The sequence below is a fragment of the Variovorax sp. W1I1 genome (assembly GCF_030815625.1).
GTDB classification, from domain to species: Bacteria; Pseudomonadota; Gammaproteobacteria; order Burkholderiales; family Burkholderiaceae_C; genus Variovorax; species Variovorax paradoxus_C.
Map to the genome: position 1 here is coordinate 6,299,438 of NZ_JAUSWZ010000001.1, position 55,300 is coordinate 6,354,737.

The 55,300-nt window shown below is 65.3% G+C and carries 50 protein-coding genes, 2 tRNA genes, 3 rRNA genes and 1 pseudogene (2 of these 56 cut by a window edge); 25 read left to right on the plus strand and 31 right to left on the minus strand.

What is annotated here, in order from left to right; genetic code table 11:
- Window positions 1-144, plus strand: the end of a protein-coding gene (locus QFZ83_RS29330) for a YbaY family lipoprotein (protein WP_234974900.1). 303 nt of this gene lie to the left of the window's left edge; only the last 144 of its 447 coding nucleotides appear in the window; the start codon falls outside the window, past its left edge; it ends in the stop codon at window positions 142-144.
- 7 nt (window positions 145-151) lie between these two features.
- Here QFZ83_RS29330 and QFZ83_RS29335 read toward each other — a convergent pair whose 3' ends face one another.
- From QFZ83_RS29335 to QFZ83_RS29360, 6 genes are all read right to left on the minus strand, one after another.
- The gene (locus QFZ83_RS29335; RefSeq protein WP_307511890.1) at window positions 152-2,122 is read right to left on the minus strand and encodes an adenylate/guanylate cyclase domain-containing protein; all 1,971 of its coding nucleotides are present in this window, start codon (window positions 2,120-2,122) and stop codon (window positions 152-154) included.
- Between the two features lie 184 nt (window positions 2,123-2,306).
- The gene (locus tag QFZ83_RS29340) at window positions 2,307-3,026 is read right to left on the minus strand and encodes a 2OG-Fe(II) oxygenase (RefSeq protein WP_307511892.1); all 720 of its coding nucleotides are present in this window, start codon (window positions 3,024-3,026) and stop codon (window positions 2,307-2,309) included.
- Window positions 3,027-3,116: 90 nt separating this feature from the next.
- Window positions 3,117-3,245, minus strand: a complete 129-nt coding sequence (locus tag QFZ83_RS29345; RefSeq protein WP_307511894.1) for a hypothetical protein — start codon at window positions 3,243-3,245, stop codon at window positions 3,117-3,119.
- Window positions 3,238-3,732 carry a helix-turn-helix domain-containing protein gene (locus QFZ83_RS29350; RefSeq protein ID WP_307511896.1) on the minus strand — a complete coding sequence of 165 codons (495 nt, stop codon included), beginning with the start codon at window positions 3,730-3,732 and terminating at the stop codon, window positions 3,238-3,240. Before QFZ83_RS29350 ends, QFZ83_RS29345 begins: the two co-directional genes overlap by 8 nt.
- A gap of 129 nt (window positions 3,733-3,861) precedes the next feature.
- Window positions 3,862-4,794, minus strand: a complete 933-nt coding sequence (locus QFZ83_RS29355) for a GyrI-like domain-containing protein (protein ID WP_307511898.1) — start codon at window positions 4,792-4,794, stop codon at window positions 3,862-3,864.
- Window positions 4,795-4,805: 11 nt separating this feature from the next.
- The gene (locus QFZ83_RS29360; protein ID WP_307511900.1) at window positions 4,806-5,708 is read right to left on the minus strand and encodes a LysR substrate-binding domain-containing protein; all 903 of its coding nucleotides are present in this window, start codon (window positions 5,706-5,708) and stop codon (window positions 4,806-4,808) included.
- 184 nt (window positions 5,709-5,892) lie between these two features.
- Between QFZ83_RS29360 and QFZ83_RS29365 the strand changes: the two genes are divergently transcribed.
- The 5 genes from QFZ83_RS29365 (at window position 5,893) to QFZ83_RS29385 (ending at window position 10,097) form a co-directional block, all read left to right on the plus strand.
- Complete coding sequence (locus tag QFZ83_RS29365; RefSeq protein ID WP_042580725.1) at window positions 5,893-7,092, plus strand: acyl-CoA dehydrogenase; 1,200 nt, start codon at window positions 5,893-5,895, stop codon at window positions 7,090-7,092.
- A 10-nt stretch (window positions 7,093-7,102) separates the two neighbouring features.
- A complete protein-coding gene (locus tag QFZ83_RS29370; protein ID WP_307511902.1) occupies window positions 7,103-8,338 on the plus strand; it encodes a CaiB/BaiF CoA-transferase family protein in 1,236 nt (411 codons plus the stop codon).
- Window positions 8,339-8,354: 16 nt separating this feature from the next.
- Entirely contained in the window at window positions 8,355-8,786 is a 432-nt protein-coding gene (locus QFZ83_RS29375) for a VOC family protein (protein WP_306882899.1), read from the plus strand.
- 243 nt (window positions 8,787-9,029) lie between these two features.
- Window positions 9,030-9,419, plus strand: coding sequence for a helicase SNF2 (locus QFZ83_RS29380; RefSeq protein WP_306882900.1), 390 nt, complete (start codon window positions 9,030-9,032; stop codon window positions 9,417-9,419).
- An 81-nt stretch (window positions 9,420-9,500) separates the two neighbouring features.
- Window positions 9,501-10,097 (plus strand): hypothetical protein, encoded by a 597-nt coding sequence (locus QFZ83_RS29385; protein ID WP_306882901.1) that lies wholly within the window; start codon window positions 9,501-9,503, stop codon window positions 10,095-10,097.
- A gap of 6 nt (window positions 10,098-10,103) precedes the next feature.
- On the opposite strand, the gene QFZ83_RS29390 is transcribed toward QFZ83_RS29385, so the two are convergent.
- Entirely contained in the window at window positions 10,104-10,562 is a 459-nt protein-coding gene (locus tag QFZ83_RS29390; RefSeq protein WP_306882902.1) for a CopD family protein, read from the minus strand.
- Window positions 10,563-10,659: 97 nt separating this feature from the next.
- Here QFZ83_RS29390 and QFZ83_RS29395 point away from each other — a divergent pair, with 97 nt between their 5' ends.
- Both QFZ83_RS29395 and QFZ83_RS29400 read left to right on the plus strand, forming a co-directional pair.
- Window positions 10,660-11,490 carry an oxaloacetate decarboxylase gene (locus QFZ83_RS29395; RefSeq protein WP_306882903.1) on the plus strand — a complete coding sequence of 277 codons (831 nt, stop codon included), beginning with the start codon at window positions 10,660-10,662 and terminating at the stop codon, window positions 11,488-11,490.
- A gap of 16 nt (window positions 11,491-11,506) precedes the next feature.
- Complete coding sequence (locus QFZ83_RS29400) at window positions 11,507-12,085, plus strand: uracil-DNA glycosylase family protein (protein ID WP_306882904.1); 579 nt, start codon at window positions 11,507-11,509, stop codon at window positions 12,083-12,085.
- Here QFZ83_RS29400 and QFZ83_RS29405 read toward each other — a convergent pair whose 3' ends face one another.
- Complete coding sequence (locus tag QFZ83_RS29405; protein ID WP_307511903.1) at window positions 12,086-13,777, minus strand: hypothetical protein; 1,692 nt, start codon at window positions 13,775-13,777, stop codon at window positions 12,086-12,088.
- A 67-nt stretch (window positions 13,778-13,844) separates the two neighbouring features.
- The gene (locus tag QFZ83_RS29410; protein ID WP_306882906.1) at window positions 13,845-14,039 is read right to left on the minus strand and encodes a DUF1127 domain-containing protein; all 195 of its coding nucleotides are present in this window, start codon (window positions 14,037-14,039) and stop codon (window positions 13,845-13,847) included.
- A 90-nt stretch (window positions 14,040-14,129) separates the two neighbouring features.
- On the opposite strand from QFZ83_RS29410, the gene QFZ83_RS29415 reads away from it, so the two are divergent.
- Entirely contained in the window at window positions 14,130-15,020 is an 891-nt protein-coding gene (locus tag QFZ83_RS29415; RefSeq protein WP_306882907.1) for a LysR family transcriptional regulator, read from the plus strand.
- Here the strand turns inward: QFZ83_RS29415 and QFZ83_RS29420 are convergent.
- The 3 genes and pseudogenes from QFZ83_RS29420 to QFZ83_RS29430 form a co-directional block, all read right to left on the minus strand.
- On the minus strand, window positions 15,011-16,048 hold the full coding sequence (locus tag QFZ83_RS29420) for an aliphatic amidase (RefSeq protein ID WP_307511905.1): 1,038 nt from the start codon (window positions 16,046-16,048) through the stop codon (window positions 15,011-15,013). The two genes, QFZ83_RS29415 and QFZ83_RS29420, sit on opposite strands and share 10 nt — an antisense overlap.
- Before the next feature lie 195 nt (window positions 16,049-16,243).
- The gene (locus tag QFZ83_RS29425) at window positions 16,244-16,744 is read right to left on the minus strand and encodes a hypothetical protein (RefSeq protein ID WP_307511908.1); all 501 of its coding nucleotides are present in this window, start codon (window positions 16,742-16,744) and stop codon (window positions 16,244-16,246) included.
- Window positions 16,741-17,693: pseudogene (locus QFZ83_RS29430) on the minus strand (LysR family transcriptional regulator). Before QFZ83_RS29430 ends, QFZ83_RS29425 begins: the two are co-directional and overlap by 4 nt.
- Before the next feature lie 94 nt (window positions 17,694-17,787).
- On the opposite strand from QFZ83_RS29430, the gene QFZ83_RS29435 reads away from it, so the two are divergent.
- The gene (locus tag QFZ83_RS29435) at window positions 17,788-18,786 is read left to right on the plus strand and encodes an NAD-dependent epimerase/dehydratase family protein (RefSeq protein ID WP_307511910.1); all 999 of its coding nucleotides are present in this window, start codon (window positions 17,788-17,790) and stop codon (window positions 18,784-18,786) included.
- Here QFZ83_RS29435 and QFZ83_RS29440 read toward each other — a convergent pair whose 3' ends face one another.
- From QFZ83_RS29440 to QFZ83_RS29460, 5 genes are read right to left on the minus strand one after another with little or no spacing between them, the layout of a single operon-like run.
- Window positions 18,787-19,731, minus strand: a complete 945-nt coding sequence (locus tag QFZ83_RS29440; protein WP_306882912.1) for a glutaminase — start codon at window positions 19,729-19,731, stop codon at window positions 18,787-18,789.
- A complete protein-coding gene (locus QFZ83_RS29445) occupies window positions 19,728-20,636 on the minus strand; it encodes a DMT family transporter (protein ID WP_306882913.1) in 909 nt (302 codons plus the stop codon). Before QFZ83_RS29445 ends, QFZ83_RS29440 begins: the two co-directional genes overlap by 4 nt.
- Before the next feature lie 34 nt (window positions 20,637-20,670).
- The gene (locus QFZ83_RS29450) at window positions 20,671-21,183 is read right to left on the minus strand and encodes a BON domain-containing protein (protein ID WP_306882934.1); all 513 of its coding nucleotides are present in this window, start codon (window positions 21,181-21,183) and stop codon (window positions 20,671-20,673) included.
- Window positions 21,183-21,692: a flavin reductase family protein gene (locus QFZ83_RS29455; RefSeq protein ID WP_013538620.1), complete on the minus strand. Its 510-nt coding sequence runs from the start codon at window positions 21,690-21,692 to the stop codon at window positions 21,183-21,185. The genes QFZ83_RS29450 and QFZ83_RS29455 overlap by 1 nt, the downstream gene beginning before the upstream one ends.
- Before the next feature lie 41 nt (window positions 21,693-21,733).
- Window positions 21,734-22,675, minus strand: a complete 942-nt coding sequence (locus tag QFZ83_RS29460; protein WP_306882914.1) for a LysR family transcriptional regulator — start codon at window positions 22,673-22,675, stop codon at window positions 21,734-21,736.
- 110 nt (window positions 22,676-22,785) lie between these two features.
- Here QFZ83_RS29460 and QFZ83_RS29465 point away from each other — a divergent pair, with 110 nt between their 5' ends.
- Complete coding sequence (locus QFZ83_RS29465) at window positions 22,786-24,777, plus strand: alkyl/aryl-sulfatase (RefSeq protein WP_306882915.1); 1,992 nt, start codon at window positions 22,786-22,788, stop codon at window positions 24,775-24,777.
- Window positions 24,778-24,784: 7 nt separating this feature from the next.
- On the opposite strand, the gene QFZ83_RS29470 is transcribed toward QFZ83_RS29465, so the two are convergent.
- Window positions 24,785-26,014, minus strand: coding sequence for a nucleoside recognition domain-containing protein (locus QFZ83_RS29470; protein WP_306882916.1), 1,230 nt, complete (start codon window positions 26,012-26,014; stop codon window positions 24,785-24,787).
- A gap of 70 nt (window positions 26,015-26,084) precedes the next feature.
- Between QFZ83_RS29470 and QFZ83_RS29475 the strand changes: the two genes are divergently transcribed.
- From QFZ83_RS29475 to QFZ83_RS29485, 3 genes are all read left to right on the plus strand, one after another.
- The gene (locus tag QFZ83_RS29475; protein ID WP_306882917.1) at window positions 26,085-27,662 is read left to right on the plus strand and encodes a phospholipase D family protein; all 1,578 of its coding nucleotides are present in this window, start codon (window positions 26,085-26,087) and stop codon (window positions 27,660-27,662) included.
- Window positions 27,663-27,748: 86 nt separating this feature from the next.
- Window positions 27,749-28,906, plus strand: a complete 1,158-nt coding sequence (locus QFZ83_RS29480) for an ABC transporter substrate-binding protein (protein WP_307511911.1) — start codon at window positions 27,749-27,751, stop codon at window positions 28,904-28,906.
- Between the two features lie 99 nt (window positions 28,907-29,005).
- Window positions 29,006-29,371, plus strand: coding sequence for a hypothetical protein (locus tag QFZ83_RS29485; RefSeq protein ID WP_307511912.1), 366 nt, complete (start codon window positions 29,006-29,008; stop codon window positions 29,369-29,371).
- A gap of 14 nt (window positions 29,372-29,385) precedes the next feature.
- Here QFZ83_RS29485 and QFZ83_RS29490 read toward each other — a convergent pair whose 3' ends face one another.
- From QFZ83_RS29490 to QFZ83_RS29525, 8 genes are read right to left on the minus strand one after another with little or no spacing between them, the layout of a single operon-like run.
- Window positions 29,386-30,108, minus strand: coding sequence for an ABC transporter ATP-binding protein (locus tag QFZ83_RS29490; protein ID WP_307511914.1), 723 nt, complete (start codon window positions 30,106-30,108; stop codon window positions 29,386-29,388).
- A complete protein-coding gene (locus tag QFZ83_RS29495) occupies window positions 30,101-30,868 on the minus strand; it encodes an ABC transporter ATP-binding protein (RefSeq protein WP_307511916.1) in 768 nt (255 codons plus the stop codon). The genes QFZ83_RS29490 and QFZ83_RS29495 overlap by 8 nt, the downstream gene beginning before the upstream one ends.
- Window positions 30,865-31,827: a branched-chain amino acid ABC transporter permease gene (locus QFZ83_RS29500; protein ID WP_307511918.1), complete on the minus strand. Its 963-nt coding sequence runs from the start codon at window positions 31,825-31,827 to the stop codon at window positions 30,865-30,867. Before QFZ83_RS29500 ends, QFZ83_RS29495 begins: the two co-directional genes overlap by 4 nt.
- Entirely contained in the window at window positions 31,824-32,684 is an 861-nt protein-coding gene (locus QFZ83_RS29505; RefSeq protein WP_306882923.1) for a branched-chain amino acid ABC transporter permease, read from the minus strand. The genes QFZ83_RS29500 and QFZ83_RS29505 overlap by 4 nt, the downstream gene beginning before the upstream one ends.
- A gap of 35 nt (window positions 32,685-32,719) precedes the next feature.
- Complete coding sequence (locus QFZ83_RS29510) at window positions 32,720-33,919, minus strand: ABC transporter substrate-binding protein (protein ID WP_307511920.1); 1,200 nt, start codon at window positions 33,917-33,919, stop codon at window positions 32,720-32,722.
- A gap of 48 nt (window positions 33,920-33,967) precedes the next feature.
- A complete protein-coding gene (locus QFZ83_RS29515) occupies window positions 33,968-34,291 on the minus strand; it encodes a 2Fe-2S iron-sulfur cluster-binding protein (RefSeq protein ID WP_306882925.1) in 324 nt (107 codons plus the stop codon).
- Between the two features lie 15 nt (window positions 34,292-34,306).
- Window positions 34,307-35,752 (minus strand): glutamine synthetase family protein, encoded by a 1,446-nt coding sequence (locus tag QFZ83_RS29520; RefSeq protein WP_307511922.1) that lies wholly within the window; start codon window positions 35,750-35,752, stop codon window positions 34,307-34,309.
- Between the two features lie 11 nt (window positions 35,753-35,763).
- The gene (locus QFZ83_RS29525) at window positions 35,764-37,095 is read right to left on the minus strand and encodes an aromatic ring-hydroxylating dioxygenase subunit alpha (protein WP_307511924.1); all 1,332 of its coding nucleotides are present in this window, start codon (window positions 37,093-37,095) and stop codon (window positions 35,764-35,766) included.
- A 284-nt stretch (window positions 37,096-37,379) separates the two neighbouring features.
- On the opposite strand from QFZ83_RS29525, the gene QFZ83_RS29530 reads away from it, so the two are divergent.
- Both QFZ83_RS29530 and QFZ83_RS29535 read left to right on the plus strand, forming a co-directional pair.
- Window positions 37,380-38,114: a GntR family transcriptional regulator gene (locus tag QFZ83_RS29530; RefSeq protein WP_306882928.1), complete on the plus strand. Its 735-nt coding sequence runs from the start codon at window positions 37,380-37,382 to the stop codon at window positions 38,112-38,114.
- Between the two features lie 88 nt (window positions 38,115-38,202).
- Window positions 38,203-38,826 (plus strand): TetR/AcrR family transcriptional regulator, encoded by a 624-nt coding sequence (locus QFZ83_RS29535; protein ID WP_306882929.1) that lies wholly within the window; start codon window positions 38,203-38,205, stop codon window positions 38,824-38,826.
- A gap of 82 nt (window positions 38,827-38,908) precedes the next feature.
- On the opposite strand, the gene QFZ83_RS29540 is transcribed toward QFZ83_RS29535, so the two are convergent.
- The gene (locus QFZ83_RS29540) at window positions 38,909-39,715 is read right to left on the minus strand and encodes a metallophosphoesterase (RefSeq protein ID WP_306882930.1); all 807 of its coding nucleotides are present in this window, start codon (window positions 39,713-39,715) and stop codon (window positions 38,909-38,911) included.
- A gap of 126 nt (window positions 39,716-39,841) precedes the next feature.
- Here QFZ83_RS29540 and QFZ83_RS29545 point away from each other — a divergent pair, with 126 nt between their 5' ends.
- Window positions 39,842-40,015: a hypothetical protein gene (locus tag QFZ83_RS29545; RefSeq protein ID WP_306882931.1), complete on the plus strand. Its 174-nt coding sequence runs from the start codon at window positions 39,842-39,844 to the stop codon at window positions 40,013-40,015.
- 14 nt (window positions 40,016-40,029) lie between these two features.
- Here the strand turns inward: QFZ83_RS29545 and QFZ83_RS29550 are convergent, their stop codons facing one another.
- On the minus strand, window positions 40,030-41,010 hold the full coding sequence (locus QFZ83_RS29550; protein WP_257862842.1) for a LysR family transcriptional regulator: 981 nt from the start codon (window positions 41,008-41,010) through the stop codon (window positions 40,030-40,032).
- A 110-nt stretch (window positions 41,011-41,120) separates the two neighbouring features.
- On the opposite strand from QFZ83_RS29550, the gene QFZ83_RS29555 reads away from it, so the two are divergent.
- The 6 genes from QFZ83_RS29555 to rrf all read left to right on the plus strand — a co-directional run bounded on the left by QFZ83_RS29555 (window position 41,121) and on the right by rrf (window position 47,626).
- Window positions 41,121-41,663 (plus strand): hypothetical protein, encoded by a 543-nt coding sequence (locus QFZ83_RS29555; protein WP_306882932.1) that lies wholly within the window; start codon window positions 41,121-41,123, stop codon window positions 41,661-41,663.
- 711 nt (window positions 41,664-42,374) lie between these two features.
- A 16S ribosomal RNA gene (locus QFZ83_RS29560) occupies window positions 42,375-43,909 on the plus strand.
- Window positions 43,910-43,988: 79 nt separating this feature from the next.
- Window positions 43,989-44,065 (plus strand) — tRNA-Ile (locus QFZ83_RS29565).
- Window positions 44,066-44,094: 29 nt separating this feature from the next.
- A tRNA-Ala gene (locus QFZ83_RS29570) sits at window positions 44,095-44,170 on the plus strand.
- A gap of 324 nt (window positions 44,171-44,494) precedes the next feature.
- Window positions 44,495-47,368, plus strand: a 23S ribosomal RNA gene (locus tag QFZ83_RS29575).
- Window positions 47,369-47,513: 145 nt separating this feature from the next.
- A 5S ribosomal RNA gene (gene rrf / locus QFZ83_RS29580) occupies window positions 47,514-47,626 on the plus strand.
- The 16S, 23S and 5S rRNA genes sit together here with 2 tRNA genes alongside, the layout of an rRNA operon.
- 173 nt (window positions 47,627-47,799) lie before the next feature.
- Here rrf and QFZ83_RS29585 read toward each other — a convergent pair.
- The 3 genes from QFZ83_RS29585 to QFZ83_RS29595 all read right to left on the minus strand — a co-directional run bounded on the left by QFZ83_RS29585 (window position 47,800) and on the right by QFZ83_RS29595 (window position 51,265).
- Window positions 47,800-49,665, minus strand: coding sequence for a phosphoenolpyruvate carboxykinase (GTP) (locus QFZ83_RS29585; protein WP_306880880.1), 1,866 nt, complete (start codon window positions 49,663-49,665; stop codon window positions 47,800-47,802).
- A gap of 146 nt (window positions 49,666-49,811) precedes the next feature.
- Window positions 49,812-49,964, minus strand: a complete 153-nt coding sequence (locus QFZ83_RS29590) for a hypothetical protein (RefSeq protein ID WP_013538642.1) — start codon at window positions 49,962-49,964, stop codon at window positions 49,812-49,814.
- Between the two features lie 101 nt (window positions 49,965-50,065).
- Window positions 50,066-51,265: a threonine ammonia-lyase gene (locus tag QFZ83_RS29595; RefSeq protein ID WP_306880881.1), complete on the minus strand. Its 1,200-nt coding sequence runs from the start codon at window positions 51,263-51,265 to the stop codon at window positions 50,066-50,068.
- Window positions 51,266-51,381: 116 nt separating this feature from the next.
- Here QFZ83_RS29595 and QFZ83_RS29600 point away from each other — a divergent pair, with 116 nt between their 5' ends.
- Window positions 51,382-53,706: an ATP-binding protein gene (locus QFZ83_RS29600; RefSeq protein ID WP_013538644.1), complete on the plus strand. Its 2,325-nt coding sequence runs from the start codon at window positions 51,382-51,384 to the stop codon at window positions 53,704-53,706.
- 51 nt (window positions 53,707-53,757) lie between these two features.
- On the plus strand, window positions 53,758-55,300 hold the 5' portion of the coding sequence (locus QFZ83_RS29605) for a S41 family peptidase (RefSeq protein WP_307511927.1). The gene runs 89 nt beyond the window's last position; 1,543 of the gene's 1,632 nt are visible here — the first part of the coding sequence; its start codon is at window positions 53,758-53,760; the stop codon falls past the right edge of the window.

A 55,300-nucleotide genomic window follows, 5' to 3' on the forward strand; every position in this document is an offset into this window, starting at 1 on the left:
CGCATGCGCTACGCGGTGTCGGCGCGCATCCTGCGCGGCGAGCAGCTGCTCTTCATCAACGACACGCAGTACCCGGTGCTCACGCAGGGCAGCGGCACCACCGCCAACCTGGTGCTGGTGCGCGTCACGCCGTCGCCGCGCTGAGCGGCGCTCAAGGCGTCATCAGCTCGTAGAGCACCATGCGCGTCTGCCGGCCGCGCAGCTCCACCAGCTCCTCGATGCGGCGCGTGCTGAGGCGGCCCTTCAGTCCCGCGAAGGTGTCCTCGGACATCAGCGTCTGCGTCCCCAGTTGCTTGTTGATGCCCTCGATGCGGCTCGCCACGTTGATGACGTCGCCGAATGCCGTGTACGACAGCCGGTCGTTCGAGCCCAGCACCCCCGCGATCACCACGCCGGTGTGGATGCCGATGCGGGTGCGGAACTCGGGCAGGCCCCGCGCGCGCCACTTGCTGTTGAGTTCGCCCATCTGCGCATGCAACTGCAGTGCAGCCAGGCAGGCGCGGTACTCCGCATCCTTCATGTCGGCAGGCGCGCCCCACAGCACCATGATCCCGTCGCCGATGAACTTGTCGACCACGCCGCCGTAGCGCGCGAACACGCCGGTGGCGAGGTTGAAGTACTCGGTCAGCATGCCCACCAGCACGTCGATAGGCAGTGACTCCGAAATCGAGGTGAAGCCCTCCACGTCGGTGAACATCACCGTCACCCGCCGAGCAGAACCGCTGGGTGCGAGTGCATGTCCCTCGGCCACGAGCTGGTTGATCACGTTCACCGGCACGAACTTGCTAAAGGCCTTGAGGCTGCGTGCCGAGTCGTCCAGCGCCTGGTCCAGGTGCTGTATCTCCAGCACGCGACTGGGTTCGCGCGGCAGGTTGTCCAACTCCAGCAGGCCGATGCGGCGCGCGATGCGTGAGAGGTTCTCCACCGGCGAGGTCACCAGCTTGGAGAGCTTGAGCGACATGAACAGCGCCAGCGCCAGGAACACGAGCGCCAGCAGCAGCCCCCAGAGCACCGCGCGGCGCAGGTCGCCCAGCACCATGTCCTCGGGCACCCAGCTCACCAGCTCCCATCCGGTGGATGGGATCAGCGAGGTCTGCACCAGGTAGCGCTTGCCTTCGAAGTCGAACGGGAAGGTCGAGTCGCCGTTGCCGTCGGGGGTGCCGTCGGTCGCCATGTGCAGGTGCATCTGCGCGTGCAGCGTGCCGAGCACGCCCGTGGGCGCATCCAGCTGGTGCAGCACGCCCGGCAAGTCGCTGCGCGCCAGCACCTTGTGGTCGGCGCTCAGCAGGGCGCTGTGGCCATAGCCGTTGCTGCTGAAGAGCCGTACGAACTCCGACAGCCGCCCGAGCGACACGTCGCCCGCCACCACCAGCGCCTTGGGGCTGCCCTCGGTGTAGCGCCGCTCGCTCGGCAGCGCGTAGGTCACGCCCAGTTCCTGCGCCGCGGCGAACACGTAGGGCTGCGTCCATATCGGCCCCTGCATCTTGTTGGCCTGCTGGAACCAGCTGCGCCGCGTCGGGTCGTAGCTGCTGCGAAAGGATTCGATGCGCTGCGTGGCAAAGCGCTGCTGCGCATCGAGCTCCGCCCCGAGCGGCCGCTTGTACTGCCAGGTCTCGGTGGTGAATTCCGCGCCACGCGCGATGTGCCGGATCGCCGGCACCGGATAGCGCAGCGCCATCAGCATCTGGCCGCTTTCGTTGGCCACGTACACGCTGTCGAGCTCGGGTGATTGCTGCAGCAGCGTCCAGAGCAGTTCGGCGGTGCGCTCGGAATGCTCGCCCGCCGGGCTCAGGCTCGGCGCGCTGCCGATGGCGCCGACCACCGACTCGGCCTTCGTCAGGAAGGCGAGTACCTTGTCCTCGGTCCGGTCGTGCGCGGCGCGGTGCGCGGAGGTGCCGATGTTCGACACCAGCCGCTGCGAGCCCCAGTAGCCGAGCGAGACCAGCAGCAGCGACTGGGCCAGGGCGACCGCGCTGACGATGGTGCCCACGTCGACCCTGAAACGGCGCGAGCGTCGGGGTGGGGCCTCGGGCCCGGCCGCTGGCGGCGGCGTGCGCGCACCGGCGGATTCAAACGGCGGCTTTCCCGCCACATCCGGCGATCCGGACGAGTTCATGTTCATACAGCTCCCTGTCGACCACTCCAACGCATCCGCTGCGGGTCGGCCGCGGATCGGCACCAGGGTTGCCAGCCGTTCCGATCGTCGGGTGTCGGGAATTCAGGCGGGCGCGCCTGGCGCGACAGGATTTTGCGCGACTTCGGCTTTTCTGTGCGTTATCGCACGGTCGTTCTGAAGCCGGGAGTTGTCAGCGCGCGTCGTGAAAGATGAGGCCCACCGTGTGCCGCCGCCCCGAGCGCAGGCGGCTCACGCCGTGCCGCATCGTCACGCGGTAGGTGCCGCGCGTGCCCGCCACCGGGCGCTGGTTGACCGCGAAGATCACGGCCTCGCCCTGCGCGAGCGACACGACCTCGGCGCGCGACTGCATGCGCGGCCGCTGTTCGGTCAGCACGAACTCGCCGCCGGTGAAGTCCTCGCCTGGCTGGCTCAGGAGCACGGTGAGCTGCAGCGGAAACTGCAGGTCGCCGTACAGGTCCTGGTGCAGGCAGTTGTAGTCGCCCTCGTCGTAGCGCAGCAGCAGCGGGGTGGGGCGCAGCTGGTCTGCCGCATGGCAGCGTGCGAGGTAGGCGGCGTGATCGGGTGGGTAGTCGGCCGGCTGGCCCATCGCGCTTGCCCAGGCATTGGCGAGCGGCGCAAGGCGTTCGTAGAGCGCGCTGCGCCATGCCGTGATCAGCGGCGGCAGCGGATTCGCGAAGTACTGGTATTCGCCCTGGCCGAAGCCGTGGCGCTGCATGACCACGCGGCTGCGGAAATGGCCGCCTTCGTCGTACATCGCCGCGAGCTGGGCGCATTCCTTGGGGGTGAAGAGCTGGCCGGTGGTGGCGCAGCCGCGCGTGGCGAGATCGGTCTCGATGCGGGGCCAGTCGAGCGCGTCGATCGTGCGGGCAGGGGTGACAGGGGGTTGCATCGGGTCAGTGTCCGGCTGTCGGGCTGGCGGTGCTGGCCGTTTCCGGACGCGATTCTGGATACGACGCGCCGGGCACCGGCGGGCGGCCGTTCAAGAGACGCTGCTGTGCTTCGCGATGGCGGTGCCTCCACCGAACAGGCAATGGTTGTCCGCGAACAGCTTTGCGTTCAGTGCGGCGAGCACCTCGGCCACGCGACGATGGTGCGCGCGCTCAAACATCGAGCGGCTTGCGGCCCAGCGTGTGGGCCAGTTCTGCCAGCAACTGGCGTTCGTTGTCTTCTAGCGCGGACGGATCGGCGTGGCGCCAGTTGCGTTCGTAGGTGCCCCATGCCTCCTCGGGCGTGAGTTCCGCGTTTGCAGGCAGTTGCCAGGCGAGACGACGCAGTTGCGCAAAATCGGCGACCCGGACGGTTTGCGTCGGCGCCCTTGCCGACGCGGGAGCCGCAACGTCATTGGCCGGGCGGTCGTCCGGCGCAACCACCTCGACGTCCAGCCCCAACGCCGCCAAGGCATTCATGTAGGCCCCCATCGTGACGGACGGCTCTCCGCGCTCGATGCGATGCAGTGTCATGCGCGACATGCCCGCTGCCTCGGCCGTCGTGACGGCGCTGATCTTCAGCGCCTTTCGCCGAGCGTGGATGCGCTGGCCAAAAGCTTCAAGGCGTCGGCTGGTCGCTTGGAATGTTGGAGGTGCTGCAGGCCGCATATGTCTCTCATACTAGACATTTACAGCTGAAATGTCCAGTTTGAGATACGTTTTGAACGTTACTGAAGTGATTGGTCGGCTAATCGGCGCGCGGACGTGGGCGCCTCCCCGGGGGCTGCGCAAACGCGTTCAGAGCGGCGCGATCGGAATGCAGATGTCGCATTCGAAGGCGCCGGTCTTCTCGTCGAAGGCCATGCCGGGCCCGTAGTACTCGAACGCGGGCCGGCTGTCGAACTGAAAGCCGCTGGCAGGCAGCCAGTCGCGCATCAGGCGCATCCATGCATCGTTGATCTCCGCAGGCAAGCCCTGGAACCTCAGCGAGGCATAGCGCCCGCCCGGCAGCACCGTCTTCTGAAAGCCGCCATCGGTCACGAAGTCGTCGGGCACCTCCACGCAGGCGTCGTAGCGCGAGTGCTCGGGCGCGGTGATGCTCGGGTCGTCGTGGCTGATGCCGTAGCGCGCATGCGACCACAGGTCGTGCGCGCAGATCCAGGGCGCGGCTTTCTCGGCCCAGAACGCGCCCACCGGCGCGCCGAACGGGCCGGTGTAGCGCAGGTAGGCAATGGTGACGGGTGGGCGGGTGATCAACTGGACATTCACGGGTGGCTCCTCGTACGCGGGGTTGCGCAGTGGAGAGCCATTCTTCGTGAAGCCGTGCAGGGCGATCTGATCGGGATTGCTATCGCGTGAGGGGCCGTCGCAGGGCGGCGACCCGTCGTGCGCTGCACGCCACGCGCTGGGCGCGCTGCCGAAATGCGCACGGAACGCGCGGGTGAACGCCTCGCCCGAACCGAAGCCCACCGACACCGCCGCCTCAAGCACCGACAGGCGCGGCTGCGTCGCGAGGCGCAGCGCCGCCACCTCCACGCGGCGGCGCCGGATGTAGTCGCCCAGCGTCTCGCCGGCCCAGGCCGCGAAGAGGCGATGGAAGTGAGACGCCGAGAAATGCGCCACGTCGGCCAGCGCTGCGAGTTCGAGCGGCTCGTCCAGGTGGTCGTCGATGTGCGTGAGCACCTTGTGCATGCGCCATTCGTATTCGGATCGGCTGTCGCGCGTCGTCATGGCGCGCATTCTCAACCTTGGCGTGCTTGCTCCAGCAGCCAGTCGCTGAAGAACCTGAGCAGCGGCCGCTGGTCGGCCCGCTCCGGTGTCACGAGGTAGTAGTTGCGCTCGCCTGATAGCGGCCGCGCGCACGCCACCACCAATTCGCCGCGCGCGAGTTCGTCGGCCACCAGCATCGTCGGCATCAGCGCCACGCCCAGGCCGTGCGACGCGGCCGCGGCGAGGATGGAGAAAAGCTCGTAACGCGGGCCGCCGCGCGCGTTGGGCGCGTCGATCTGCTGCGCATCGAACCACTGGCGCCAGCCATCGGGCCGCGTGCTCTGCTGCAGCAGCGGCATCTTCGAAATGACCGCCGGTGTCACGGCCTTGCCGCGCGGCAGAAGCGACGGGCTGCACACCGGCACTACGTCCTCGTGCATCAGCAGCAGCGCGCGCGTGCCGGCCCAGTTCTCGACCTGCGCGGGCGTGCCGGCGTAGAGGGCCGCGTCGAACTCCGCATCGGCAAAAAGAAAGGGACGGGTGCGCGTCTCGATGTGCACCACCACGTCGGGCTGGAGCGCGGCGAAACCCTTCAGCCGCGGCATCAGCCAGCGCGTGGCGAAGGTGGGCACGGCCGCCAGCGACAGCGATCCGCCTTCGCCCTGGTGTGCCATGGCGTCGAGCGTGTCGCGCTCCATCGCTTCGAGCCGCTTGGTGATCTGCCGCGCATAGGCCGCGCCGCTCGCGGTGAGTGCCACGCCGTGCCGCGTGCGGCGAAAGAGCGCGACGCCGAGGAAGGCTTCCAGCGTGCCGATCTGCCGCGACACGGCGCTCTGCGTGAGCGCGAGTTCCTGCGCGGCGCGCGTGTAGCTCTCGTGGCGCGCGGCGGCGTCGAAGCACACGAGGGTTTGCAGGGGTGGGATCTTGCGGCGCATGTATGCCTCGGGTGTATGTATGGAGATCGAGCCTCACCAATGACAAGACCGCTAGAACATCTTGCAAGACATTCTACAAACGCATATCTGGGTGAGGATTCATCGTTTGCGCCCGGCCCCTCGCGTGGCTAGGATCGCTCCCATCCCCCTCTTTTCTCTTTTTCCCTCTTTCCGGAGACAGCACATGGCCGCCAAAGCGCAATTCCACTGGGACGATCCCCTTCTTCTCGACCAGCAACTGACCGACGAAGAACGCATGATTCGCGACGCGGCCAATGCCTACTGCCAGGAGCGCCTGGCGCCCCGCGTCATCGAGGGCTTCCGCACCGGTGAAACCGACCCCGCCATCTTTCGCGAAATGGGCGCGCTCGGCCTCCTCGGCCCCACGATCCCCGAGCAGTACGGCGGCCCCGGCCTCAACTACGTGGCCTACGGCCTGATCGCCCGCGAAGTGGAGCGCGTCGATTCGGGCTATCGCTCGATGGCCAGTGTGCAGAGCTCGCTGGTGATGGTGCCGATCTTCGAATTCGGCACCGAAGCGCAGAAGCAGAAATTCCTGCCCAAGCTCGCCACTGGCGAATGGATCGGCTGCTTCGGCCTGACCGAACCCGACCACGGCTCGGACCCCGGCAGCATGGTCACCCGCGCCAAGAAGGTGCCGGGCGGCTATTCGCTCAGCGGCGCCAAGATGTGGATCAGCAACTCGCCCATCGCCGACGTGTTCGTCGTGTGGGCCAAGGAAGTCAGCGAAAGCGGCACGGTCGGCCCGATCCGCGGCTTCGTGCTCGAGAAGGGCATGAAGGGCCTCTCGGCCCCCGCGATCCACGGCAAGGTGGGCCTGCGCGCCAGCATCACCGGCGAAATCGTGATGGACGGTGTGTTCTGCCCTGAAGAAAACGCGTTCCCCGAAGTGCAGGGCCTCAAGGGTCCGTTCACCTGCCTCAACAGCGCCCGCTACGGCATCTCGTGGGGCGCGCTCGGTGCCGCCGAAGACTGCTGGCACCGCGCCCGCCAGTACACGCTGGACCGCAAGCAGTTCGGCCGCCCGCTCGCCGCCAACCAGCTCATCCAGAAAAAGCTGGCCGACATGCAGACCGAGATCACGCTGGGCCTGCAAGGCAGCCTGCGCCTGGGCCGCATGAAGGACGAAGGCACGGCCTCGGTCGAGATCACCTCGATCATGAAGCGCAACAACTGCGGCAAGGCCCTGGACATCGCCCGCCTGGCGCGCGACATGATGGGCGGCAACGGCATCAGCGACGAGTTCGGCGTGGCGCGCCACCTGGTGAACCTGGAAGTGGTCAACACCTACGAAGGCACGCACGACATCCACGCGCTCATTCTTGGCCGTGCCATCACCGGCATCGCCGCGTTCGCGAACTAAGCAAGAACGAATGACCAAGCCCGCAGCGCTCGACGGCATCAAGGTCCTCGATCTGTCCCGCGTGCTCGCGGGCCCGTGGTGCACGCAGATCCTCGCGGACCTGGGCGCCGATGTCATCAAGATCGAGCGTCCCGGTGTGGGCGACGACACGCGCACCTGGGGTCCGCCGTTCATCAAGGATGCGGACGGCAACGACACCGACCAGGCCAGCTACTTCACCGCCTGCAACCGCAACAAGCGCTCGGTCACGGTCGACATGGCCACGGCCGAGGGGCAGGCGCTGCTGCAGCAGATGGCGGCACAGGCCGACATCGTGGTGGAGAACTTCAAGACCGGGGGGCTGCAGCAATACGGCCTCGATCAGGAGAGCCTCCGCGCGGCCAACCCGCGCCTCATCTACTGCAGCGTGACCGGCTTCGGCCACGACGGCCCGTACGCCGAGCGCGCAGGCTACGACCTGATGATCCAGGCCATGACCGGGATGATGAGCATCACCGGGCGTCCCGACGACGTGCCCGGCGGCGGCCCGCTGCGCGTGGGCGTGGCGCTCACCGACCTGTTCACCGGCGTCTACGCGAGCACCGCCATTCTTGCGGCGCTGCAGGTGCGCGACCGCACCGGCGAAGGCCAGCACATCGACATGGCGCTGCTCGACGTGGGCATGGCCATCCTCGCCAACCAGGCGAGCGCGTTTCTCAACACCGGCAAGGCACCGCAGCGGCAGGGCAACACGCACCCGAGCCTCGCGCCGTATCAAGACTTTCCGACGCTCGATGGGTCGATGCTGCTGGCCATCGGCAACAACGGCCAGTTCGCGCGTTTCTGCGAAGCGGCCGGCCACCCAGAGTGGGCGGCCGATGCGCGCTTTGCGACCAACACGCTGCGCGTGAAGCACCGCGGCGTGCTGATTCCAATGATGGAAGAACTCACCCGCACCCGCACCACCGCCGACTGGGTCACGCTGCTCGAAGACAAGGCCGTGCCCTGCGGCCCGATCAACGACATTGCGCAGGCCTTCGACGATGCGCAGGTCAAGGCGCGGGGCCTGGCAGTCACGCTGCCGCGCGATGCGGGCGACGGCATTGCCAGCATCACCGGCGTGGCGAGTCCGCTGCGCCTGTCGGCCACGCCGCCCGTGCTGCGCCATGCGCCGCCGGCGCTCGGGCAGCACACGCGCGAAGTGCTGGCCGAGTTCGGCATCGACGCCGCGCGATTCGACGCGCTGCGCTCGGCGGGCGTGGTCTGAAGAAAGACGAGCGGCCATGACCGATTCGATGCGCACCCCACCGTTCTCGGTGCTGCGCATCGACCATGTCGTGCTGCGCGTGAAGGATGCCGATCGCGCGATCGCCTTCTACTGCGACGTGCTGGGCTGCACAGTCGAGAAGCGCCGCGACGACCTGGGGCTCGTGCACCTGCGTGCGGGCACCAATCTCATCGACCTCGTCACGCCCGAGGGGCCGTTGGGCAAGCAAGGCGGCGCCTTGGCCGGCAAGGAAGGCCGCAACGTCGACCACCTGTGCCTGCGCATCGAGCCCTTCGATGAAGCGGCGATTCGCGCCTTGATGGCGCAGCACGGCGTGCCGGTGCACGGCGAGGTGCAGAACAACTTCGGCGCCGAGGGCAACGGGCCTTCGATCTACCTCAGCGACCCCGACGGCAACAGCGTCGAGCTCAAGGGCGCGGCCGGCTGAGCGCCGGCCTTTCGTCCACTCTCTTTTTCCGAAGCGCAGCGCGGCCCGCGGGGTCGATTTGTACGCCACTGTGTCCAGCTGGCGAGGCGCACACACGCGCATGCAAAACGGCCTGGATCTCGACACATCGCAGATACAGCCTGCCGATGTAATTCATTCATCGCCACACGGCATCCCGACGTAGCGATGAATGTCCGATAGATCACTGACTCACTCAACTCACTTCCTTTGAAAGATATCGCCATGAAGACCACCAAGCTCCTCCTCGCCGCCGCTGCTGCTACTGCCCTTTCCGCTTTCGCCGCTGGCGCGAGTGCCGAGGAATACCAAGGCGTGCTGCAGTTCCAGTCGACCGCCAGCCGCGCCGCCGTGCGCGCCGATGCGGTCGTTGCAGCCCACAGCGCCGACCAGTACGCCGAGGGCGCATCAAGCGGCGTGCCCGTCGCCATCGCGAGCGCGACCGATCGCGCCACGGTGCGCACGCAGGCCGTGGCCGCCGCCCGCGCCGGCGACCTGTACGCCGAAGCCGCATCGTCTGGCACCGTGCCGCGCTTGTCGAGCACGCTGGACCGCGCCACCGTTCGCGCGCAGGCCGTGGCCGTGGCGCACGGCATCGGCGCACTCGGGCTGTAAGTCAATTGGCCACGTTGTGTCTCCATGCAGAATCGGGCGCGCGTCCCCAGAGGCGCGTTCGATTCACCAGGGAGATCACCAATGACCAGCCACCCGTTCGCCGCGCGCATTGCCGCGCGGCTTTCCTTTGCCGTGGGCACTGCCGCACTGCTCGCCGCTTGCGGGACGCGCCAGCCGGCGCCCCCCGAACCCCCGCCGCCTGAAGCCACCGCGCGCAACAGCGTGGTCATGCCCGCTGTCACTTATGGCGCCACCGCCAAGGGCATCCAGCTGAAAAAGGAAGACGACGCGTGCGACGTCCCCGCGTCGCTCAAGCAGGCTGTGCAAGACCAGTTGCTCGAACCCTACGAATACCTGCTTGCGCCGCCGCCGACTGCCAACGCCGAGGGTGCGCCGGTTCTCAAGGTCGAGATCACCGACCTCTTGGCCAACGCAGGCGGCCTCTACGGCGGTCCGAAGATCGTGCAGTTGCGCGGCACGCTCGAGCGCAAGGGCGAGGCGCCCGCGCGCTTCACCGCCGAGCGCCAGATGTTCATCTACTTCGGCATGCCGCGCAGCACCTGCAGCATGGTCGGCGTCGTGACCTATGCGCTGGGCGAGGACATCGCCAAGTGGCTGCAGAAGCCTGTCGATGGCGCCTTGCTCGGTGAACTGAGCACCACTGCCGGGAAGCGCTGACGGGCTCTAGCCTGCGCGCCCGATGGTCGCAACGGCGAACACCACCACGCCGAGCGCAAGGTTCAGGCTCACCAGCTTGCGCACCGTGTTGAGCCGCGCGGCCGCCACCGGCCACGCGCTCTCTTCGACCGCGCGGCGCAGCGCCTTGAACACCGAGGCGCGGATGTAGACATAGATGCCGGTCATCACGATGGCGATGCTCATCATTGCCTCGATGCGCCAATGCACGCTGCGGAAGCCACCCGCGAGCAGGATCATCGAAACCCCGCTCACGAACAGCAACGTCACGGAAGCGTCCACGCCGACAAAGAAGCGCCGCAGCGCCGCGGCCATGGTGCGCAGGCGCAGCGGTGGCTCCAGCGTGGCGACGGCGGCGGGGCGCACCGCGAAGTGCATCGTGGCCATGCCGCCGACCCAGAAGGCGGCAGCGACGAGGTGAAGGAAAAGCAGGATGGCGTAGGGCATTGGGGGCCGATCAGAACACCGAACGCCGTGGGCGCGCAATGTCTGCCTCGTTGCGTTAAAAACCATCCTCCGGACAAAGCAGAAAGATGAGGCCCCCATGACCCGCACCATCGCCCAGAAACGCGCCGACTTCCGCGCGCTCCACGAACAGGGCTGCTTCGTCATCCCCAACCCCTGGGACACCGGCAGCGCGCGGTACCTGCAGGGCCTGGGCTTCAAGGCGCTGGCCACCACCAGCTCGGGCCACGCATGGTCGCAGGGCTTTGCCGACGGGGCGCAATCGCGGGATGTCGTGCTCGCGCACCTTCGCGACATCGTGGCGGCGACCGACCTGCCCGTGAACGCCGACTTCGAGAACGGCTTCGCATCCGACGCGCAAGGCGTGGCCGAGAGCGTGCGGCTCGCGGTCGAAACCGGCGTGGCGGGCCTGTCGATCGAGGACTCGACGGGCGACGCAGCGAATCCGCTCTTTCCCATCGACGTTGCGGTCGAGCGCCTGCGCGCCGCGCGCAAGGCCATCGATGCGGCGGGCGGCGACACCTTGCTCGTGGGCCGCGCCGAGAACTTCTTCGCGGGCCGGCCCGACCTGGACGACACCATCGCGCGGCTCAAGGCCTATGCGGAGGCCGGGGCCGATTGCCTCTATGCACCGGGCATCAAAACGCGCGAGCAGATCGCCGCCGTGGTCGCGGCCGTGGCACCGAAGCCCGTCAACCTGCTGGTCGGCGGGGTGAGCGAACTCACGATGAAGGACATTGCCGAACTCGGCGTGCGCCGTGTCAGCGTGGGCGGCGGGCTCGCGCGCGCGGCATGGGGCGGCTTCGATCGCGCCGCGCGCTCGCTCGCCGAACACGGACGCTTCGACGGCTTCGAGGGGGCCGCCGCGGGTGCGGATCTCAATGGATTCTTCGGCCGTTTTTCCAGTTAGCGGACCGGCCGGCGCCATGGACGCGCTGCTCACGGAAATCCGCGATTGCCGCGCCTGCGCCGCGCACCTGCCGCTCGGGCCGCGTCCCGTCGTGCAGACCAGCGCCACGGCGCGCCTGCTGCTCGTCGGCCAGGCGCCGAGCATGACGGTGCACACCACCGGTGTGCCCTGGAACGACAAGAGCGGCGAGCAACTGCGCCGCTGGCTCGGCATCGACCGCGAGGTGTTCTACGACGCCACGCGCGTCGCGCTCATGCCGATGGGTTTCTGCTACCCCGGCCGCGGTACCAGCGGCGACCTGCCGCCGCGCAGGGAGTGCGCTGAGCTCTGGCAGGCGCGACTGCTCGCAGAGATGAAGCAGGTCGAGCTCACGCTGCTGATCGGCCAGTACGCGCAGCGCCATTTTCTGGGCGCGGCCCGCAAGGCCGGCGTGACCGAAACCGTCCAGGCCTTTGCGGAATACGGGCCCCGCTTCATTCCGCTGCCGCATCCGTCGCCGCGCAACACCGGCTGGTTCAAGCACCACCCGTGGTTCGAGAGCGATGTGCTGCCGGTGCTGCGCGAGCGCGTGCGGCAGGCGCTCACGCAGCGCTGATCAACGGGCTGTGCGACCCACGGCCTTCTTGCGCGCTGCGGGGCGCCGCGGCGGCTTCGACTCCAGCACCAGCTCCGCGGGCAGCGTGTCGTTCCACGATTCGGTGAAGTAGGCGCGATCGCTCGGCACGAGCTGAGGCAGGGCTTCGCGCAATACGCCCAGCGACTGCTCGGCTGCTTTGAGGTCGCCCGCATGCGCGGCATACCAGGCGTGCTCGAACAGAAGGCTGCAGTGCTGCAGGCCCGGGTAGCGCCGCCGCCCGGCCTGGTGATCGGCCAGCCGCGCCTGCGCCACATCGACCCAGCGTGCCGGCCAATGCGTGGCATCGAAGGCATCGGCCAACGGCCCCGCGAGCCTGGAGATCGCCGCCGGGTCCAGCGGCTTCTGCATGCGGAATTGCGCGAGGGTGGGTTGCTCGTCGGGCCGGCAATGGCCGCGCGCGATGCGCATCAGGTAGATCGCGTTCCATGCCGAGCGCCCTTGCCCGTCGGTATGGCCGCAAAGCCATTCGCTGAAGGCGATCCACTGCACCGCGCGTCGCGTGGTGTCGGCGTGGCCATCGTGCGCGAGCGCGGGAAGATCGGAGAGCCCGACGCGATCGAACAGCCACGCGGCCATGCCCATGTTGGCGGCCACGTGCTGCGCTGCGTCGAACGAATGCGATTCGAAGGCCGCGGCCAGCGCCTCGCCGAAGCGCTGCAGCGACTCTTCGGCGAGTGCGGCGGCGGCCGGCTTGTCGTCGGCCGCAAGGCCGAGCGCGCGCGAGCGGCACACCAGTGCCCAGAGGTTGCACCACTCGAAGCGCACGTCGGGGTGATGCCGAAGCACCAGCCCGCGCGCCGCGTCTTCGGCCATGCCGCTCAAGAGCGATTGCGCGAGCGGCAGATCGCGCGCCGTGTAGGCGCACCACGCCGAGACGATGCACTCCATCGCGCCCAGGTAGTCGTTGCCCGCCACGTGATGCGCCAGGCGCTGCTTCTTGAGCGCAAGCAGCCGCCGACGTGCCTGCTCGTTGTCGCCAAGCCGGCGCCACAGCATCGCTTCGTTGAGGGTGACCAGCGCGCGCTGGAAATCGGTGGCGGCCAGCGTGCCGGCCAGGCGGATCGACTCCAGCGCGCTGACTGGCAACCCGGTCGCGCCGCTGTCCGCCATGGGTGCCACCGGCGTCATGAGCCGGCCCTGCCGCGCGGCCTGTTGCGACGCGACCAGCTGCTTCCAGAACGCGGCGTCCTGCAGATGCACCGCATCGGGCGGTGGCGAGCCGGGTTCCGCCGCGCGGCGCTTGCGCGAGCGCAGACCGAGAAAGGAGGCCACCTCCGCGGCGGTGGCCGCGCGGCCCTCCACCAGCACGCGCAGGCGCTTCGCCTCGGCGGCCGGCAGCCAGAACGGTCCCTGGCTGCGCCGCTCGGCATTGAGGAAGCGCGGCTCGCGCTGCGTGTCTTCGCCCCAGCCGACTTCGATGTTCCAGGCCTTGAAGTCGCGGAAGGCGCGGCTCACGACCATGCGCAGCGTGCTCGCATCGGAGACTTCGCCGCGCAAATCGGCCAGTCGCACGAGGCCGCCCTCGGCATCGTGCGCGTGCTGCATGCGCACCAGCAGCCAGAGCGACTGGAAGGCCGCGCGCTTGTCGTTGACCGACTGCGGCGAGGTGAGTTCGATGGAGAGCGGGGCGGGTGTCTTGAGTTGGGGCACGCCCGGATTGAACCTCAAATTCAGGGGCGAAGGCTGAAGGCCGACGCCGCTTCCTTCGCTTCTTTCTTCAGTACCGGTTGCGGTCGATCAGCTCGCGCACTTCGCTGCGGCCGATGCCCAGGTCGCGCAGCTCATGGTCGCTCATGCCGGTCAGGTGCCGTGAATCGGCGCGGCTGCGTCGGCGCTGTGCGGCGCGGCGGCGCCAGTCGTGCAGTGCATGCATCAGGCGTTGATGAAAGATCGAGGGCTTCGGCGCTGTCACGGTGGGCTCCTTGGTGGGGAGCGCTCATCTTCAGCCGCTGCGTGCTATTGTGGAAGTTGAGATTCCTGAACCACACAATCAGTATTCCTGATGCGACAGCTCAACCTCGATCAACTGCGAACGCTCATCGCCATTGCCGATCTCGGCACTTTCTCCGCAGCCGCCAAGGCGTTGCACTTGGCGCAACCCACGGTGAGCCTGCACATCAGCGAACTCGAGTCGCGCCTCGGTGCGCAGCTGGTGGTGCGCGGCAGCCGCAACGTCACGCCCACGCCCGCCGGCGCGGCGCTGGTGGAGCGCGGGCGAAAGCTGCTGCGCGACACCGACGAGGCCATCGATGCCGTCAAGCGCCAGGCCGAAGGCCGAACAGGCCGCGTGCGGCTCGGTGCGTCCACCGGCGTGGTGGTCGACCTGCTGCCGCAGGTGCTCGAAGCGCTGGGAGGAGGGTATTCGGGCATCGACGTCGAGGTCAGCATCCTCGGTTCCTACGAGGCGATGTCGCGTTTGGCCGCGGGCACGCTCGACATCGGTCTGGTCGCGATGCCGCAGCCACCGGTGCGAGACCTGGTCGTCACGCCGTGGCGCGAGCAGCCGATGATGGCTTTTGTGCCGCGGCACTGGAAAGCGCCCAAACGCGTCACGCCGGCCTGGTTGGCCAAGCAGCCGTTGATCTTCAACGACGCCACCACCCACATGTACAGGCTCGCGATGGAATGGTTTGCCAGCGCGGGTTTCGCGCCGCGCGCACGCATCGAGCTGAACTACGACGCTGCGATCCGCAACCTGGTGGCCGCGGGCTACGGCGCCGCACTGCTGCCCGCGGAGCAGGCCGCCAATGGGGCGCCCGATGAGCGTGTGCAGATCCTGCCGCTGGTGCCCAGGCTCACCCGTTGGCAAGCCATCGCCCATCGGCAGCATGCCGAGCTCGATGGCGCCACGCAAAGCGTGCTGAAGGTGCTGACGACGTTCCGTCAGCTCTGATTGCCAGCTTCATTCGGAAGCCCCTCGATCGGACACTCGGCCGTGCCGATCGTGCGGCGCGTGAACGACTCCACCTGTTCGCGCGCGCCCTTGGGGTCGTTGATCCACTGTTTGTAGAAATCGAAGGGGCAGTCCGCCACGCCCTTGTCGCCGTCGCCCGAGTTGATGACGCCGGTGTAGCCGCGGTGCATGAGCTTGAAGAGATGGTTCTGCGACTGCCCGTTCCTGCGTGCATCGCGGATCAGGCTCATCGAGAGTTCGGCGTAGTTGATGCCCATCTCTTCCTCGCCGCATTCGCCCAACGTGCGGCCGTCGAAGCCGATGAGCGCCGAGTGCCCGAAGTACGAGTACACGCCGTCGAAGCCCGCCGCGTTGGCCACCGCCACGTAGGTGTTGTTCATGAAGGCCATCGCCTTGGACACCAGGATCTGCTGCTCCTTGGCCGGGTACATGTAGCCCTGGCAGCGGATGACGAGCTCGGCGCCGCGCATCGTGCAGTCGCGCCAGATCTCGGGGTAGTTGCCGTCGTCGCAGACGATGAGGCTCACCTTCATGCCCTTGGGCCCGTCGCTCACGTAGGTGCGGTCGCCCGGGTACCAGCCCTCGATGGGCACCCACGGCATGATCTTTCGGTACTTCTGGACGATCTCGCCCTCGTTGTTCATGAGGATCAGCGTGTTGTAGGGCGCCTTGTCCGGGTGCTGCTCGTGGCGCTCGCCGGTCAGCGAGAACACGCCCCACACGTTGGCGCGGCGGCAGGCGTCCGCGAAGATCGCGGTCTCCTCGCCGGGCACGGTGGCGGCGGTGTCGTACATCTCCTTGGTGTCGTACATGATCCCGTGCGTGGAGTACTCGGGAAAGATCACCAGGTCCATGCCGGGCAGGCCCCGCTTCATGCCGACCAGCATCTCGCCGATCTTGCGGGCGTTGTCCAGCACCTCGGCCTTGGTGTGAAGGCGGGGCATCTTGTAGTTGACGACCGCGACGCCCACGCAATCGCTGCTGCTCGAAATATCACCATGTCGCATGACGCTGCTCCTGAAATCCTGATGGATGGTTGAGAAAACAAAAAGGCCCGGCCGGTGTTCAACCGGGTCGGGCCTGCTTTGTCTTGCGTCTTGAAATGGATTCGTGTCGTCGGAGCCGATTGTTCTCAACTCACCGCGGGCTGCCCATACGTCATTTCGCTGATTGCGGGCTGCGGCGGACGGGCGGGCAATCGCTCAGCGCGGGCGAGCGAAGTCGGCTTCGATCCAGGCGGTGGCGCTGCCCGAGGTGAGCTTGAAGGCCGGCGAGACATTCACGCTCGCCAGCTCGCTGTCGTCTTCGTCATCGTGTGCGCTCAGCGTGGCCGAGGGGTTGTCCTCGTCGGGCACGATGGCCAGCGCCACGCGAATGCGCCGACCGTCGCGCGCCGTCACCGTCACGCTCTTGTTGAGCGTGGCGTGCAGCTGCTGCTCGTGGCGGCGGATCACCTCGGCGGCGGTCTTCACCAGCGTGGAGAACGCGGGGCCGTCCATGGGCTTGGGATTCTTCTTGTCGCGGCCCATGGTCCAGGGGCCGACCAGCGCGGGCTCGGGGTCGCCGTCGCGGGTCATTTCGACGGCCCAGCCGTCGTCTTCCTCGTTCTTGATGATGCGGGCGGTCCAGCCTCTGTCTTGCCAGAAGCGGTCTTGCTGGAGGGCGGGGGTGTCGGGGTTTGCGGAGTCGATGGGTTCGGTCATTCGGAGGCTTGTGTTCGTGCGCGGCCTATTTTCCCCCTTGTCCCTTGCACGGGCGGATCGATGTAGGCCTGCAGTCCGGCGACCAGCGCATCGAAGGCCACGCGGCAGCGCGGACTGTTGCGCAGGTCTTCATGCATCGTGATCCAGGTCTCCAGCGTCATCGAGAAAGCGCGCGGCATCAGGCGCACCAGCGCGGCGTCGCGCCGGGCGAGACCAACCTGGCAAATGCCGATGCCCACACCGGCGCGGATCAGCGCCAGTTGCGCGAGGTCGCTGTCGGTGCGCAGCGAGAAAGCGTCGCGGCCGTAGCCCGGCAGCGCCTTGCCCGCATTGCGCACGAACGCCGAAGGCTGGTCGTAGCCGATGACGGCGTGCACCGCAAGGTCTTCCATCTTGCGCGGCGTGCCGTGGCGGGCCAGGTAGTCCTTTTGCGCATGAAAGCCCAGTTCGATCTGCCCGACGCGGCGCGCGACCAGCTGTTCCTGCTTCGGGCGGACCATGCGCACGGCGATGTCGGCCTCGCGCCGCAGCAGGTCCTGCACGCGGTTGGTCAGCACCAGCCGACTTTCAACGCCGGGTGCGCCTCGCGCAGCCGCGCGACGATGGGCGGCAGCACCTCGACGCCGATCACTTCGCTGGCGGAGATGCGCACGACGCCCCGGATCTTTCCTCCTTCTTCGCCCTGGCTCGTGGCAGCGCGCTCCAGCGAAGCGGCGGTGCTCTCCATTGCTTCGGCGTGGCCTTGCAATGCAAGCGCCACCTCGGTGGGCATCAGCCCCACCTGCGATCGCGTGAACAGCACCACGCCGAGCGCCGCCTCAAGCGCGGCGACATGGCGGCCGACCGTCGGCTGCGTGATGCCCAGCGCACGCGCCGCGCCGGAGAGCGAGCCTTCCCGCAGGACGCCGAGGAACGAGCGGTACAGCTCCCAGCCGATGTTCGAAGTCATACGCAAATGTATAGCTGCTGTCTCATGTTCGGCAATTCCAATGGAACAGTCATCGACCCAGAATTGGCCCATCGACAACGTTTCTGGAGCATTCATGGCACACGACAACAACACGGTTCTGGTTCTGGGCGCGACAGGCGGCATCGGCGGCGAGGTCACTCGGCAGCTCCGCCAGGCGGGATGGACGGTGCGGGCGCTCCGGCGCGGCATGGCGCAGCCCATGAAGCAGGAGGACGGCATCACCTGGCTGCGCGGCGACGCGATGAACCGGCAGGCCGTCATGGACGCCGCAAAGGGTTGCTCGGTCATCGTGCATGCGGTCAACCCGCCCGGCTACCGCAACTGGGCGCAACTGGTGCTGCCGATGCTGGACAACACCATCGCCGCCGCAAAGGCCGAAGGTGCGACCATCGTGCTGCCCGGCACGGTCTACAACTTCGGCCCCGATGCGTTCTCCGGACTGGTTCGCGAAGACGCGCCGCAGAAGCCCGTCACCCGCAAGGGCGCCATCCGGGTCGAACTGGAACGGCGCCTCGAAGCCGCCAGCCGCAACGGCGCCCGTGTGCTGATCGTGCGCGCCGGTGATTTCTTCGGACCGAAGGCCGGCAACAACTGGTTCTCACAAGGGCTGGTGAAGGCGGGGCTGCCGGTCAAGGCTGTGAGCTACCCAAGCAGTGCGGGCACGGCGCATCAATGGTCGTATCTGCCGGATGTCGCCCGCACCATGGTCGTGTTGCTGGCGCGGCGCGACAGGCTTGAACCTTTTGCCCGCTTCCACATGGCGGGCCATCGCGACATCGACGGCACTCAGATGAGCAACGCCATCCGCAAGGTGGTGGCGCGCCGCACCGGCACCACGCCGCGCGTGACGGCCTTCCCGTGGTGGCTGCTGGCGCTGGCTTCGCCCTTCGTCACCACCTTGCGCGAAATGCGCGAGATGCGCTACCTCTGGCAGACACCGGTGCTGATGGACAACGCAAAGCTGGTGGCCTTCCTCGGGCACGAGCCGCACACGCCGCTGGAAGAAGCGGTCGAAGCGTCGCTGGAAAGCATGGGCTGCCTCGGCACGGCGTTGGCGCCCGCGGCCGCCTGATCAGAAGACCGAGAGCCCCGTGCGCGTCACGAACAGCTCCAGCGCCTTCATGCCTAGCAGCGAATTGCCCGTCGCGTCCAGCGCCGGCGACCAGACGCAGAGCGTGAGCTTGTCGGGCACGACCGCCACGATGCCGCCACCCACGCCGCTCTTGCACGGCAGCCCGATGGAGAACGCCACGTCGCCCGCGGCGTCGTAGGTGCCGCAGGTCAGCATCAGCGCGTTGATGCGCCGGGTCTGCCGCTCGCCGGTGATCTCGGGCTCGCCATCGATCGGATGCGCGCCGTCGCGACAAAGGAAGGCGGCGGCGCGCGCGAGCTGGCGGCAGCTCATGCGCAGCGAACACTGGTGGAAGTAGGTGTCGAGCACCGTGCCCACATCGTTGTCGATCTTGCCGAAGCTCTTCATGAAATTCGCGAGCGCCACGTTGCGAAAGCCCGTGTCGGCCTCGGACTTCGCCACCTCTTCGTCGAACGCAATCGGCTCGCCGCACAAGCCGCCCATCAGCGCGAGGATGTCGGCCTTCGCGCTGCCGCCATTGGCCGCCGCCTGGCTCACCAGCCGGTCGGCCACCGCGATCGCGCCTGCATTGATGAACGGATTGCGCGGCTTGCCCTGTTCGTTCTCCAGCTGCACCAGCGAATTGAACGGATTGCCCGAGGGCTCGCGCCCGATGCGCTCCCACAGCGCGTCGCCCATGCGCTGCATCGCGAGCGTCAGCGTGAAGAGCTTGGAGACGCTCTGGATCGAGAACGGCACCTCGCCGTCGCCCGCGAAGGCTTCTTCGCCCTCGCAGGTGCGCAGCGCAATGCCGAACTGCCGCGAATCGACCCGCGCGAGCGCCGGGATGTAGCTCGCCACGGTGCCCGCTTGGCCGAGTTCGGGGCGCAGGGTGGCGACGATGTCGTCGAGCACGTGCTGGAAGTTCATCAGGGCTGCGCTCATACCGTGCGTTGCACCGCGGGGCGCCGGTTCACCAGCACGATGCCGAGCGCGACGCCTGCGAGCGCCACCATCAGCTGCAGCGTCAGCGGCTCCTTCAGCAGGACCACGCCGAACACCAGTGCGAACAGCGGCGTGAGAAAGGTGAAGGAAGACATCTGCGTCGCCGGGTAGTGCCGCAGCAACCACATCCAGGTGAGGTAGCTCGCGAACGCGCCGATCACGGTCTGCAGGCCGATCGAGGTCCAGGCCCAGCTGGAGTACGAAAAGCGCCAGGTCTCGCCCAGCGCGAGCGACAGCACCGGGCACACCGCCGCGGTCACCGCCACCTGGTAGAAGAGCGTCTTCTCCGCACTGGCGGTGGCGAGCTTCGTGGTGCGCAGCGTCAGCGTGGTCAGGCCCCAGAGCATGCCGGCCGCCAGACCCATCGCATCGCCGATGAGCTGCGACGAACTCATGTGGCCGAAGCCTTCGCTGAATGCGAGCACCACGCCCGAGAACGCGATGAAGAGCCCGAGCCATTGAAAGCCGCGCAGGCGTTCGGCGGGCACCCAGCGCGGCAGCAGCAGCGAGACCCAGAACGGCGCGGTGTACAGGAACACGGTGAGCCGCGAGGCGCTGGTGTGCTGCAGGCCGAGGTAGATGCCGGCGAACTCGCCCGCGAAGAGCGCACCGGCCAGCAGGCCGGGCCACAGCGTGCCGTCGCGGTTGAACAGCGGCACGCCGCGCGAGGCGCACCAAAGCCACAGGAGCACGGTGGCGCCCACCATGCGGATCGAGGCCTGCCACATGGGCGGCACTTCGGTCACGGTGGTCTTGATGAGGATCTGCTGCAGGCCCCAGAACGCGCAGCACGCGATGAGAAGGCCGATGGCGAGGGAGTCGAGGTGGGTCTTGCGCTGGATCATTCGTCGTCTGGTTGTCGTTGTTCGCTTCGTTCATTCATCGGCCGGCCACCGGATACGGCGGCTTGCCCCGCGTACCGATCATCAGGTCGGGCACCAGCGTCTCCACGTCGGGCACCGCACGCGCTGCGCGTTCGAGCCGCTTGGCCAACTCGGGCGTCGGCACGCAGCCCTGCAGATAGACCCAGCGGCGCTGGACCATCACCCAGACGCTGCCGGTGCGCACGCCCGGCACGGCCGACAGCGCGGCGCGCACCTTGGGCGCGAGGGGCTTGTCGTAGCGGTAGGCGTTGCTGTCGGCGCACTTGCCGGCGAGCCAGCAACTGGTGCCGCGCTCCAGGCGCGAGTGGGTCTGGATGCGCCGTTCCTCGGCGGTATAGAAGGGGCCTTCGGGCACGGCGCAGGCCGCAAGGCCGGCGGACACCTGGAAGAACGGGTCGTCGAACCAGTTCTGCTTGGGCGCCGTTCCCGCTGCGTCCTGTGCCTGCTGCTGCGCTACCGCGGTCTGCGCGGCCAGCAGCAGGACGGGCACGAGCGCAGCGATGCGCATCACAAGGGATGTTCCGTGTAGAAACGTCCGCCGTGGAACAGCAACGGCGAGGCGCCTGCGTCGTGGGTGCAGCGCTCGACTTCGCCGACGAAGATCACGTGGTCGCCTTCGTCGTAGCGGCTGCGGTTGAAGCACTCGAAGCTCGCCGCAGCGCCGACCAGCACCGGCGCGCCGCCGATGCCCCGGGTGAATTCCACGTCGGCCCAGCGGTCGATGTTCTTGGTGGCGAAGCGCTCGGCCAGCTGCTTCTGGCTCGCGGCCAGGATGTTGACCGCGTAGTGCGAACCGGTGCTGAGCGCGGGCATCGAGCCCGCCGCGCGGGCCAGGCTCCACAGCACCAGCGGCGGCGTGAGCGACACCGAATTGAAGGAATTGGCCGTGAGGCCGACCAGCGTGCCGTCGGCCGCGCACGCGGTGACGATGGTGACGCCCGTGGCGAACATGCCGAGCGCTTCCCGGAACTCGTCGGGCGAAAAGGTGGGCGGCTGGGCCCGGCGGGGAGTGGTCACGAGGGAGGCTGGGCGGTGGTCGGCAAGAGGGCCATTTTGGCTCAGCGACCGGCGGGCCGCTTGAATGGCGCCATCAACTCTGTCACAAGGCGGGTATAGACGGTGGCGGCGGCAGAGGGCGTGCGGCCCGCGAGCGTGACCAGGCTGTAGTGCGTCTGCATGCCCGCGAAGCCGACGACCGGCAGGGGCACGAGGGCGTCCGTGTCGGTGTTCAGGGCCGGCGCGTGCAGCGCATGCGGCGCGAGGATCACCGCGTTGGCGGTGAGGGCAAGGTGGCGCAGGGTGCCTGCGTCGTCGCAGGTGACGTTGAACACGCCGCGCTCGTCGCGTCCATCGCCCCGGGTGTCGCGCTGCACATGGCGCTCGAAATGCGCGGCCACTTCAGCGGGCAGGTTCGGGCCGGCCAAGGGATAGGCCATCGCCTTTTCCAGCGTCACCTGCTTCAGCCGGCGCAGCGGGTGCTTCGGCTGCACGAAGAACGACACCGGCAGGTCGGGCAGGCGCGCGAGCTTCAGGCCGGGCTGCTTTTTCAGGTCGCGCGTGTCGGCGATGAACAAGTCCAGCTGCCGCCGGTGAAGCCGCTCGCTGAGCGTGACGGTGTCGGCCACTTCCATGCGCATGAGCAATTGCGGGTGCCGCTGCGCCATCAGCGACAGAGCCATGCGCCCGAGCGTGCTGGCCGCAAAGGGGCCGAGCCCCACGGCGAGGCTGCCGATGGACAGGCCCTCGAGCTGCAGCACGTCGCGCTGGATCTGCTGCGCATCGGCGATGAGCTCGCGGGCGCGGGCGAGCACCAGTTCACCGGCCTGCGTGAAGCGCACGGTGCCGTAGGCCCGGTCGACCAGGCGGGCCTGCAGCTTGTCTTCGAGCATGTCGATGCTGCGCGAGAACGCGGGCTGCGACAGGTGCACGGCCTGCGCGGCGCGGCCGAAGCTGCCTTGCTCGGCAAGGGCAACCAGGTGCTGGAGCTGGCGCAGCTGCATTTTGCGTTTTCCGTAAAAAGGATCAGCACATTTTGCATTTGCCAATGCTTCGGGCGGTTCGGAAAATCGCGCGCTGCTGTTCCCGCTCCACCGAAGACAAAGAGACACCGATGACCGCTTCTTCCTCCTGCTCCTCCTTTTCTTTTCCTGTGGTCCTGGTCGCACTGGCCTGCGCCTTCGGCAGCGCACACGCCTTCGCGCAGATCGCGCCCAAGCCGCCCGAAGCCGCCACGCTCAAAGCCAATGCCGACATGGCGAAGACACTGCCCTTTGCCAACCGGCAGGACTTCGAGGACGCGATGCGCGGCTTCATCGGCACGGTGCCCGATGCGCTCGTGCCCGGCGCCGGCCCGCGCCCGGCCTGGAGCATGAAGCCCTACGACTTCCTGAAGGCGAACGAGCCGGCCGACACGGTCAACCCGAGCTTGTGGCGTCAGGCGCAGCTCAACGCGATCCACGGCCTCTTCCGGGTGACCGACCGCGTCTACCAGGTGCGCGGCTTCGACATCGCGAACATGACGATCGTCGAAGGCGACACCTCGCTGATCGTCATCGACCCGCTGTTGACGGCAGAGACGGCGCGCGCCGCGCTGGCGCTGTACTACCAGCATCGCCCGAAGAAGCCGGTCGGCACGGTGATCTACACGCATGGCCATGCCGACCACTTCGGCGGCGTGAAGGGCGTGGTCGACGAGGCCGATGTCGCCGCGGGCAAGGTGCAGGTGATCGCGCCTTCGGGCTTCATGGAAACCGCGGTGGCCGAGAACATCCTCGCGGGCAACGCGATGAGCCGGCGCTCGCAATACCAGTTCGGTTCGCTGCTGCCGCCGGGCGCGCGCGGGCAGGTCGACACCGGCCTGGGCAAGGCGCTCGCGCGCGGCACCATCACGCTGATTGCGCCCACGTCCACCGTCGACAAGACGACCGAGGAGCGCATCGTCGACGGCGTGCAGGTCGTGTTCCAGCTGGTGCCGGGCTCCGAGGCGCCGTCGGAAATGCTCATGTACCTGCCGCAGTTCCGCGTGCTCAACATGGCCGAGGACGTGACGCACACCATGCACAACCTCTATACGATCCGCGGCGCCGAGGTGCGCGACGGCAACCTGTGGGCCAAGTACATCGACCAGGCGCGCGTGGCCTTCGGCGACAAGACCGATGTGCTGATCGCCCAGCACCACTGGCCGACGACGGGGCAGGGGCGCATCGCCGACCTGCTGAAGAAGCAGCGCGACATGTACAAGTTCATCAACGACCAGTCCCTGCGCCTGCTGAACCAGGGCTACACCGCGGCCGACATCGCCGAGACGCTGCGCATGCCCGCGAGCCTGGAGCAGGAATGGTCGGCGCGCGGCTACTACGGCACGCTCAGGCACAACGCCAAGGCGGTCTACCAGAAGTACCTGGGCTGGTATGACGCGAACCCCGCCAACCTGAATCCGCTGCCGCCGGTCGATTACGCGAAGAAGACGGTGCAGTACATGGGCGGCGCGGATGCGGTGGTCGCGCGGGCGCGGGATGACTTCAAGAAAGGCGAGTACCGCTGGGTGGCGAGCGCGATGAGCCAGGTCGTCTACGCCGACCCCACGAACCGCGCGGCACGCGAGCTCGGCGCCGATGCGCTCGAGCAGCTCGGCTACCAGTCAGAGGCCGGCACCTGGCGCAGCGCCTATCTTGTGGGCGCGATGGAGTTGCGCAATGGCGTGCCCAAGATCCCGGGCGGCAGCAGCTCGAATGCCGACACGCTCAAGGCGGTGAGCAACGAGCTCTTCTTCGATTTCCTCGGCGTGCGGTTCGATGCGGCCAAGGCCGAGGGCAAGACGATGGTCATCAACTGGAACTTCACCGATTCGAACCAGCAGTTCGTGCTGACGCTGGAGAACTCTGCGCTCACGCACATCGCCGGCCAGCAGCCCGGCGCCGACGCCACGGTGACGCTGAGCCGCGCCACGCTCGATGCGATCACGCTGAAGGAAACGAGCTTTCCCGCGGCCGTGCTGACGGGCAAGGTGAAGATCGACGGCGACCGCGCGAAGCTCGGGGAGCTGATGTCGATGCTCGATACCTTCGAGCCGATGTTCCCGGTGGTCGAGCCGCGGAAGTAAACCGGCCTCAGCCGAAGAACCAGTAGCACACCGAAATCGCCGCGACCACGCCCGCCAGTTCGGCCAGCAGCGCGCACGTCACCGCATGCCGCGCGCGCTGGATGCCGACCGCGCCGAAGTACACGGCCAGCACGTAGAAGGTGGTCTCGGTGCTGCCCTGGATGGTGGCGGCCACGAGCGCCGGGAAGCTGTCCACGCCCTGGCTCTTCATGGTCTCGATCAGCATCGCGCGCGCCGCGCTGCCCGAGAAGGGCTTGACCAGCGCAGTGGGCATCGCGTCGACGAAGCGCGAATCCCAGCCGCCCGCGGTCACCAGCCAGCGCAGGCCGCCGAGGATGAAGTCGAGCGCGCCCGAGGCCCGCAGCACGCCGACCGCGCACAGCATCGCGACCAGGTACGGCAGCAGGTTCTTCGCGATGTCGAAGCCTTCCTTCGCGCCTTCGATGAAGCATTCGTAGACCTTGATGCGCCGGATCGCGCCGGCCGCCAGGAACACGAGGATCACGCCGAAGAGCGCCAGGTTGCCCATCAGCGAGGAGAGCGAGGCAATCGCCGCCGCCGACAGCGTGCCCAAGAGGGCCATGAAGCCGCCCAGCAGCAGCGCGCCGGGGATCAGATAGGCGAGCACCACCGGGTCCCAGAGCCGAAGGCGCTGCGCGATGGCCACCGTGAGCAGCCCCACCAGCGTCGATGCGCTCGTGGCCAGGAGGATCGGCAGGAACACCATCGTCGGGTCGGGCGCGCCTTGTTGCGCGCGGTACATGAAGATGGTGACGGGCAGCAGCGTCAGCGATGAGGCGTTGAGTACAAGAAAGAGAATCTGCGCGTTGGTGGCGGTGACCGGGTCGGGGTTCAGCCGCTGCAATTCGCGCATCGCTTTCAAGCCGATGGGCGTGGCGGCGTTGTCCAGGCCGAGCGCATTGGCCGCGAAGTTCATCGTGATGAGGCCGAGCGCCGGATGCCCCGCGGGCACGCCCGGCATGAGCCGGCGGAACAGCGGACCGAGCAGCCGCGCGAGCCAGCCGACCAGCCCCGCCGCCTCGGCGATGCGCAGGAAACCGAGCCACAGCGTGAGCGTGCCGAAGAGCAGCACCATCACCTCGACCGCCAGCCGCGCCATCGTGAACAGGCTTTCGACCAGCGCCGCGAACACGGTCGGATCGCCGCCGACGAGCCACCGCACCAGCGCCGCGAGCGCCGCCATTCCGAAGAAACCCAGCCACAAGCCGTTGAGCACGCGTTTTTTCCTTTTTTGCCGGCGCGATCATAGGCTCCGTGCCGGCGCGCTCCGCGCTACAGTTCGGCCCATGCGCGCCTCCCTCATTCGCGGTTTCACGGCCCTCGTCGGGGTACTTGCGGCCGCCTGGCTGACCGGTTGCGTCAGCCTTCCGCCGCCGGAGCCACGGGCGCCGGTCACGGCCTTCACCGATGTGGGGCAGACCGAACTCGGCCAGCTCGCGGCCAAGGGCGTGCCGGGCGACTCCACCGCGCTCTCAGGTTTCCGGCTGCTGCCCGAGGCGGCTTTCGCATTCGATGCACGCATCTCGCTCGCACGCCACGCCGAGAAGTCGCTCGACGTGCAGTACTACCTGATCCAGAAGGACGACGTCGGCCTCCTGTTCCTGAAGGAACTGCGCGAGGCCGCGGCGCGCGGCGTGCGGGTGCGCCTTTTGGTGGACGACCTCTACACCGCCGGCGAGGACGAGGTGTTCAGTTCGTTCTCGGCCTTTCCGAACGTGGAGGTGCGGCTCTTCAATCCGCTGCCGTCGCGGGCCGACTCGCTGGCCACGCGGCTCCTGTTCTCCCTCACCGATTTCGGCCGCATCAACCACCGCATGCACAACAAGATGCTGATCGCGGACAACAGCTTCGCGGTCTCGGGCGGACGCAACATCGGCAACGAGTACTTCATGCGCAGCACGGCTGCGAATTTCATCGACATGGACGTGATCTCCAGCGGCGCGGTCGTGCGGCAGATGTCCGAGGGGTTCGACCGCTACTGGAACAGCTCGCACGCCTGGCCCATCGAGCGCATCGCACCGCTGCGCACGACACCCGAGGCCGCGCAGCAACGCTTCGACGCGATCGTGCGCACGGCCGTGCCCGACGTGCCGATCCGCCCGCGCGACGTGCTGAACAAGTCGCCCGTCGGCGAGCAGCTCATCACCGGCAAGATCGACCGCTACTGGGCGCTGGGCACGCTGTTTGTGGACGACCCCGAGAAGATCACGCGCAAGGCCGACGATGCCTACGCGGGCAGCGTGACCGAGGGGGCGCTGAGCGTCATCAACTCGGCCCGGCGCGAGGTCAAGATCGGCTCGCCGTATTTCATTCCGGGCACACGCGGCATGGAGATGATGAAGAAGGCCATCGAGAGCGGCGGCCGCATCACCGTGATCACCAATTCGCTGGGCGCCACCGACGAACCGCTGGCCTATGCGGGCTACGAGCGCTATCGCGCCGACATGCTGAAGATCGGCGTCACCATCTACGAGATCGCGCCCATGCTCACGGCGCGCTCGGGGCAGTTCGGCGACTTCGGAAAGACGATCAGCCGGTTGCACGCCAAGCTCGCGGTGATCGACGACGAGCGCTTCTTCGTCGGCTCGATGAACCTCGACCACCGCTCGGCTGCGGTCAACACGGAGGTAGGCCTCGTGATCGACAGCCCCGAACTCGTGGCCGACTACAACAAGCTCATGAACAGCCAGCGCATCAACCTGGGCTACCGGTTGCGTCTTGCGCCCAACGGCCGGCGCGTGCAGTGGCTCGAATACGACGATGCCGGCGGCGACATCGTCCACGAAGACGAGCCCGGCGAATTCCTCTGGCTGCGCTTCAAGAACTGGCTGCTGCTGCCCATCGTGGGCGAAGAACTGCTGTAGCTGGCTGTCATCTCCGGCACGGTGACGTGCGTTACATTTCTGAGTGAAATGTGAATTTTTGTCACTGAATTCTGGAGACCTCGACCATGACCGTTCCCGAGCAGCGCGTGTTCCTTGCGCCGCCCACCACCAGCCGTCGCCGTGTGCTGACCGGACTGGCCGCCACCGCCGCCGCGGGCCTGGGCATGCCGGCCTTCGCGCAGGGCAAGCCGATCCGCATCGGGACCACCTTCGACAACAGCAGCGTGGAGAAGGCCAACGGGCAGGGGCTCTTCCAGGGTTCGAGCGCGTTCTTCAACGCGCTGAACAAGTCGGGCGGCCTCAACGGCACCAAGGTCGAGCTGGTCATGGCCGACGACACCTTCAAGCCCGACGTGGCCAAGGCCAACGCGCTGGCCTTCGAGAAGGACAGCTCCGTGCTCGCGCTGCTGCACCCGCTGGGCACCCGCCAGACCTCCGAAGTGATGGACGCCGTGCCCGGCATGGCCGTGGTCGGCCCGATCACCGGCACCGTCGCGCTGCGCAAGAAGACCGCGCCCAACACCTTCTGGGTGCGGGTGAACTACGACCAGGAAGTCGAAAAGCTGGTGACCACGGCGGCCGTGCTGGGCCAGAGCCGCATCGGCCTCGTGCATTCGAACGATCCGCTGGGCCAGTCGGTGCTGGCGGCATTCAAGGCCGCGCTCGCGAAGGCGAAGCTGGAGCCGGCCGTCATCGCGACCACGCCCAACACCACCAGCATGGAGGTCGGCCCCGCGGCCGAAGCCATTGCCAAGGCCAAGCCGCAGGTCATCATCATCGGCCTGGCCGGTACGGCGCCGGTCTTCATGAAGGCGCTGCGCGACGCGGGCGGCAACAGCTCGGCCTACGGTCTTTCGATCACCGCCAGCGCGTTGGCCGCGATGGGCGACCTCGCACGGGGCCTCGGCTTCGTGATCGTGGTGCCCTCGCCGTATTCGACCAAGTTCGAGATCGTGCGCCGCTACCAGGCCGACATGGTGGCCAACGGCACCAAGGATTTCTCGCTCACCAGCCTGGAGGGCTACATCAACGCCGCCGTGCTCGCCGAGGGCCTTCGCCGTGCGGGCGGCTCGCCCACGCGCGCCTCGGTGATGGCGGGCCTGGCCAGCATCGAGAACTTCGACCTGGGTGGACTGAAGATCAACTACGGTCGCACGAACCGCGAAGGCGGGCATTTCGTGGACGTGGCCGTGATCGGCAGCCGCGGGCAGATGCTGAGCTGACCCGGGTTCGTACCGCGCGCCGTGGCGCGCGGTAGCGTGCATCGGTACTCCGGTGGACGCCGGCCTCTGTTTCCGGGGGCGCGACCTTACAGTGCGCGCATGGTCCTCGACTTCTGTATTTCCTTCGGCCTGGCCGCGCCCGTGGTGCTGAGCGTCGTTCTCTATCAAGTCGGCCATCGCGCCGTCGCGCAACGACGGGTGGGTCCGGTGACGGCCAGTCTCGTCTACGGATTGTGCGTGGCGGCGTTGCCGCTGGCCGTGTGGTGGGGCGTCCACGCCCTCGCGGAGTTCTACCTCGTCAGTGACAGCACTTCGTTCTGGAAGCCTGTGTTGCAGATCGGGCTGGCCTTCATCATGTATGCGTACCTCTGCATCTCGTGGGCCCTGAGCTTCGTGGCTGCGTGCCTCGCCGCGTGGCGCTTTACGGTCTGCGCGAACCGGTTGAAGCAAGAAGCCTTGGCCTGACGCCAGGGCCGCGGTCAGCTCACCACGTCCTCAGCGATTCCCACGCCGAGCAGCCCTTCGAGCAACCCCTTGTCGGCCGCGAGCCCCGCGCTCGGGCCGGCGTGCACCACGGTGCCGCGCTCCAGCACGATGGCCTGGTGCGTCATCTCCAGCGCCAGCACCGGGTGCTGCTCGACCACGATCGACGCCAGCCCTTCCGATTCGCACAGCCGCCGGATCGCCGCGGAGAGCTCCTCCACGATGATCGGCGCGAGGCCCTCCATCGGCTCGTCGAGCAGCAGGAGCTTGGGGTTGGTCATCAGCGCGCGGCCGATGGCCAGCATCTGCTGCTCGCCGCCCGAGAGCTGGTTGCCGTAGTTGCCGCGGCGCTCGCGCAGGCGCGGAAAGAAGTCGTAGACGCGCTTCAGGTTCCAGCCGCCCAGCCGCGCGATCACCGTGAGGTTTTCCTCGACGGTGAGCGAGGGGAACACCTCGCGCTCCTGCGGCACCCAGCCCAGGCCGGCGCGCACGCGCTGGTGCGACGGCCAGCGTGTGATGTCGGCGCCCTGCCAGCGGATCGCACCCTGCATCACGCGCGTGTTGCCCATCAGCGTTTCGAGCAGCGTGGTCTTGCCCACGCCATTGCGCCCGAGGATCGCGAGGCTTTCGCCCTGCTGCAGCGAGAAGTCGAGACGGTCGAGCACCACGGCATTGCCGTAGCCGGCTGTGACGTGGTCGAAGGCGAGCGCTTCAGGCATGGCGGTGGGAGCTTCCAAGGTAGACCTCGCGCACGCGCGGGTCGGCGCCGATTTCGGCGGGCGTGCCTTCGGTGAGGATGCGGCCGCCCACCAGCACCGAGATGCGGCGCGAGAAGCGGAACACGAGCTTCATGTCGTGCTCGATGAAGAGCACGCTGATGTCGTCCGGCAGCGCCGCGATGGCTTCGAAGAGCTCGCCGCTTTCGCCTTCGGGCACACCGGCCGCCGGCTCATCGAGCAGGAGGATGCGGGGCTTGGCGGCTAGCGCGAGTGCGATCTCCAGTAGCCGCTGCTTGCCGTAGGCCAACTCCGAGACCGGCACGTCGGAAAGGCTGTCGAGCTTCAGCGTGCCGAGCAGCGCATGCGCTTCGTCGAACACTGCCGTGCAGCCCTTGAGCGGCCGCCACCAGGTGGCGCCCAGCCCTTCGCGCTCGCTGATCGCCAGCACCACCGACAGGAGCGGCGTGAGGCTGGGGAACAGCGTGTTGATCTGGAAGGTGCGCGCCAGGCCCATGCGGGCGCGCTTGTCGCCCGACAGGCGCGTGATGTCGCGCTCGCCCATGTGGATCGACCCGCTCGTGGGCTTGAACACGCCGGTGAGCAGGTTGATGAGCGTGGTCTTGCCCGCGCCGTTGGGACCGATCAGCGCCTGCCGCGCGCCGGGCTCGAGCGAGAGGTTCACCTCGCTCACCGCCTGGAAGGCGCCGAAGCGGATGCCGAGGTCGCGGGTGCGCAGGGTGTGCGTCGCTGTGGGGGTCATCGCGCCTTCCCCGTCCGCACGAAGCGCGAGAGCGCGCCCATGATTCCGCCGCGCCCTAGCATCACCGCCGCGATCAGGAAGATGCCGAGCCAGAACATCCAGTACTGCGGATTCATGTCCGCGAACCAGTCGTGCACCAGCATGTAGACGATGGCGCCGATCATTCCGCCGTACAGGCGCCCGGTGCCGCCGAGCACCAGGATGATCAGCACCTCGGCCGAGCGGTTGAAGCCGATCGACTCGATGCCGACGAACTGCGTGGTCTGCGCGAGCAGCGCGCCCGCCACGCCGGCCACCGCGGCCGAGAAGGCATAGGCCATGCGCAGGCGCGCCTCGACCGGCGAGCCGATGGCCGTCATGCGTTTGCGGCTGTCGTGGATGCCGCGCAGCGCCAGGCCGAAGGGCGAGCGCAGCACCAGTCGCACCAGCAAGAACATCGCGAGCACCACGGCGAAGGCATAGCCGAATGCGGTCTTGCCGTAGAGATCGAACTCGAAGAAGCCGAGCACCGGCGCGATGACCACGCCCTGCAGCCCGTCGGTGCCACCGGTGATACCCGAGAGCCGGTTGGCCAGCTCGTACAGCAGCACGCACACGCCGATGGTGATCATCAGCCGCGTGAGGTCGGCGCCGCGCACCACGAGGTAGCTGAGCGCATAGCCGAGGAGGCCGCTCACAACCAGCGCGAACGCAAGGCCGGTGAAGGGCTCGCTCCAGCCGTACTTGGCGAGCAGGCCGGCAGCGTACGCGCCCGCGCCGAAGAAGGCCGCATGGCCGACGGTGAGGATGCCCGCGTAGCCGAGCGCCATGTCGAGCGACACGGCGAACAGGCCGAAGATCATGATCTGGCTCATCAGCGTGAGCTTGTCGGGCAGAAGGAAGAAGCTGGACGCGAGCGCGAGCCAGAAGGCGACTTCGGCGATGCGCAACTGCGCGGGAGACACCGTGAGGGCTTTCATGCGAGCCCCTTCTTCGCGACGATGCCGTTCGGCCGCACCAGCAGCATGACGATCATGAAAACGTAGATAAGAAAAGCGCCCGCTTCAGGCCAGTAGTACTTGCCGGCGACGTCGACGATGCCCACCAGCAGTGCCGCGATGAACGGCCCGGTGACAGTGCCCGCACCGCCCACGCACACCACCATCAGGAAGTAGACGAGGTACTTGAGCGGGAACGACGGCTCCAGCCCCAGCATGCCCAGGCTCAGTGCGCCGCCCAGGCCCGCGAGGCCGCAGCCCAGCGAGAAGGTGAGAAAGAAAAGGCGCTGCACATGGATTCCGGTGCCGCCCGCCACGCGCTGGTTGTCGACTGCCGCGCGCACCATCGCGCCGTAGCGCGTCTTGCCGAGCACCAGCAGCAGGGCAGCCAGCACGGCCACGCCGCAGACGATCAAAAAGAGCCGGTAGCGGCCCACTTCGAGCCCGCCGATGGCGACCTGCCCGTCGAGCGCCGGAGGCAGCGTGAACGGCTGCATCGTCGGCCCGAAGAAGTAGGTGAACGCGGCGATCGACACGAACACCACGCCGATCGACAGCAGCACCTGGTCCAGCGGATGCGCGCGGTACAGCCGCCGGTAGAACACGAACTCCAGCACCGCGCCCACCAGCGCCGCGGCGACGAAGGCGGCCGCGAGGGAGAGCCCGAAGCCGAGCCCCCAGTGGTTCATCAGCAGGCTCGCCGCATAGCCGCCCACCATCGCGAAACTGCCGTGCGCGAGGTTGACGAAGTTCATCAGCCCCATCGTGATGGACAGGCCCACGCCGATGAGGAACAGGAGCATGCCGTAGGCCACCCCGTCGAAGATCACGATGCCCATGGGCCTCCTGGTGCTGCTGCCTGCCGACGTGCCGTTTAGTTCGAGCTTTCCTTGGCCGGGTCCTTCACGCGGTCGAACTTGTCGAACTCCACGTTCACCAGCTGGCCGTTCACGCGCTCGGTCTTGCGGATGTAGACGGTCTGCACGATGTCGCGCGTGAGCGGATCGACCTCGATCGGGCCGCGCGGGCTCTCGAAGCGCAGGCCGCGCAGCGCGTCCATGAACTTGTCGCCGCTCGCATCGCCCTTGGTCTTCTGCAGCGTGAGGTCGATGGCGGCCATGGCGTCGTAGGCGGTCACGGCGAAGTAGCTCGGGCGCAGCTTGGTGCCGTTGTCGGCGGCGAAGTCCTTCACGAACTTCTGGTTCTTGGGCGAGTTGTGGGCGAAGGAATAGTGATGGCTGGTGACGAGCCCCAGCGCCACGTCGCCGGTGGCGTCGAGGTAGCTGTCGTCGGTGGCTTCGCCGGTGGCGTAGAGCTTGATGCCGGCCTGCTCCATGCCGCGCTCCTTCCATACCTTCAGGAAGGCCGGCGGCATCACGCCCGAGGGGAAGAAGAAGAACACGGCCTGGGGCTTGGCGTCCTTGATGCGCTGCACGTAGGCCGAGAAGTCAGGGTTGTTCATCGGCGTGCGTACTTCGCCCGAGACCTTGCCGCCGCCGGCGGTGAAGGTCTTCTTGAAGGCGGTTTCGGCATCCACGCCCGAGGCGTAGTCGGCGACCACGGTGTAGGCGTCCTTGATGCCTTCCTTGAGCATGAAGCGGGCCATCGGGTCGGTGACCTGCTGCACGGTGAACGACAGCCGCGCGATATAGGGCGAGCTGTTGGTGATGGCCGAGGAGGCTGCGTTCATCACGATCGTCGGGATCTTGGCCTGCGTGGCGATAGCGCCGACGGCGTAGGCGTTGGGGCTGAAATCCAGGCCGGTGAGGATGCTCACCTTGTCGCGCACGACCAGCTCCTGCGCGATGCGCTTGGCGGCATCGGGTGCGGGGCCGGCGGTGTCTTTCTTGACGATCTCGACGGTGCGCCCGCCCACCTTGCCGCCGTGCTCCTTCAGGTACAGCGCGATGCCTGCATCGAACTGGCGGCCGTAGTCGGCGTAGGGGCCGGAGTAGGTGGCGATGAGGCCGATGCGCAGCGGCTCGTCGGCAGCGTGCGCCGCCACGGTGCCCAACATGCCGAAGCCGGCGAGCAGGAGGGTCGAGAGAACGGTTCTCTTCGTCATCGTCGTCATGGAAAAACGCCTTTCAGGTGGAATGGATGCGGAGCGGGCGAGTGTGCTTCAGACCTGTGTCTCGGGAACACGCACGGTGAGGCCGTCGAAGGCCGCGGTCACGGTGAGCTGGCAGCTCAGCCGCGAGGTGGGTTGGCGCTCGGAGGCGACGACTTCGAGCAGGGCGCTCTCCATGTCGTCGGGTGGCGGCAGCAGGTCGGCGAAGGCGTCGTCCACGTAGACGTGGCAGGTGGCGCAGGAGCAGCAGCCGCCGCACTCGGCGTCGATGCCGCGCACGTTGCCGCGGATGGCGGTTTCCATGACGCTGGCGCCGATCTTGGCGTCGACCGCGCGGCTGGTGCCGTCCTTGAGGATGTAGTGGATCGTGGGCATGTCGTGGGGACTTGTTCAGAACATGTCGAAGTACTCGCGGTGTTCCCACTCGCTGACTTCGAGGTTGAAGCGAGCGATTTCCGCTTCCTTGATGTGGCAGAGGTAGTCGATGAAGACCTTGCCCATCTGGGTGTTGAGCATCTCGTCGCGGCGCAGGCAGGCGAGGGCGTCGCCGAGCGAGCGCGGCAGGTGCTCTGCCGGTGTTTCGTAAGGTGCATCAGCCGAGGGACCGGGGTCGGTCTTGTGGCGGATGCCGTCGAGCCCCGAGAACAGTTGCGATGCGAGGTACAGGTACGGATTGGCCGTCGGCTCGCCCACGCGGTTCTCGATGCGCGAGGCGCTCTGACCCACGCCGCCGAGCACGCGCAGCATCGCGCCGCGGTTGTCCCTGGCCCAGATCGCGCGGTCGGGCGCAAGCGAGAAGGGGCGGTAGCGCCGGTAGCCGTTGATCGTGGGGCTCGCGAGCGCGGCCGCGCCACAGGCGTGCGCCTTCAGGCCGCCGAGGTAGTGCATGCCGATCTCGCTCAGGTCCTGGCCTGCGGCCTCGGGCATGAACGCGTTGACGCCATCGCTCTTGCGGCGCAGCGACTGGTGCAGGTGCCAGCCGCTGGACATCACGTTCGGGATCTTCGGCCGGCACATGAAGCTGGCGTGCAGCCCGTTGCGCTGGCAGATCTGCTTGATCGCGCTGCGCAGCAGCACCATGGTGTCGGCGGGCATCACGCCGGCCGTGGGGCCGAAGGTCAGCTCGAACTGGCTCGGGCCGAATTCGATTTCCAGCGAGCGCAGCGGGAGACCCAGCGCGATCAGGTTCGAGCGCAGCAGCTCCATCAACCCGTCGACGCGGTCGTAGCGCAGCTCTGTGAGGTACTGGTGGCCGTGCGAGAGCAGCGACACGCGCGGCGGCTCGCCGGGCTGGCCCGAATCGGCCAGGCCCATGCGCGCATCGTCCAGCTTGAAGACATGGAACTCCACCTCGAGGCCGGCGATGAAGTCGAGGCCGAGGTCGTCGAGTTGCCGCACCGCGCGCTGCAGGATCTGCCGCGTCGCGAAGGGGCAGGGCTTGCCGTCGGCCATGTAGGCGTCGCACAGGATCCAGCCGGTGCGCGGCGCCCACGGCAGCACCTTGAAGCTGGCGGGGTCGGCCACGATGGTGAAGTCCGCGCCGCCCTGCAGGCCCTCGATGGCGAAGCCGCCGTTGGTGGTGAAGACCGGGAACACGGTCTTGTGCGAGGTGTCCTTGGCCAGCAGTGTCGACGTGAGGTTCACGCCCTCCCACAGCGCCGAGCGCGCCTCGGTGGCGACCAGCGTCTTGCCGCGCAGGATGCCGTGCTGATCAGGCCAGGCGAAGCGCACGAGGTCGACCTCGCCGCTGTCGATGCGGCGCACGAGTTCGCGGGCCTGTGCGTGTTGGTCGTCGGACCAGAGACCGAAGCGGTCGACGAAGGTGTTGGTGTTCATCGCGTGTGCGCTCAGGCGGCGAGCCGTGCGGAGGCCCAGTCGGACTTCAGGCGGCGCGCGCGGTCGGCTTCCTGCCAGTAGGTCTCGGTGGCGGCTTCATCGATCACGTGGCCGATGCCGTCGATGGAGGGCGGGCCGGTCATCGTGCTTGCCTGTGCGGCATCGATCAGCATCGGCGCGGTCTCGCCGGCCAGCGTGGCCTCGATGGCCTTCACCAGCACGCGGCGGTAGGCAATGATTCCCTTGTCGGTGCTGCCCAGGTGCTCGCGCGTGCGGTCCTGGATGGCGCCTTGCGATTCCACCGCCCACTGGTCGTGCACGTTGATGTCGTCGCCCATGCCGGTGTAGGTTTCGGTCAACTGCTCGTCGATGCTGTAGCCGTAGTTGTTGCGCTTGTTCTTGCGCGAGGTGTAGTCGGGCAGCTCGTAGAGCTTCAGGCGCTGGTCGCGCATCTGCTCTTTGTCGACCGGGCCGGTGAAGCTGGTGAAGATGGCGTACCAGTAGCAGTGCGTGTCGTCCACTGGCACATGCCATTGCGAGATGGTCATCTCCGCGCTCATCGGGATCACGAACGCCTGCGGGAACACGACATTGGTCACGCGCACGTGGGTGGTGTCTTCCGAAAGCTTGCGCAAAGCCTTCAGGCGGAAGCCGTAGTCGGTGGGCTCCACGCTGATCTCGGGCCGGTCGTACTCGCGCAGCACCTTGGTGATCGGCATGTCGGAGTCGGCCGAGGCGCCGCGGAACTGCTTGCCGTAGCTCTCGGAGGTGTCCTCGTCCTCGAAGAAGCGGTGCAGGTACGAGGCGTGCGCGGGGTCGATGCCCACTTCGAGCGCCTGCAGCCAGTTGCATTCGAACAGGCCCTTGAACGCGAAGGTGTGGGTATCGGGGGCGACGAAGCAGTCGAAGTCGGGGAAGGCCGGGGGTTCGCCCTCGCCGATGTACGCGAAGACGACGCCGGCCTTCTCGACCACCGGATAGGCCGACTGCTTGATGCGGCTGCACAGCTTGCTGGTGGCGGGCTCGGCGGGGGTTTCGAGGCAATTGCCCTTGGCGTCGAACAGCCAGCCGTGGAAGGCGCAGCGGATTCCGCCGTTCTCCAGCCGGCCGAAGGCGAGGTCGGCGCCGCGGTGCGGGCAGTCGCGGTCGAGCATGCCGAGCTGGCCGCTCTCGTCGCGGAACAGGACGAAGTCCTGGCCCATGAGCTTCACGGGCTTGACCGGGCGCGGACCGGCCAATTCGTCGGCCAAGGCAACCGGCTGCCAGTAGCGGCGCAGCAGCTTGCCGGTGGGGGCGTCGCGTCCGACGCGGGTGATGAAATCGTTCTGCTCGGCGCTGATCATCTTGCGGGCTCCATCGTGGGTCTTCGGAAAGAGGCTGCAAGACATTGCATGCAACTGTATGCATTGTCTTGGTGATCCCCGATCCGGGTCAAACTTTCATCTGCGGTTTTGCCCTCATTTGGGGCTTGTGGTGCTCGAAATCAGGGTTAACGCTGAGTGTGGCGTGTGTTTTTGACACTTCTTGTGACGTGATGCATGCAACAAGCGAGCCAGGGTAAATATCTTGCGTGCAATGATCGACCCGTCTCCTAGAATCCGCTCATTCCTGCTCCCGGCGCCTCCTGATGGACTCTCAACAATCCCGCGTGCTCGTGCAGTTGCGCGACATGATCCTCAAGGGCGGATTCGTGCCCGGAGAGCGGCTGGCCGAGATCCCGCTCGCCGAAAAGCTCGAAGCCTCGCGCACCCCGGTGCGCCTTGCGCTCGCCAGCCTCGAGCACGAAGGCCTCATCGAACAATCGCCCAGCGGCGGCTACCAGATGCGCCGCTTTACTTCGCAGGAAGTGGCCGACGCGATCCGCGTGCGCGGCGTGATCGAAGGCTTCGCGGCGCGCCTGCTGGCCGAAGACGGCGCATCGCGCCAGTTGCTACGCGACCTGAAGGATTGCCTGGACGCCGGCGACCGGGCGGTGAACAAGCCCACGATGGAAATCGACGACTACGCCGCCTACGTCGAGATGAACGACCGCTTCCACAAGCTCATCGTCGAAGGCTGCGGCAACCTCGCGCTCAAGCGGGTGATGGACATGCTCGGCGGCCAGCCCTTCGCCGCACCCAGCGCGATGCTGCCGATGCAGTCGTCGATGGAAGAGGGTCAGCAGTGGATGCGCCAGGCGCATCGCACGCACCACGCGATGGTGCAGGCCATCGAGCGCGGGCAAGGTTCGCGCGCGCAGGCGCTGGGCGAGGAGCACGTTGAAATCGCGCGCATGAACCTCGATTACGCACTGGAGCGGCCCGAGCTTGCGGCCGAGTTGATGCCGGGCATCAAGCTGGTTTCCAAAGGGCGCAACGCCTGAGTGGAACTGGCCGGTCTGCATCGAAGACCGGACGGTATTTCCGCACTCGCCCCGTCTGGCCGGCGACGGTCAAGACTAGAATTTCCGCATGACCACCGCTGCTGCCGCCCCCGCCAAGCCCTCGTTCAAGGAACAGATGCTGCAGGCCCGCGAAGAGGCCATCGTCCAGACCGCGAACCGTCTGCTCGCCGAGAAGGGTTTCGAATCGATGACGGTCGACGAGGTCGCGGCCTCCGTCGGCATCGCCAAGGCCAGTCTCTACAAGCACTTTCCCAGCAAGGAAGACCTCGCAGCCGCCGCGATGGTGCGCCTCATGCAGCGCACGCAGGATGTGCTTACCTCTGTGCCGGCCGACCAGAAACCCATCGACAAGCTGCGCGCGGTAGTGCGCTGGTCCATGGAAGCACAGCTGGCCGGCGAGATGCCATCGCTGCCGCACCAGAACTCGAGCCTGCGCGCCGCGCTGATGAACAACCGCGGCTATCTCGACCGGCTGGTTGCGATCAGCGACACGCTCGGCGGCTGGATCCAGGCCGCGCAGGCCGATGGCACGCTGAACCCGAAGCTGCCCGCGATTGCCGTGCTCTACACGCTGTTCGCTCGCGCCTGCGATCCGGTGCTCGGTTTCCTCAAGTCGAGCGGGCTGCAGAGCGATGCGGAGATCGTCGACCTGGTGCTAGGCACCTGTTTCGACGGGCTCGCCTCGCGCTGAACGCGCTTTCGTTCTTCGCCGTTCAACCGCGCCGCGGGATTTGCCGCCGACACTTCGCAGGCGGCGAAGTGTCGGATGGCCGCTATTTGACTTCGATGAGCAGGTCGGGCCTGTAGCCCTCTTGCTCGCCGTTGCGCTTGTAGCCCAGCGGATTGGCCACCACGCGGCAGCTGTCCTTCACATAGTCGAAAGCGCAGTGCAGATGGCCGTGCAGCCAGAGCTGGGCGTTTGGCAGGAGTTCGTCCAGGGAATTGCAGAAACCGGCGGTGCCGGGCGTCAGTCCGTACCGCGGATCGGCGCTTGCCAGCGTTGGCGCGAAGTGCGTGATGGCAACCGTGGTGCCGTCGAAAGGCTGGGTCAGCGCTTCGCGCAGCCACGCCTGGCACACAAGGGCCTGCTCGCGCAGCGGGCCGGACAGGAAGATTTCGCCGTGGCGCCGGGTGGCCATCTTTTCCAGGTAGAAATCGGCAGCGCGCATCGCCTTGCCGCGCTTCTTGAGCGCATCGGCCAAGCCGTCGGTGGGTTCCACCAGCGCGTCGAAGTCGGCCCAGAGCGTGGTGCCGACGAAGCGGATGCCGTCGATGACGAGGGTTTCGCGCTCCAGCCATTGGATGTCGAGCTCGGCGCAGAGTGCGCGCAGACGGTCGTGCGTCTCGTCGAAGTCGGCGTTGTCGTATTCGTGGTTGCCCGGGACATAGATCACCGGCACCGGCCAGCCGTTGCGGGGCGAAAAACGGCCCAGGCCGAAGTCGGTGTCCGCGAGCCGGGAGCCTTCCTGGTAGGAGCCGATGTCGCCTGCCAGGACCAGCAGGTCGGCGCCCGGAATCGGCTCGGCGTGGAAGCGGGGGTGGGACTCCAGGTGCAGGTCGGAGAGCAGTTGAAGCTTCATCGTCGGGTCAGTCTAGGTGAATTGCCTCATGCATGAAGCGCATAAGGCCAGGGTTGTTTTCCTAGGGAAAACCCTTAATCTTGGAGCATCAACCACTCAGAGCACGGCCATAAGCCGCGCAACACCATGTTCAGCCTCATCGCCCAAGTGGCCCGTTTCTTCCGTTCCTCCAGCGACAGCGCACCGGCCAGCCACGCCGCCGCGCTGATGGAAAGCGCCGACGTTCGCGCCGGTCGCGGTGCGCACCACGCGCAGGAACTGCGCGCCGCCGCATCCGCCTGGCTCAGCGTCGTCCGCTGATCGACCAACGCCGGTCAGTCGGGCACCTTCTGCCCGAGGATCGAGCCCGCGAAGGCTGCCGCGGCCGACCGCAACAGCGCGGTCCGCAGCCATTCATGCGCATGCCCATGCTGGGCGCGCCGGTGCCAGATGGCATCCACGTGCACCGGCGGCTGGTCGAAGGGCAGGTCGCGCAGCACCAATTGGTCGTCGATGCCGGTCACGGTCACGAAGTGGCGGGGCAGCACGGTCAAGAGGTCTGAGTTCGCGACCACCCGGCCCGCCGTGAAGAACTGGTTCACCGTCACCACGATGCGCCGCTCGCGCCCCATGGCGCCGAGCGTCTGGTCGATGAAGCCGTACGGGCGCCCCGAGAAACTTACCAATAGATGCCGCGCGGCGCAGTAGTCGTCCAGCGTGAGCGGCGCGTTCGCGAGCGGATGGCCACGGCGCATCACGCATACATATTGGCCCAGGTAGAGCCGCTGGGTCTCGAACGGCACTCCCACTCCCGATTGGCCCCGCGCCGCCAAGCTGGCGATGACCGCCGGGAAGTAGCCGATCGCCATGTCGACCTCTTCGTTCTCCAGCATCCGGCGCGGATCGCGCGTGGTCAGCGGGAGCACGCGCAGGGAAATGGCGGGGGCTTCTTTTTCGGCGATCTGCACCAGGCCGGGGATCAGTTCCGCCGCGGTGGCGTCGGCCATGGCCAGCAGGAAGGTGGTGTCGGCGGTCGCCGCGTCGAACTCGCCTGGGGCCAGGGTGTGTTGCAGCTGGCGCAGCGCGTCGCGCACTGTGGGCCAGAGCGCCAGCGCCCGCGGCGTGGGCTCGACACCGGCGCCGGCGCGGCGCACAAGCTCGTCACCCATCACTTCGCGAAGGCGCCGCAACGCATTGCTCACAGCCGGCTGCGTAATAGAAAGGTTGCGGGCGGCGCGGGTGAGGTTGCGCTCCGCCATTACCTCGTCGAAGACGCGAAGCAGGTTGAGGTCAAGCGTGCGGAAGTTGACATCCATCAGTGCTGTGAATGATAAACATCAGAAAGATAAAGTGGCAAAGCACTAGGGTAACCCCTAATATCACGGCATCGGCACTCGTTGCCATTAATCCCCGGAGGGATCGCACCATGACCAGCTTTGTCCACGTTGACCAACCTACTGTCCACCCCGGCGTCCGTCGCGCCGAAGTCCTGTTCGGCCAGATCCAGGCCGCCCGCGCAGGCGCCGAAGGCGCCCGTCCGCTGATCGCCTTGTTCATCGTTGCCATCGCTGCAGCGGTTCTGGTGGTCGCCGACACGCTCGTCTCCAACTGGAGCGAAGGCGCATTGCTCGCCGCATGGACCATCTTCTGCCTCGCAGCGATCGCCTTGTTTGCGCTGTTCGCCAGCTCGGTGCGCAAGAGCAGCATCGCTGGCCTCTGGCAAGCCGCCGCTGAGCGCCGTGCAGCAGCCCGCGCCGACGCACGTTTCATGGAAACCGCGAAGAACGATCCGCGCGTGATGCAGGAACTGCAAGCCGCCGTGTGGCGCCAGCAATCGGAAGGAACTGTGCCTGCCGCTGCAGTTGCCAAGGTCGACGCGCTGGCTCGCATGAGCACCCGCTCGCAGGAAGCGCGCATGCCGACGCTCTATGAAGCGATGCGCCGCATGAACAGCTCGCGCTATTACTAAGCTGAGCTGAGGCTCGCTCGAGATAGATAGCCGCCTTCGGGCGGCTTTTTCTTGTTTGGTCGAATCCTCCTTGGGCAGCTGCGGCTCGCTCCCCCCACTAGTTAGTAAGAGAAGAGCGTGCGGGCTGCGCGTGCGCTAAGGGGATCATGAGCGACCTTGCCTGCAAGTAGGGGCGGTTCGCACGCACCGCGTGAACAAAACATCTCCGGGTTGGCGCCAAGCTGAAAAAGCGATGTATACTCGTGGGCTCGGCTGACAACGCATTGATTGATGTGTTGTTCGGTGGTTGCCCTGGAAGGGGTGGTTGCTGAGAGTTGGCTGAGAAAAAGATTCTTCGAAGTTGACTGGATTGCAAAAAACAGTGCATAATCGAAGGCTCCGCTGAAACAGCTTCAGCGTCTCGCAGCGAAGGTTGCGGGGTGCAAATAAGAAGATGTTGAAAGCGAAAAAAGTTTGACGGTTCTGTAAAAACCGTGATAGACTACAAGGCTTCGCTGATCGCAGCAAGGCAAGACGAAGTAAACGAAAAGTTGCTTCGGTGATCGTTAAAAATTTACAGCCGATAAGCGTGGGCGTTTGAAGGTAATTGCGTAAGTTCTTCGGAACAAGTCGCAAGACTTAAAAACGCTCATGAGATAGAAGTGAAGTTCACTTTAATTCTTTTTTCATGAGTTTTGCTTGACCGCGAGGTCAGGCGCAAAAATCAAGATCGAACTATAGAGTTTGATCCTGGCTCAGATTGAACGCTGGCGGCATGCCTTACACATGCAAGTCGAACGGCAGCGCGGGAGCAATCCTGGCGGCGAGTGGCGAACGGGTGAGTAATACATCGGAACGTGCCCAATCGTGGGGGATAACGCAGCGAAAGCTGTGCTAATACCGCATACGATCTACGGATGAAAGCAGGGGATCGCAAGACCTTGCGCGAATGGAGCGGCCGATGGCAGATTAGGTAGTTGGTGAGGTAAAGGCTCACCAAGCCTTCGATCTGTAGCTGGTCTGAGAGGACGACCAGCCACACTGGGACTGAGACACGGCCCAGACTCCTACGGGAGGCAGCAGTGGGGAATTTTGGACAATGGGCGAAAGCCTGATCCAGCCATGCCGCGTGCAGGATGAAGGCCTTCGGGTTGTAAACTGCTTTTGTACGGAACGAAACGGCCTTTTCTAATAAAGAGGGCTAATGACGGTACCGTAAGAATAAGCACCGGCTAACTACGTGCCAGCAGCCGCGGTAATACGTAGGGTGCAAGCGTTAATCGGAATTACTGGGCGTAAAGCGTGCGCAGGCGGTTATGTAAGACAGTTGTGAAATCCCCGGGCTCAACCTGGGAACTGCATCTGTGACTGCATAGCTAGAGTACGGTAGAGGGGGATGGAATTCCGCGTGTAGCAGTGAAATGCGTAGATATGCGGAGGAACACCGATGGCGAAGGCAATCCCCTGGACCTGTACTGACGCTCATGCACGAAAGCGTGGGGAGCAAACAGGATTAGATACCCTGGTAGTCCACGCCCTAAACGATGTCAACTGGTTGTTGGGTCTTCACTGACTCAGTAACGAAGCTAACGCGTGAAGTTGACCGCCTGGGGAGTACGGCCGCAAGGTTGAAACTCAAAGGAATTGACGGGGACCCGCACAAGCGGTGGATGATGTGGTTTAATTCGATGCAACGCGAAAAACCTTACCCACCTTTGACATGTACGGAATTCGCCAGAGATGGCTTAGTGCTCGAAAGAGAGCCGTAACACAGGTGCTGCATGGCTGTCGTCAGCTCGTGTCGTGAGATGTTGGGTTAAGTCCCGCAACGAGCGCAACCCTTGTCATTAGTTGCTACATTCAGTTGGGCACTCTAATGAGACTGCCGGTGACAAACCGGAGGAAGGTGGGGATGACGTCAAGTCCTCATGGCCCTTATAGGTGGGGCTACACACGTCATACAATGGCTGGTACAAAGGGTTGCCAACCCGCGAGGGGGAGCTAATCCCATAAAACCAGTCGTAGTCCGGATCGCAGTCTGCAACTCGACTGCGTGAAGTCGGAATCGCTAGTAATCGTGGATCAGAATGTCACGGTGAATACGTTCCCGGGTCTTGTACACACCGCCCGTCACACCATGGGAGCGGGTTCTGCCAGAAGTAGTTAGCTTAACCGCAAGGAGGGCGATTACCACGGCAGGGTTCGTGACTGGGGTGAAGTCGTAACAAGGTAGCCGTATCGGAAGGTGCGGCTGGATCACCTCCTTTCTGGAAACAAGCAATTTAATTTAAACGCCCACACTTATCGGTTGTTGGAAGAAGTCGAAATCTTCATTGATTCTCGATTGGGTCTGTAGCTCAGCTGGTTAGAGCACCGTCTTGATAAGGCGGGGGTCGTTGGTTCGAGCCCAACTAGACCCACCAAATCTTCTGATTTCTCGTGTGAGAGTTTTGGGGGATTAGCTCAGCTGGGAGAGCACCTGCTTTGCAAGCAGGGGGTCGTCGGTTCGATCCCGTCATCCTCCACCAATAAATCGATACTTAAATTCAACACCAAAGCGGCTTTGTGCGCGAGCATGAGGCTTCTTTGTTGTTGATCGAGATCTCTTGATCAATCGGCTGTTCTTTAAAAATTCATAGAGTCGAATCAGCGTTGCTGATGGAAACTGCACATTCGTAAAGGTTTAGTGCAGACCGTGCCATCAGCAACATAGAATTTTTGATTGCGTCAAAAGAAACTTCAATTTCGAGTCAAATCGAATTTTGAATGTAACGGCATAACGCGTCAGGTGAAAGACCTGACATATTCCTTGAAATGATTTTGTAGTTTCGAAAGAAACGTCAAAGTTATAGGGTCAAGTGAATAAGAGCACGTGGTGGATGCCTTGGCAATGATAGGCGACGAAGGACGTGATAGCCTGCGATAAGCTTCGGGGAGCTGGCAAATTAGCTTTGATCCGGAGATTTCCGAATGGGGAAACCCACCGAAAGGTATCGCATGATGAATACATAGTCATGCGAGGCGAACCGGGTGAACTGAAACATCTCAGTAGCTCGAGGAAAAGACATCAACCGAGATTCCGAAAGTAGTGGCGAGCGAAATCGGAAGAGCCTGTTAGTGATAGCACAAGACATAACGGAACAGTTTGGAAAGACTGGCCATAGCGGGTGATAGCCCCGTACGTGAAATGACCTGTGTGGTACTGAGCTAACGACAAGTAGGGCGGGACACGAGAAATCCTGTCTGAATATGGGGGGACCATCCTCCAAGGCTAAATACTCATCATTGACCGATAGTGAACTAGTACCGTGAGGGAAAGGCGAAAAGAACCCCGGGAGGGGAGTGAAATAGATCCTGAAACCGCGTGCTTACAAAAAGTAGGAGCCTCGTAAGGGGTGACTGCGTACCTTTTGTATAATGGGTCAGCGACTTACATTCAGTGGCAAGGTTAACCGAATAGGGAAGCCGTAGAGAAATCGAGTCCGAATAGGGCGATCAGTCGCTGGGTGTAGACCCGAAACCAAGTGATCTATCCATGGCCAGGATGAAGGTGCCGTAACAGGTACTGGAGGTCCGAACCGACTAGTGTTGCAAAACTAGCGGATGAGCTGTGGATAGGGGTGAAAGGCTAAACAAACTTGGAAATAGCTGGTTCTCTCCGAAAACTATTTAGGTAGTGCCTCAAGTATTACCATCGGGGGTAGAGCACTGTTTTGGCTAGGGGGTCATGGCGACTTACCAAACCAAGGCAAACTCCGAATACCGATGAGTACAGCTTGGGAGACAGAGCACCGGGTGCTAACGTCCGGACTCAAGAGGGAAACAACCCAGACCGCCAGCTAAGGTCCCTAAAATTGGCTAAGTGGGAAACGAAGTGGGAAGGCTAAAACAGTCAGGATGTTGGCTTAGAAGCAGCCATCATTTAAAGAAAGCGTAATAGCTCACTGATCGAGTCGTCCTGCGCGGAAGATGTAACGGGGCTAAGCCAGTTACCGAAGCTGCGGATTTGCAATTTATTGCAAGTGGTAGGAGAGCGTTCTGTAAGCCTGTGAAGGTGCGTTGTAAAGCGTGCTGGAGGTATCAGAAGTGCGAATGCTGACATGAGTAGCGTTAAAGGGGGTGAAAAGCCCCCTCGCCGTAAGCGCAAGGTTTTCTACGCAACGTTCATCGGCGTAGAGTGAGTCGGCCCCTAAGGCGAGGCAGAGATGCGTAGCTGATGGGAAACAGGTCAATATTCCTGTACCGTTATATAGTGCGATGTGGGGACGGATCTTAATAGGTCATCCAGTTATTGGATTATTCTGGTTTAGTTGGATGTAGGCGTGCATTGGGCAAATCCGGTGCACATATACCGAGGCCAACGATCGAGCGGACTTGTCCGTGAAGTGACTGAACGAGGTTCCAGGAAAAGCCACTAAGCTTCAGCTATATACGACCGTACCGCAAACCGACACTGGTGCGCGAGATGAGTATTCTAAGGCGCTTGAGAGAACTCAGGAGAAGGAACTCGGCAAATTGACACCGTAACTTCGGAAGAAGGTGTGCCCTATTAGTGTGTAGTGAACAACGAAGCATGAATGGGTTGCAAAAAATCGGTGGCTGCGACTGTTTATTAAAAACACAGCACTCTGCAAACACGAAAGTGGACGTATAGGGTGTGACGCCTGCCCGGTGCTGGAAGATTAAATGATGGGGTGCAAGCTCTTGATTGAAGTCCCAGTAAACGGCGGCCGTAACTATAACGGTCCTAAGGTAGCGAAATTCCTTGTCGGGTAAGTTCCGACCTGCACGAATGGCGTAACGATGGCCACACTGTCTCCTCCTGAGACTCAGCGAAGTTGAAATGTTTGTGATGATGCAATCTCCCCGCGGAAAGACGGAAAGACCCCATGAACCTTTACTGTAGCTTTGTATTGGACTTTGAACAGATCTGTGTAGGATAGGTGGGAGGCTTTGAAGCAGGGTCGCTAGATCTTGTGGAGCCAACGTTGAAATACCACCCTGGTGTGTTTGAGGTTCTAACCTAGGTCCATTATCTGGATCGGGGACAGTGCATGGTAGGCAGTTTGACTGGGGCGGTCTCCTCCCAAAGCGTAACGGAGGAGTTCGAAGGTACGCTAGTTACGGTCGGACATCGTGACGATAGTGCAATGGCATAAGCGTGCTTAACTGCGAGACTGACAAGTCGAGCAGATGCGAAAGCAGGACATAGTGATCCGGTGGTTCTGTATGGAAGGGCCATCGCTCAACGGATAAAAGGTACTCTGGGGATAACAGGCTGATACCGCCCAAGAGTTCATATCGACGGCGGTGTTTGGCACCTCGATGTCGGCTCATCTCATCCTGGGGCTGTAGCCGGTCCCAAGGGTATGGCTGTTCGCCATTTAAAGAGGTACGTGAGCTGGGTTTAAAACGTCGTGAGACAGTTTGGTCCCTATCTTCCGTGGGCGCTGCAGATTTGAGGAAGCCTGCTCCTAGTACGAGAGGACCGGAGTGGACACACCTCTGGTGTATCGGTTGTCACGCCAGTGGCATTGCCGAGTAGCTAAGTGTGGAAGAGATAACCGCTGAAAGCATCTAAGCGGGAAACTCGTTTCAAGATGAGATCTGCCGGGGCCTTGAGCCCCCTAAAGAGTCGTTCAAGACCAGGACGTTGATAGGTCAGGTGTGGAAGCGCAGTAATGCGTTAAGCTAACTGATACTAATTGCTCGTGCGGCTTGACCCTATAACTTTGATCAATCAGATCAAGGTGTTATGCCAAGTTGACGCATTCAAAATATATTCAAGCAAGCGCAAGACAATTGCGCGCTGATTCCAAACTCTATGAATTCGTTTATCTGATCATGTGATCAGGTAAGCAACCCTTTATGCCTGATGACCATAGCGAGTTGGTACCACTCCTTCCCATCCCGAACAGGACAGTGAAACGACTCAGCGCCGATGATAGTGCGGGTTCCCGTGTGAAAGTAGGTCATCGTCAGGCTCTTACAGCCCAGAAAACCCCAGTCAGCAATGACTGGGGTTTTTTGCATTTGGACAAACCACTTCAATTACCGACGCCAAATCGTGAGTAATTGATGTTGGCTAAACCAGCGGCCAAGAAAAAGCCCGGTGGATTGCTCCACCGGGCTTTTTCTATTTAAGAACTGCTGAGGATCAGGCAGCCAGGCGCTGCTCAATAGCAGCCTTGGTCTCCGGCAATTCCTTTGGCAGGTGATGCGACAGCTGTTGAAACAACTCCGCGTGCAGCTTCAGTTCCGCTTGCCAGGCTGCCTTGTCGATGCTGGTCACAATCGCGAATTGCTCTGCGCTGAATTCCAGCCCCGTCCAGTTCAGATCTTCATACCGCGGGCTCACACCAGTGATGTGCTCGACGCCTTCCGTCTTCTTGCCCTCGATGCGATCGATCATCCACTTCAGCACACGCATGTTCTCGCCATAACCAGGCCAGACGAACTTGCCGTCGACGCCCTTGCGGAACCAGTTGGTCGTGTAGATCTTCGGCAGCTTCGCGCCCGAGGCCTCGAGCTTCTTGCCGACGTTGAGCCAATGCTGGAAGTAGTCGGCCATGTTGTAGCCGGCGAACGGCAGCATCGCGAACGGGTCGCGGCGCACCACGCCTTGCTGGCCGCCGGCGGCTGCCGTCGTTTCAGAGCCCATCGTTGCGGCCATGTAGACGCCCTCGACCCAGTTGCGGGCTTCGGTCACCAACGGAACGGTCGTCGAGCGGCGGCCACCGAAGATGAAGGCGTCAATCGCGACACCCTTCGGATCGTCCCAGGCGTCATCCAATGCCGGGTTGTTGGTCGCGGCCACGGTGAAGCGCGAGTTGGGGTGCGCTGCCTTGGCGCCCGTTTCCTTGGCGATCTGCGGCGTCCAGTCCTTGCCCTGCCAGTCGGTCAGGTGCTCGGGCAGCGTCTTGGTGTCCTGCTCCATGCCTTCCCACCAGACGTCACCGTCGTCGGTCAGCGCGACATTCGTGAAGATCACGTCGCTATTCAGGCTGTCCATGCAGTTCGGGTTGGTCAGCATGTTGGTGCCGGGCGCCACGCCGAAATAACCGGCTTCGGGATTGATCGCGTACAGGCGGCCGTCCTTGCCGGGTTTGATCCAGGCGATGTCGTCGCCGATGGTCGTGACCTTCCAGCCTTCGAAACCGGCGGGCGGCACCAGCATCGAGAAATTCGTCTTGCCGCAGGCACTCGGGAAAGCGGCGGCCACGTGGTACTTCTTGCCCTCGGGGTTCGTCACGCCGAGGATCAGCATGTGCTCAGCCAGCCAGCCTTCGTCGCGGCCCATGTTCGAGGCGATGCGCAGCGCGAAGCACTTCTTGCCCAGCAGCGCATTGCCGCCGTAGCCCGAGCCATAGCTCCAGATCTCGCGCGTCTCGGGGTAGTGAACGATGTACTTGGTCTTGTTGCAGGGCCAGGACACGTCCTTCTGCCCGGCTTCGAGCGGCGCACCCACGGTGTGAACGCACGGCACGAACTCGCCGTCGGCGCCCAGCACCTCGTACACAGCCTTGCCCATGCGGGTCATGATGCGCATGTTGACCGCCACGTACGGCGAATCGGAAAGTTCGATGCCGATGTGTGCGATCGGCGAACCCAGCGGGCCCATGCTGAACGGCACCACATACATCGTGCGGCCCTTCATGCAGCCGTCGAAAAGCGGCTGCAGCGTCGCACGCATCTCGGCCGGGGCCATCCAGTTGTTGGTGGGGCCGGCGCTTTCCTTCTCGTTGGAACAGATGAAGGTGCGGTCTTCGACGCGCGCGACGTCGGTCGGGTCGGACACCGCGAGGAACGAATTGGGTCGCTTGGCGGGGTTGAGCTTCTTGAAGGTGCCCGCGTCGACCAGTTGCTGGCAGAGGCGGTCGTACTCTTCCTTGCTGCCGTCGCACCAGTAGATGGCCTCGGGTTTGCACAGCGCGGCCATGTCGGCCACCCAGGCAATCAGTTTCGCGTTCTTGACGTATGAGGGCGCCTGAATGGTGAGGCCCTTCATCGTGGGTGCGTTCATCGGAAATCTCCTAAGTTGAAAAATCGTCTTTCCGAACGGGACGCCGTGCCTGCATGGGCGCGGAGGTCCGTTTGAGAAAACGTTTCGCGAAGGGAGATTGCGCTGCCGCGGGCCGCACCGCCCGCGGACGACAGCCTAAGAGGCTGTCAGGCCAAGTAGACAGCGATGGACGCCAGCAGAAGCATCAGCACGCCGCCAGCGAGCGGCAGCACGATCGGCATCAGGTGAACGACCGATTCGACGGCGTCTTTTTCGACGGCGGCGGCGTGGCCGGGCTCGACGGGAGTGGGGTTGGACATCGGGAAGTACCTCGAATACACAAATGACAAAACTGCGGGCATTTTACCGGCGAGGCCCTGCGGAGCGGTCTAGGGGGTTGCGAGCCCCTGGCACACATCTCTCAATGCTGCTCCTCGGCCTCGAAGCCGGCGTCTTTCAGTGCAGTCAACACGCTGGCCAGGTGCGCCCGTCCGCGGGTCTGCAGGACCAGCTCGATATCCACGTTCTGGGCCGCGAGCATGGTGAAGGCGCGCTGATGATGAACCTCGTCGACGTTAGCGCCCGCTTCGGCCACAGTCGCCGTGATCTCGGCCAGCGAGCCCGGCACATCGCGCGCGCTCACCCGCACCCGCGCCAGCCGCCCGGCCCTGACCATGCCGCGCTCGATGATGGCCGCGAGCAGCAGCGGATCGATGTTTCCGCCCGAGAGCACCAGCCCGACGCGCTTGCCCTTGAAGCGCTCCGGATGCCGGATCAGCGCCGCAAGGCCCGCAGCACCCGCACCTTCGACCAGGGTCTTTTCGATCTCGAGCAGCATCAGCACGCCCTGCTCGATATCGCCTTCGTCCACCAGCACCAGGTCGTCGACCTTGCTGGCGATGATTTCCTGCGTCAGCACGCCCGGCGTTCCGACCGCGATGCCTTCGGCGATGGTGCTCTTGCCCTGCACGTGGTGCGTGCCCTTGATGGCGTTGACCATGCCAGGGAAGCGCGTGGTCTGCACGCCGACGATCTCGATGCCGGGCTTGCGCTCGCGCGCCGCGACCGCCATGCCGGCGATCAGCCCGCCGCCGCCGACCGCCACGACGAGCGTGTCGAGGTCGGGCACCGCATCGAGCATCTCGAGTGCGACCGTGCCCTGGCCGGCGATGATGGCTTCGTCGTCGTAGGGATGCACGAAGGCCAGCCCTTCGCGTTCGGCAAGCTCCAATGCATGCGCGCGCGCCGCATCGAGCGTGTCGCCGTGCAGCACCACCTCGGCGCCGAAGCCGCGGGTGCGCTCGATCTTCACGCCGGGCGTGAAGCGCGGCATCACGATCAACGCCCGAAGGCCCAGCCGCTGCGCGTGATAGGCCACACCCTGCGCGTGGTTGCCGGCCGACATGGCGATCACGCCGCGCGTGCCCGCCTCCGACAGGTCGACCAGCTTGTTGCATGCACCCCGCTCCTTGAAGGAGGATGTGAACTGCAGGTTCTCGAATTTCAGGAACACCTGCGCGCCGACGATTTCGGAGAGCGTGCGTGATTCGACACAGGGCGTATTGAGCACCTGACCCTGGAGGCGCACCGCGGCGCGCCGGATTTCTTCGATTCCGACCATGGCGCGCATTGTGGGCTGGAATCGCCAGATCAGGGTTTTTACCCTTTCGGCGTCTTCCCGAAGCCAAAAGTCTGCGTTATGGTCTCTCCACGAATTTCCTCATTGGAGGTTTCCTGATGGTCAAGCGTGCGGGTGTCGATGTAGTGGCTGCTGCGGTACGCGGGCAGGCATTGCCTTCGCCTGGACTCAAGGAGGCACCGGTGCTCGAGCTCATGTGCTCGCACTTCGTGCTCACGCTCGCAGCCAAGCAGGGGCCGCGCTTCAATGTGCGGCGCGATATCAACGGCTTGCTCTCGCTCACGGGACGTCACCTCGTGTGGCCCGCTCCGGTATTGCAGCGACTGCGCGAGTTCCTCGGCCGCCGCTGTGCGGGCAACGAAGCGTGGAAGGGAGTCGAGAATTTCGATGGCCGCACGCTGCTCGAACGCCACGGCGTGTGGCGCGGCCCGTATGAAGAAGGCACGCTCTTCTTCTATCTCGACGAATACGCGAAGGACCAGCCGAAGGACCTGCTCTCGGTCCTCGCCGTCACGCGCGACTGGCTCACGCATGCGCTGCGCAAGCAATCGACATTGGTCGAGAAGAACATCGATGCGCTCGCGGGCCTGCTGCAACTCAACAAGGCCGAACGCGCGCTGCTGCTCTACGGCACGCTCGCGCGTTATCAGCGCGACCTGCGCTCTCTGCTGGTCGAATTCAAGGTCAACAACGCGCCCGAGGCCTACGCAGCCATTGCCGACATCGCGGGCGTCAACGCGAGCGAAGTGGGCGAGGCATTGCGCGCGGGTTCGCGGCTCGAGCGCATCGGCCTCGTCGAGAACCTGATCTCCGAGCACAACATCACCGACCTCGCCGACCTCATGAAGGTCAGCGAGAAGCTGCCGCCGGTGCTGATGCGCGAATACCGCGACCACAACGAATTGATGGCGGTGTTCACGCGGCCGTCGGCCAAGAGCGCGCTCACGCCGCACGATTTTTCCTTCGTCGAAGAAGACGCGCAGATGCTCGTCACGCTGCTGCGCGCCGCCGTTGCGCGCAAGGAGCCCGGCGTCAACGTGCTGCTCTACGGCCCGCCCGGCACCGGAAAGACCGAGCTCGCCAAGGTGGTCGCGCAGGCTGCGGGCCTCGAACTCTTCGAGGTCGAATACGCCGACCGCGACGGCAACTCATTGAGCGGCCGCGACCGCTATCGCTCGCTGCAGATCGCGCAGGTGTTCTTGAAGGGCAGCGCACAGGCCGCGTTGCTGTTCGATGAAGTCGAGGATGTGTTCCCGCCGATCAGCACCGAGGCCGCGCAGTTCATGGCGCGGGCCGAGCAGATTCCATCGTCCACCAGCGGCAGCGTGAGCGGCAAGGCGTGGGTCAACCAGATCCTCGAAGCCAACCCGGTGCCGACGCTGTGGGTCACCAACCGCATCGAGCAGATCGACCCGGCGTTCCGCCGCCGCTTCGCCTACCACCTGGAACTCAAGTCGCCGCCGCCGGGCGCGCGCGAGCAACTCGTGAAGAAGACGCTCGAAGGCGTGGTCGTGTCCGAGGCGTTCACCGCCAAGCTCGCCGAGCGCAAAGGCCTCACGCCCGCGCAGATCCGTACCGCCGTGCGCTTCGCGGGCCTCGCGAAAACCGACGATGCCTCGATGGAAGGCCTCATCGAGCGGCAACTGCGCAACGCCGACCTGGCGCTGGGCACGCTGGACACCGGCCGCGGCGAGCGCCGCAACGTCACCACCTACGACCTCGACATGCTCAACGTCGAGACCCGCTTCGAGATTCCGCGCATCGTCGAGGCGCTCAAGGCGCGCGGCCACGGCACGCTGTGCTTCTACGGCGCGCCCGGCACAGGCAAGACGGCGCTGGCCGAGCACATCGCGCGGGCCGTGGGCCGGCCGCTGATCATCAAGCAGGCCAGCGACCTCATGAGCAAGTACGTCGGCGAGACCGAGCAGAACATGGCGGCCATGTTCAAGGAAGCCGAGGCCGAAAAAGCCGTGCTGCTGCTGGACGAAGCCGATTCCTTCCTGCAGGACCGGCGCGGCGCGCAACGCACCTACGAGGTCACCGAGGTCAACGAGATGCTGCAGGGCATGGAGCGCTTCAACGGCGTGTTCGTCTGCACCACCAACCTCTTGGACCGGCTCGACCAGGCGGCCCTGCGGCGCTTCACCTTCAAGATCAAGTTCAAGCCGCTCACGGCCGCGCAGCGCGAGCGCATGTTCGTGACCGAAGCGCTGGCGGGCGATGCGGCGCTCCTGACCGGCGAAGTGAAAACGCGGCTCGCGCAATTGGCACAGCTGTGCCCGGGGGATTTCGCGGCGGTGAAACGCCAGACCGATATCCTCGCGGTCGAATTTTCGGCTGCGGAGTTTCTCGACCAGCTCGAGGCCGAGCACCGCATCAAGCCCGAGGTCCGCGAATCGCGCGGCATGGGCTTCGTCCAGTAGCAAAGATCAACAGGCAGGGTGCCCCGTCAACGCGGGCACGAGGAGGATTCCATGGGCTTTCGCACCACAGATCCGCGGCGGCTGCCGCGTCCCGGCGCATGGGCTGCCGTGGCAGCGCTTGCCGTTGCCGGCCTCCTGGCGGGTTGCGGAGGTGGCGGTGGAGGAGGAGGTGGGGGCGGCGGTTTCCCCATCGTCGGTGGTGCGCCGCCACCGGGCGGCAATCCGCCCACCAACGGCGGCGGCGGTGGCCTTGTTCCATCTTCGGAGGTCGCCGGCCAGTGCGCCGCGCCGCGCCGCGGCATCAATCCCGCAACCGGCACCGCTTATCCCGACACCGCCGGCACGGTCGACAACGAAAAGAGCTGGGTGCGCAGCTGGATCGACGAGACCTACCTTTGGTACAACGAAGTGCCGGCCACGCTGGTGGCGGCCGACTACGCGACGCCCGTCGCGTTCTTCAACGTGCTCAAGACGCCGGCGACCACCTCGCCCTCGGGCCGCGCGAAGGACCGCTTTCACTACATCTACGACACCGAGGCATACCGCCAGCTGTCGAACGCCGGGGTGTCGCCGGGCTACGGAATCGAGTTCGCGTTCGTGCGCGGCTCCCGCCCGAACCGCGACCTGCGCGTGGCCTTCGTCGAGCCGCATTCCAGTTCGCCCGCCGCAGCCCAAGGCATCGCGCGCGGGGCGAGGATTCTGGAGATCGACGGCGTCGATGTGCTCAACGGCACCAACACGGCGGTCATCAACCGCGGCATCTCGCCGCAGGCGGCTGGCGAGACGCACACCTTCAAGTTGCAGGAAGGCAGCACGACGCGAACCATCGACCTCACGGCCGCCCAGGTGACGCGCACGCCGGTGCAGAACGTCAAGACCATCGACGATGCGGGCAGTCGCGTCGGATATTTGCTGTTCAACGACCACATCACCACCTCCGAGGCGCAGCTCATCGCGGCAGTCAACAAGCTCAAGGGCGACGGCATCCAGGACCTGGTGCTCGACATGCGCTACAACGGCGGCGGCCAGCTCAACATCGCGAGCCGGCTGGCCTACATGGTGGCCGGGCCCAGCCAGACGGCCGGCAAGACCTTCGAGCTGCTGAGCTTCAACGACAAGAATCCGTTCCGCCGCACGCTGGTGGACAACTTCAGGCCGTTCATAAGTACCGCCGACCGCACCAACCAGCCGCTGCCCACGCTGGGCCTCTCGCGCGTCACCGTGCTCACCAGCCCCGACACCTGCTCGGCCAGCGAGTCGGTGATCAACAGCCTGCGCGGCATCGGCGTCACGGTCAACCTTGTGGGCGGCACCACCTGCGGCAAGCCCTACGGCTTCTATCCGCAGGACAACTGCGGCACCACCTACTTCGCGATCCAGTTCAAGGGCGTGAACCAGGCGGGCTTCGGCGACTACGGCGATGGCTTCGCGCCCAACGCCAATTGCGTCGTGGCCGACGACTTCGGCCACCAGCTCGGTGATCCCGCCGAGGCGCGGCTGGCCGCGGCGCTCACGCTGCGCAGTTCCGGCGCGTGTCCGGTGCCCGTGGCGTCGTCCAAGGCCGTGCCAGGCATCGGCTTGGACAAGGCCGAGG

Bases quoted from the DNA above. Each gene is read 5' to 3' on its own strand.
- QFZ83_RS29335 (WP_307511890.1), bottom strand. From the start codon at position 2,122: ATGAACATGAACTCGTCCGGATCGCCGGATGTGGCGGGAAAGCCGCCG.
- QFZ83_RS29340 (WP_307511892.1), bottom strand. From the start codon at position 3,026: ATGCAACCCCCTGTCACCCCTGCCCGCACGATCGACGCGCTCGACTGG.
- QFZ83_RS29345 (WP_307511894.1), bottom strand. From the start codon at position 3,245: ATGTTTGAGCGCGCGCACCATCGTCGCGTGGCCGAGGTGCTCGCCGCA.
- QFZ83_RS29350 (WP_307511896.1), bottom strand. From the start codon at position 3,732: ATGCGGCCTGCAGCACCTCCAACATTCCAAGCGACCAGCCGACGCCTT.
- QFZ83_RS29355 (WP_307511898.1), bottom strand. From the start codon at position 4,794: ATGACGACGCGCGACAGCCGATCCGAATACGAATGGCGCATGCACAAG.
- QFZ83_RS29360 (WP_307511900.1), bottom strand. From the start codon at position 5,708: ATGCGCCGCAAGATCCCACCCCTGCAAACCCTCGTGTGCTTCGACGCC.
- QFZ83_RS29365 (WP_042580725.1), top strand. From the start codon at position 5,893: ATGGCCGCCAAAGCGCAATTCCACTGGGACGATCCCCTTCTTCTCGAC.
- QFZ83_RS29370 (WP_307511902.1), top strand. From the start codon at position 7,103: ATGACCAAGCCCGCAGCGCTCGACGGCATCAAGGTCCTCGATCTGTCC.
- QFZ83_RS29375 (WP_306882899.1), top strand. From the start codon at position 8,355: ATGACCGATTCGATGCGCACCCCACCGTTCTCGGTGCTGCGCATCGAC.
- QFZ83_RS29380 (WP_306882900.1), top strand. From the start codon at position 9,030: ATGAAGACCACCAAGCTCCTCCTCGCCGCCGCTGCTGCTACTGCCCTT.
- QFZ83_RS29385 (WP_306882901.1), top strand. From the start codon at position 9,501: ATGACCAGCCACCCGTTCGCCGCGCGCATTGCCGCGCGGCTTTCCTTT.
- QFZ83_RS29390 (WP_306882902.1), bottom strand. From the start codon at position 10,562: ATGCCCTACGCCATCCTGCTTTTCCTTCACCTCGTCGCTGCCGCCTTC.
- QFZ83_RS29395 (WP_306882903.1), top strand. From the start codon at position 10,660: ATGACCCGCACCATCGCCCAGAAACGCGCCGACTTCCGCGCGCTCCAC.
- QFZ83_RS29400 (WP_306882904.1), top strand. From the start codon at position 11,507: ATGGACGCGCTGCTCACGGAAATCCGCGATTGCCGCGCCTGCGCCGCG.
- QFZ83_RS29415 (WP_306882907.1), top strand. From the start codon at position 14,130: ATGCGACAGCTCAACCTCGATCAACTGCGAACGCTCATCGCCATTGCC.
- QFZ83_RS29420 (WP_307511905.1), bottom strand. From the start codon at position 16,048: ATGCGACATGGTGATATTTCGAGCAGCAGCGATTGCGTGGGCGTCGCG.
- QFZ83_RS29425 (WP_307511908.1), bottom strand. From the start codon at position 16,744: ATGACCGAACCCATCGACTCCGCAAACCCCGACACCCCCGCCCTCCAG.
- QFZ83_RS29435 (WP_307511910.1), top strand. From the start codon at position 17,788: ATGGCACACGACAACAACACGGTTCTGGTTCTGGGCGCGACAGGCGGC.
- QFZ83_RS29440 (WP_306882912.1), bottom strand. From the start codon at position 19,731: ATGAGCGCAGCCCTGATGAACTTCCAGCACGTGCTCGACGACATCGTC.
- QFZ83_RS29445 (WP_306882913.1), bottom strand. From the start codon at position 20,636: ATGATCCAGCGCAAGACCCACCTCGACTCCCTCGCCATCGGCCTTCTC.
- QFZ83_RS29450 (WP_306882934.1), bottom strand. From the start codon at position 21,183: ATGCGCATCGCTGCGCTCGTGCCCGTCCTGCTGCTGGCCGCGCAGACC.
- QFZ83_RS29460 (WP_306882914.1), bottom strand. From the start codon at position 22,675: ATGCAGCTGCGCCAGCTCCAGCACCTGGTTGCCCTTGCCGAGCAAGGC.
- QFZ83_RS29465 (WP_306882915.1), top strand. From the start codon at position 22,786: ATGACCGCTTCTTCCTCCTGCTCCTCCTTTTCTTTTCCTGTGGTCCTG.
- QFZ83_RS29475 (WP_306882917.1), top strand. From the start codon at position 26,085: ATGCGCGCCTCCCTCATTCGCGGTTTCACGGCCCTCGTCGGGGTACTT.
- QFZ83_RS29480 (WP_307511911.1), top strand. From the start codon at position 27,749: ATGACCGTTCCCGAGCAGCGCGTGTTCCTTGCGCCGCCCACCACCAGC.
- QFZ83_RS29485 (WP_307511912.1), top strand. From the start codon at position 29,006: ATGGTCCTCGACTTCTGTATTTCCTTCGGCCTGGCCGCGCCCGTGGTG.
- QFZ83_RS29490 (WP_307511914.1), bottom strand. From the start codon at position 30,108: ATGCCTGAAGCGCTCGCCTTCGACCACGTCACAGCCGGCTACGGCAAT.
- QFZ83_RS29495 (WP_307511916.1), bottom strand. From the start codon at position 30,868: ATGACCCCCACAGCGACGCACACCCTGCGCACCCGCGACCTCGGCATC.
- QFZ83_RS29500 (WP_307511918.1), bottom strand. From the start codon at position 31,827: ATGAAAGCCCTCACGGTGTCTCCCGCGCAGTTGCGCATCGCCGAAGTC.
- QFZ83_RS29505 (WP_306882923.1), bottom strand. From the start codon at position 32,684: ATGGGCATCGTGATCTTCGACGGGGTGGCCTACGGCATGCTCCTGTTC.
- QFZ83_RS29510 (WP_307511920.1), bottom strand. From the start codon at position 33,919: ATGACGACGATGACGAAGAGAACCGTTCTCTCGACCCTCCTGCTCGCC.
- QFZ83_RS29515 (WP_306882925.1), bottom strand. From the start codon at position 34,291: ATGCCCACGATCCACTACATCCTCAAGGACGGCACCAGCCGCGCGGTC.
- QFZ83_RS29520 (WP_307511922.1), bottom strand. From the start codon at position 35,752: ATGAACACCAACACCTTCGTCGACCGCTTCGGTCTCTGGTCCGACGAC.
- QFZ83_RS29525 (WP_307511924.1), bottom strand. From the start codon at position 37,095: ATGATCAGCGCCGAGCAGAACGATTTCATCACCCGCGTCGGACGCGAC.
- QFZ83_RS29530 (WP_306882928.1), top strand. From the start codon at position 37,380: ATGGACTCTCAACAATCCCGCGTGCTCGTGCAGTTGCGCGACATGATC.
- QFZ83_RS29535 (WP_306882929.1), top strand. From the start codon at position 38,203: ATGACCACCGCTGCTGCCGCCCCCGCCAAGCCCTCGTTCAAGGAACAG.
- QFZ83_RS29540 (WP_306882930.1), bottom strand. From the start codon at position 39,715: ATGAAGCTTCAACTGCTCTCCGACCTGCACCTGGAGTCCCACCCCCGC.
- QFZ83_RS29545 (WP_306882931.1), top strand. From the start codon at position 39,842: ATGTTCAGCCTCATCGCCCAAGTGGCCCGTTTCTTCCGTTCCTCCAGC.
- QFZ83_RS29550 (WP_257862842.1), bottom strand. From the start codon at position 41,010: ATGGATGTCAACTTCCGCACGCTTGACCTCAACCTGCTTCGCGTCTTC.
- QFZ83_RS29555 (WP_306882932.1), top strand. From the start codon at position 41,121: ATGACCAGCTTTGTCCACGTTGACCAACCTACTGTCCACCCCGGCGTC.
- QFZ83_RS29585 (WP_306880880.1), bottom strand. From the start codon at position 49,665: ATGAACGCACCCACGATGAAGGGCCTCACCATTCAGGCGCCCTCATAC.
- QFZ83_RS29590 (WP_013538642.1), bottom strand. From the start codon at position 49,964: ATGTCCAACCCCACTCCCGTCGAGCCCGGCCACGCCGCCGCCGTCGAA.
- QFZ83_RS29595 (WP_306880881.1), bottom strand. From the start codon at position 51,265: ATGGTCGGAATCGAAGAAATCCGGCGCGCCGCGGTGCGCCTCCAGGGT.
- QFZ83_RS29600 (WP_013538644.1), top strand. From the start codon at position 51,382: ATGGTCAAGCGTGCGGGTGTCGATGTAGTGGCTGCTGCGGTACGCGGG.